51 protein-coding genes and 1 tRNA gene (1 of these 52 only partly in view) are annotated in these 56,949 nt (G+C 57.7%); 40 read left to right on the top strand and 12 right to left on the bottom strand.

The annotated features are described in order from the left end of the window. On the bottom strand, positions 1-126 hold the 5' portion of the coding sequence (locus tag ACIQ47_RS00260) for a riboflavin synthase (protein ID WP_396436267.1). It extends 513 nt beyond the left edge of the window; 126 of the gene's 639 nt are visible here — the first part of the coding sequence; the start codon lies at positions 124-126; its stop codon lies off the left edge, out of view. 195 nt (positions 127-321) lie between these two features. On the opposite strand from ACIQ47_RS00260, the gene phaR reads away from it, so the two are divergent. Then, entirely contained in the window at positions 322-924 is a 603-nt protein-coding gene (phaR, locus tag ACIQ47_RS00255; protein WP_396429286.1) for a polyhydroxyalkanoate synthesis repressor PhaR, read from the top strand. 57 nt (positions 925-981) lie between these two features. Beyond that, positions 982-2,379, top strand: coding sequence for a 30S ribosomal protein S12 methylthiotransferase RimO (gene rimO / locus ACIQ47_RS00250; protein ID WP_396436266.1), 1,398 nt, complete (start codon positions 982-984; stop codon positions 2,377-2,379). 141 nt (positions 2,380-2,520) lie between these two features. On the opposite strand, the gene ACIQ47_RS00245 is transcribed toward rimO, so the two are convergent. Further along, positions 2,521-2,605, bottom strand: a tRNA-Leu gene (locus tag ACIQ47_RS00245). A gap of 51 nt (positions 2,606-2,656) precedes the next feature. On the opposite strand from ACIQ47_RS00245, the gene rnr reads away from it, so the two are divergent. Next, positions 2,657-4,900, top strand: coding sequence for a ribonuclease R (gene rnr, locus ACIQ47_RS00240; RefSeq protein WP_396429301.1), 2,244 nt, complete (start codon positions 2,657-2,659; stop codon positions 4,898-4,900). A gap of 14 nt (positions 4,901-4,914) precedes the next feature. Here rnr and ACIQ47_RS00235 read toward each other — a convergent pair whose 3' ends face one another. After that, positions 4,915-6,405 (bottom strand): NAD(P)H-hydrate dehydratase, encoded by a 1,491-nt coding sequence (locus tag ACIQ47_RS00235; RefSeq protein WP_396436265.1) that lies wholly within the window; start codon positions 6,403-6,405, stop codon positions 4,915-4,917. 3 nt (positions 6,406-6,408) lie between these two features. After that, on the bottom strand, positions 6,409-7,764 hold the full coding sequence (locus tag ACIQ47_RS00230) for an amidase (RefSeq protein WP_396436264.1): 1,356 nt from the start codon (positions 7,762-7,764) through the stop codon (positions 6,409-6,411). 224 nt (positions 7,765-7,988) lie between these two features. Here ACIQ47_RS00230 and rpsB point away from each other — a divergent pair, with 224 nt between their 5' ends. The 17 genes from rpsB to greA all read left to right on the top strand — a co-directional run bounded on the left by rpsB (position 7,989) and on the right by greA (position 26,246). After that, positions 7,989-8,738 (top strand): 30S ribosomal protein S2, encoded by a 750-nt coding sequence (gene rpsB, locus ACIQ47_RS00225; RefSeq protein WP_108353812.1) that lies wholly within the window; start codon positions 7,989-7,991, stop codon positions 8,736-8,738. Positions 8,739-8,816: 78 nt separating this feature from the next. Further along, positions 8,817-9,710: a translation elongation factor Ts gene (tsf, locus tag ACIQ47_RS00220; RefSeq protein WP_396436263.1), complete on the top strand. Its 894-nt coding sequence runs from the start codon at positions 8,817-8,819 to the stop codon at positions 9,708-9,710. Positions 9,711-9,769: 59 nt separating this feature from the next. Then, entirely contained in the window at positions 9,770-10,492 is a 723-nt protein-coding gene (gene pyrH, locus ACIQ47_RS00215; protein ID WP_396436262.1) for a UMP kinase, read from the top strand. Between the two features lie 24 nt (positions 10,493-10,516). Next, a complete protein-coding gene (gene frr / locus ACIQ47_RS00210; RefSeq protein WP_396436261.1) occupies positions 10,517-11,077 on the top strand; it encodes a ribosome recycling factor in 561 nt (186 codons plus the stop codon). A gap of 73 nt (positions 11,078-11,150) precedes the next feature. Then, on the top strand, positions 11,151-11,999 hold the full coding sequence (locus ACIQ47_RS00205; RefSeq protein ID WP_396436260.1) for a phosphatidate cytidylyltransferase: 849 nt from the start codon (positions 11,151-11,153) through the stop codon (positions 11,997-11,999). A gap of 16 nt (positions 12,000-12,015) precedes the next feature. Then, complete coding sequence (locus tag ACIQ47_RS00200; protein WP_396436259.1) at positions 12,016-13,209, top strand: 1-deoxy-D-xylulose-5-phosphate reductoisomerase; 1,194 nt, start codon at positions 12,016-12,018, stop codon at positions 13,207-13,209. 207 nt (positions 13,210-13,416) lie between these two features. Beyond that, entirely contained in the window at positions 13,417-15,735 is a 2,319-nt protein-coding gene (gene bamA, locus ACIQ47_RS00195) for an outer membrane protein assembly factor BamA (RefSeq protein WP_396436258.1), read from the top strand. Continuing rightward, positions 15,735-16,250: an OmpH family outer membrane protein gene (locus ACIQ47_RS00190; protein ID WP_396436257.1), complete on the top strand. Its 516-nt coding sequence runs from the start codon at positions 15,735-15,737 to the stop codon at positions 16,248-16,250. The genes bamA and ACIQ47_RS00190 overlap by 1 nt, the downstream gene beginning before the upstream one ends. Positions 16,251-16,273: 23 nt before the next feature. After that, positions 16,274-17,260: a UDP-3-O-(3-hydroxymyristoyl)glucosamine N-acyltransferase gene (gene lpxD, locus ACIQ47_RS00185; protein WP_396436256.1), complete on the top strand. Its 987-nt coding sequence runs from the start codon at positions 16,274-16,276 to the stop codon at positions 17,258-17,260. A gap of 2 nt (positions 17,261-17,262) precedes the next feature. Further along, complete coding sequence (gene fabZ, locus ACIQ47_RS00180; protein WP_108353803.1) at positions 17,263-17,709, top strand: 3-hydroxyacyl-ACP dehydratase FabZ; 447 nt, start codon at positions 17,263-17,265, stop codon at positions 17,707-17,709. Between the two features lie 5 nt (positions 17,710-17,714). Then, complete coding sequence (gene lpxA, locus ACIQ47_RS00175) at positions 17,715-18,509, top strand: acyl-ACP--UDP-N-acetylglucosamine O-acyltransferase (protein WP_296292009.1); 795 nt, start codon at positions 17,715-17,717, stop codon at positions 18,507-18,509. A 20-nt stretch (positions 18,510-18,529) separates the two neighbouring features. Continuing rightward, the gene (gene lpxB, locus ACIQ47_RS00170; protein WP_396436255.1) at positions 18,530-19,684 is read left to right on the top strand and encodes a lipid-A-disaccharide synthase; all 1,155 of its coding nucleotides are present in this window, start codon (positions 18,530-18,532) and stop codon (positions 19,682-19,684) included. Beyond that, positions 19,656-20,273, top strand: a complete 618-nt coding sequence (gene rnhB / locus ACIQ47_RS00165) for a ribonuclease HII (protein ID WP_396436254.1) — start codon at positions 19,656-19,658, stop codon at positions 20,271-20,273. Before lpxB ends, rnhB begins: the two co-directional genes overlap by 29 nt. After that, positions 20,270-21,043, top strand: coding sequence for a TrmH family RNA methyltransferase (locus tag ACIQ47_RS00160; RefSeq protein WP_396429280.1), 774 nt, complete (start codon positions 20,270-20,272; stop codon positions 21,041-21,043). The genes rnhB and ACIQ47_RS00160 overlap by 4 nt, the downstream gene beginning before the upstream one ends. Positions 21,044-21,243: 200 nt before the next feature. Then, positions 21,244-22,407, top strand: coding sequence for a glutamine-hydrolyzing carbamoyl-phosphate synthase small subunit (carA, locus tag ACIQ47_RS00155; RefSeq protein ID WP_396436253.1), 1,164 nt, complete (start codon positions 21,244-21,246; stop codon positions 22,405-22,407). Next, positions 22,407-25,667 carry a carbamoyl-phosphate synthase large subunit gene (gene carB / locus ACIQ47_RS00150; RefSeq protein WP_396436252.1) on the top strand — a complete coding sequence of 1,087 codons (3,261 nt, stop codon included), beginning with the start codon at positions 22,407-22,409 and terminating at the stop codon, positions 25,665-25,667. Before carA ends, carB begins: the two co-directional genes overlap by 1 nt. A 102-nt stretch (positions 25,668-25,769) precedes the next feature. Continuing rightward, positions 25,770-26,246 carry a transcription elongation factor GreA gene (greA, locus tag ACIQ47_RS00145; RefSeq protein ID WP_396436251.1) on the top strand — a complete coding sequence of 159 codons (477 nt, stop codon included), beginning with the start codon at positions 25,770-25,772 and terminating at the stop codon, positions 26,244-26,246. A 68-nt stretch (positions 26,247-26,314) separates the two neighbouring features. On the opposite strand, the gene ACIQ47_RS00140 is transcribed toward greA, so the two are convergent. Continuing rightward, on the bottom strand, positions 26,315-26,788 hold the full coding sequence (locus ACIQ47_RS00140) for a YhbY family RNA-binding protein (protein ID WP_396436250.1): 474 nt from the start codon (positions 26,786-26,788) through the stop codon (positions 26,315-26,317). Positions 26,789-26,819: 31 nt separating this feature from the next. Between ACIQ47_RS00140 and ACIQ47_RS00135 the strand changes: the two genes are divergently transcribed. The 4 genes from ACIQ47_RS00135 (at position 26,820) to glmM (ending at position 31,870) form a co-directional block, all read left to right on the top strand. Beyond that, the gene (locus ACIQ47_RS00135; protein ID WP_396436249.1) at positions 26,820-27,482 is read left to right on the top strand and encodes an RlmE family RNA methyltransferase; all 663 of its coding nucleotides are present in this window, start codon (positions 26,820-26,822) and stop codon (positions 27,480-27,482) included. 105 nt (positions 27,483-27,587) lie between these two features. Next, on the top strand, positions 27,588-29,504 hold the full coding sequence (gene ftsH / locus ACIQ47_RS00130; protein ID WP_396436248.1) for an ATP-dependent zinc metalloprotease FtsH: 1,917 nt from the start codon (positions 27,588-27,590) through the stop codon (positions 29,502-29,504). Positions 29,505-29,602: 98 nt separating this feature from the next. Further along, the gene (folP, locus tag ACIQ47_RS00125) at positions 29,603-30,457 is read left to right on the top strand and encodes a dihydropteroate synthase (protein WP_396436247.1); all 855 of its coding nucleotides are present in this window, start codon (positions 29,603-29,605) and stop codon (positions 30,455-30,457) included. An 84-nt stretch (positions 30,458-30,541) separates the two neighbouring features. Then, the gene (glmM, locus tag ACIQ47_RS00120; RefSeq protein ID WP_396436246.1) at positions 30,542-31,870 is read left to right on the top strand and encodes a phosphoglucosamine mutase; all 1,329 of its coding nucleotides are present in this window, start codon (positions 30,542-30,544) and stop codon (positions 31,868-31,870) included. A gap of 102 nt (positions 31,871-31,972) precedes the next feature. On the opposite strand, the gene ACIQ47_RS00115 is transcribed toward glmM, so the two are convergent. After that, positions 31,973-32,794, bottom strand: coding sequence for a pyruvate, water dikinase regulatory protein (locus ACIQ47_RS00115; protein ID WP_396436245.1), 822 nt, complete (start codon positions 32,792-32,794; stop codon positions 31,973-31,975). 144 nt (positions 32,795-32,938) lie between these two features. Between ACIQ47_RS00115 and ppsA the strand changes: the two genes are divergently transcribed. The 7 genes from ppsA to dnaB all read left to right on the top strand — a co-directional run bounded on the left by ppsA (position 32,939) and on the right by dnaB (position 40,607). After that, positions 32,939-35,329: a phosphoenolpyruvate synthase gene (gene ppsA / locus ACIQ47_RS00110; RefSeq protein WP_396436244.1), complete on the top strand. Its 2,391-nt coding sequence runs from the start codon at positions 32,939-32,941 to the stop codon at positions 35,327-35,329. 32 nt (positions 35,330-35,361) lie between these two features. Next, positions 35,362-37,488 (top strand): VC_2705 family sodium/solute symporter, encoded by a 2,127-nt coding sequence (locus ACIQ47_RS00105; RefSeq protein WP_396436243.1) that lies wholly within the window; start codon positions 35,362-35,364, stop codon positions 37,486-37,488. A gap of 95 nt (positions 37,489-37,583) precedes the next feature. Beyond that, positions 37,584-37,949 carry a 30S ribosomal protein S6 gene (gene rpsF, locus ACIQ47_RS00100; RefSeq protein ID WP_108353641.1) on the top strand — a complete coding sequence of 122 codons (366 nt, stop codon included), beginning with the start codon at positions 37,584-37,586 and terminating at the stop codon, positions 37,947-37,949. 17 nt (positions 37,950-37,966) lie between these two features. Beyond that, positions 37,967-38,254 carry a primosomal replication protein N gene (priB, locus tag ACIQ47_RS00095; RefSeq protein ID WP_296291994.1) on the top strand — a complete coding sequence of 96 codons (288 nt, stop codon included), beginning with the start codon at positions 37,967-37,969 and terminating at the stop codon, positions 38,252-38,254. A gap of 14 nt (positions 38,255-38,268) precedes the next feature. Next, complete coding sequence (gene rpsR / locus ACIQ47_RS00090) at positions 38,269-38,550, top strand: 30S ribosomal protein S18 (RefSeq protein ID WP_019427495.1); 282 nt, start codon at positions 38,269-38,271, stop codon at positions 38,548-38,550. 11 nt (positions 38,551-38,561) lie between these two features. Then, positions 38,562-39,014, top strand: a complete 453-nt coding sequence (gene rplI / locus ACIQ47_RS00085; RefSeq protein ID WP_396436242.1) for a 50S ribosomal protein L9 — start codon at positions 38,562-38,564, stop codon at positions 39,012-39,014. A gap of 174 nt (positions 39,015-39,188) precedes the next feature. Further along, positions 39,189-40,607 carry a replicative DNA helicase gene (gene dnaB, locus ACIQ47_RS00080; protein WP_396436241.1) on the top strand — a complete coding sequence of 473 codons (1,419 nt, stop codon included), beginning with the start codon at positions 39,189-39,191 and terminating at the stop codon, positions 40,605-40,607. 21 nt (positions 40,608-40,628) lie between these two features. On the opposite strand, the gene ACIQ47_RS00075 is transcribed toward dnaB, so the two are convergent. From ACIQ47_RS00075 to ACIQ47_RS00065, 3 genes are all read right to left on the bottom strand, one after another. Further along, on the bottom strand, positions 40,629-42,353 hold the full coding sequence (locus tag ACIQ47_RS00075; RefSeq protein WP_396436240.1) for a PhoH family protein: 1,725 nt from the start codon (positions 42,351-42,353) through the stop codon (positions 40,629-40,631). A gap of 156 nt (positions 42,354-42,509) precedes the next feature. After that, positions 42,510-42,995 (bottom strand): peroxiredoxin, encoded by a 486-nt coding sequence (locus ACIQ47_RS00070; RefSeq protein ID WP_396436239.1) that lies wholly within the window; start codon positions 42,993-42,995, stop codon positions 42,510-42,512. A 159-nt stretch (positions 42,996-43,154) separates the two neighbouring features. Beyond that, positions 43,155-43,532 carry an Mth938-like domain-containing protein gene (locus tag ACIQ47_RS00065; RefSeq protein ID WP_396436238.1) on the bottom strand — a complete coding sequence of 126 codons (378 nt, stop codon included), beginning with the start codon at positions 43,530-43,532 and terminating at the stop codon, positions 43,155-43,157. Between the two features lie 122 nt (positions 43,533-43,654). Here ACIQ47_RS00065 and ACIQ47_RS00060 point away from each other — a divergent pair, with 122 nt between their 5' ends. The 6 genes from ACIQ47_RS00060 to ACIQ47_RS00035 are packed head-to-tail and all read left to right on the top strand — an operon-like array spanning position 43,655 to position 49,719. Further along, positions 43,655-44,896 (top strand): pyridoxal phosphate-dependent aminotransferase, encoded by a 1,242-nt coding sequence (locus ACIQ47_RS00060; protein ID WP_396436237.1) that lies wholly within the window; start codon positions 43,655-43,657, stop codon positions 44,894-44,896. Positions 44,897-44,947: 51 nt separating this feature from the next. Next, entirely contained in the window at positions 44,948-46,270 is a 1,323-nt protein-coding gene (locus tag ACIQ47_RS00055; protein WP_396436236.1) for a homoserine dehydrogenase, read from the top strand. Continuing rightward, positions 46,270-47,715 carry a threonine synthase gene (gene thrC / locus ACIQ47_RS00050; protein ID WP_396436235.1) on the top strand — a complete coding sequence of 482 codons (1,446 nt, stop codon included), beginning with the start codon at positions 46,270-46,272 and terminating at the stop codon, positions 47,713-47,715. Before ACIQ47_RS00055 ends, thrC begins: the two co-directional genes overlap by 1 nt. A 6-nt stretch (positions 47,716-47,721) precedes the next feature. Continuing rightward, positions 47,722-48,978 (top strand): gephyrin-like molybdotransferase Glp, encoded by a 1,257-nt coding sequence (glp, locus tag ACIQ47_RS00045; RefSeq protein WP_396436234.1) that lies wholly within the window; start codon positions 47,722-47,724, stop codon positions 48,976-48,978. Further along, positions 48,975-49,226, top strand: a complete 252-nt coding sequence (gene moaD, locus ACIQ47_RS00040; protein WP_396436233.1) for a molybdopterin converting factor subunit 1 — start codon at positions 48,975-48,977, stop codon at positions 49,224-49,226. The genes glp and moaD overlap by 4 nt, the downstream gene beginning before the upstream one ends. A 4-nt stretch (positions 49,227-49,230) precedes the next feature. Next, a complete protein-coding gene (locus tag ACIQ47_RS00035; protein WP_396436232.1) occupies positions 49,231-49,719 on the top strand; it encodes a molybdenum cofactor biosynthesis protein MoaE in 489 nt (162 codons plus the stop codon). Between the two features lie 22 nt (positions 49,720-49,741). Here ACIQ47_RS00035 and ACIQ47_RS00030 read toward each other — a convergent pair whose 3' ends face one another. Next, complete coding sequence (locus ACIQ47_RS00030) at positions 49,742-50,293, bottom strand: hypothetical protein (RefSeq protein WP_396436231.1); 552 nt, start codon at positions 50,291-50,293, stop codon at positions 49,742-49,744. A gap of 87 nt (positions 50,294-50,380) precedes the next feature. On the opposite strand from ACIQ47_RS00030, the gene clpB reads away from it, so the two are divergent. Further along, a complete protein-coding gene (gene clpB / locus ACIQ47_RS00025) occupies positions 50,381-52,987 on the top strand; it encodes an ATP-dependent chaperone ClpB (protein WP_396436230.1) in 2,607 nt (868 codons plus the stop codon). Positions 52,988-53,060: 73 nt separating this feature from the next. Beyond that, positions 53,061-54,761, top strand: a complete 1,701-nt coding sequence (locus ACIQ47_RS00020) for a thiamine pyrophosphate-binding protein (protein WP_396436229.1) — start codon at positions 53,061-53,063, stop codon at positions 54,759-54,761. A gap of 96 nt (positions 54,762-54,857) precedes the next feature. Here the strand turns inward: ACIQ47_RS00020 and ACIQ47_RS00015 are convergent, their stop codons facing one another. After that, complete coding sequence (locus ACIQ47_RS00015; RefSeq protein WP_108353654.1) at positions 54,858-55,262, bottom strand: SWIB/MDM2 domain-containing protein; 405 nt, start codon at positions 55,260-55,262, stop codon at positions 54,858-54,860. A gap of 56 nt (positions 55,263-55,318) precedes the next feature. Then, the gene (locus ACIQ47_RS00010) at positions 55,319-55,693 is read right to left on the bottom strand and encodes a hypothetical protein (RefSeq protein WP_396436228.1); all 375 of its coding nucleotides are present in this window, start codon (positions 55,691-55,693) and stop codon (positions 55,319-55,321) included. 229 nt (positions 55,694-55,922) lie between these two features. On the opposite strand from ACIQ47_RS00010, the gene aceA reads away from it, so the two are divergent. Beyond that, positions 55,923-56,949: isocitrate lyase (gene aceA, locus ACIQ47_RS00005; RefSeq protein WP_396436227.1), on the top strand; the 1,027-nt coding region annotated here is incomplete at its 3' end.

Here is a 56,949-nt window from a genome sequence, read left to right as displayed (position 1 = left end):
CAAGCCCACATCGTCAAGGTACCCGGCAGGCGCCTCGATGGTGAGGCGCTTGCCGTGGTGTAAAGAGCGACCCAGGTCGTGGATGGCGACGATTCGCCCCACGCCGGTGATGATTCCGGTGAACATAGTTGACTATTTTCGCAGGTAAAGAGGGTAAATCGGCTGGCGACGCAACAAAAATGCACGCAGTCTTGTGTGTTTGGCGTTGGCTCCACCCCCGAAAAGCTCAGGGTTAACCAAGGCGACAAGCTCCAAAGTGTGCGCCTAAAATGGTGCATTGCAGCAGATTTTTCATGGGCTGCCTGTCACCAGGAGTTTTCTTTGCCCGCCAAATCTCCCGTTCAATCGTCCCAACTCACGAAGACCGCCCGGTCTGAGAAGACGGCCAGCAGGCCCGAACCGCCACCCTCGGTGGCTCGCACCATCAAAAAATACCCGAACCGCCGCCTGTACGACACGCAGACGTCCAGTTACGTGACCTTGTCCGAGCTTAAAAAACTGGTCATGGCCTCAGAGCCCTTGTTGGTGGTCGATGCCAAAACCGGCGAAGACCTGACGCGTTCCATTTTGTTGCAAATCATTTTGGAGGAGGAGTCTGCGGGTGTGCCGATGTTCAGCGAAGCGGTGTTGTCCAATATCATCCGTTTCTATGGCCATGCCATGCAGGTACACATGGGTTCCTATCTGGAAAACCATGTCCAGTCCTTCATGGACTGGCAAAGCAAATTGGGCCAATCCAGCCCGACCCTCAGCCCGGAGGTTTGGACGCAGTTCATGGCGTGGCAGACGCCGCTGCTGCACAACATGTTTTCAGGACTTGCCGATCCCTCCCAAACCGTCATGGCGCAAATGCAAGAGCAGGTGCAAAAACAGATTCAGAAAAATGCCGATCAGTTTTTGGGCGCGATGGGTTTGAAGACATAAGAAGGGCAATATGCCGTTTTGTCACAGCCTGGTCGTTTTTGCGGGGACAATGGGGGGATGAGTGAAATGACCGCAACTGCCCGCCTCCCGACCCCTAAAGTGGGTTTTGTCAGCCTGGGTTGCCCCAAAGCGCTGACCGATTCCGAGCTGATCCTGACGCAACTGAGCGCCGAGGGTTACCAAACCTCCAAAACCTTTGAAGGCGCTGACCTCGTCATCGTCAACACCTGTGGGTTCATTGACGAAGCCATCAAGGAAAGCCTAGACACCATTGCAGAGGCCCTGAGCGAAAACGGCAAGGTCATCGTGACCGGTTGCCTGGGGGCTAAAACGGGCGAAGGCGGCGGCAACATGGTACTGGAAATGCACCCCAGCGTGCTGGCGGTGACCGGGCCGCATGCCACGCAAGAGGTGATGGATGCGGTGCACACGCATTTGCCCAAGCCCCACGACCCGTTTCTCGATTTGGTGCCGGGTGGTTTTGGCGAGGCGGGCCTCAAGCTCACACCTCGACACTATGCGTACCTGAAAATCAGCGAAGGCTGCAACCACCGCTGCACGTTTTGCATCATTCCCTCCATGCGTGGCGATTTGGTGTCGCGCCCGATTGGTGATGTGCTGAAAGAAGCCAAAGCCTTGTTTGCAGGCGGTGTGAAAGAGCTGCTGGTCATCAGCCAAGACACCTCGGCCTATGGGGTGGATGTGAAATACCGCACGGGTTTTTGGGACGGCAAGCCGGTCAAAACCCGCATGCTCGAGTTGGTGCAGGCATTGGGCGAGATGGCCCGCGAGCACGATGCTTGGGTGCGTTTGCACTATGTTTACCCGTACCCGAGCGTGGACGACATCATTCCCTTGATGGCGCAGGGCCTGGTGTTGCCTTATCTGGACGTGCCTTTTCAACACAGTCACCCCGATGTGCTCAAGCGCATGAAGCGCCCGGCCAGCGGCGAGAAGAACCTGGAGCGCATCCAGCACTGGCGCGAACTGTGCCCCGAGCTGGTGATTCGCAGCACCTTCATCGCGGGATTCCCGGGCGAGACCGAAGAAGAATTCGAGCACCTGTTGGGCTTTTTGCGTGAAGCGCAAATCGATCGCGCAGGTTGCTTTGCCTACAGCCCCGTGAAAGGGGCCACGGCCAATGATTTGCCGGGCATGTTGCCCGAAGCGTTGCGTGAAGAACGCCGAGCCCGCTTCATGGCGGTGGCCGAAGAGGTGTCGATTACCCGCTTGCACCAGCGCGTGGGTTCCACCATGCAGGTCTTGGTGGACAATGCGCCGGCCATGGGCCGTCGTGGTGGCGTGGGCCGAAGTTTTGGTGATGCGCCCGAGATCGATGGCGTCGTGCGCTTGCTGCCGCCTGAAAAGCTGAGCAAGACCCTCAAAGTGGGTGAGTTCACTCGGGCCCGCATCGTGGGCGTGGAAGGCCACGATTTGGTGGGGGTTCCCGTTTGATGTGGCTCGGCGGCATGCAGTGCATCCTTTTGGCTGTCGGCGTGCACCGCGCTGTGAGTGGTTTTGCAGCGGGCAACAAAAAAGCCGTTGATCAAAAATCAACGGCTTGCTGTGTGTGTAACTTATCGTGTTGGATAAGATTGGTGCCCAGAAGAGGACTCGAACCTCCACGATGTTACTCGCTAGTACCTGAAACTAGTGCGTCTACCAATTCCGCCATCTGGGCGCCTCAGGAATCTAAGGATTGTATATCAAAAAAGTAGCTCAACCCAGTGCGATGCTGGAAGAAATTGTTGGCAGTGTTCAAGGCCACCGTGATGGTCATGGATTTTTAATCCGTGATGATGGTGAGTCGGACATTTACCTGTCGTCCAACGAAATGCGTGCGGTCTTGCACCGCGACCGCGTCAAGGTATGCATCGTGCGTCAGGACCGCAAAGGTCGCCCGGAAGGGCGTGTGGTCGAGATTGTCGAACGCCCTGAGCAACCGATCATTGGTCGTTTGCTGCACGAAGGCGGTTTGTGGTTGGTGGCGCCTGAAGACAAGCGTTACGGCCAGGACGTGATGATCCCCAAAGGTGCCACAGGCACAGCCAAGCCGGGCCAGGTGGTGGTGGTGGAGTTGACCGAGCCGCCCGCCTTGTTTGGGCAGCCCGTGGGCCGCGTGAAAGAGGTGTTGGGCGAAATCGACGATCCGGGTATGGAGATCGAAATCGCTGTGCGCAAATACAGCGTGCCGCACGAATTTTCTGCCCTGTGCGTTGACCAAGCCAAGGGATTGCCCGACAAGGTGCTGGCCAAGGACCGCAAGGACCGGGTGGATTTGCGTGATGTGCCTTTGGTCACGATCGATGGCGAAGACGCGCGTGACTTTGACGATGCGGTGTATTGCGAACCGGCCAAAGTCGGCCGCGGCAAGGGCTGGCGTTTGCTGGTGGCAATTGCCGATGTGAGTCACTACGTTCAAACCGGCAGCGCCATCGACATCGACGCTTATGACCGCGCCACCAGCGTGTATTTTCCGCGCCGTGTGATTCCGATGCTGCCCGAGAAATTGTCGAACGGCTTGTGCTCGTTGAACCCCGATGTGGACCGTTTGTGCATGGTGTGTGACATGCTGGTCACCGCCAAGGGCGATGTGAACGCCTACCAGTTTTACCCGGCCGTGATGCACAGCCATGCGCGTTTCACTTACACCGAAGTGGCCGCCATTTTGGGCAACACGCGCGGGCCAGAAGCGGCCAAGCGCAAGGAGCGCGTCACCGACCTGATGAACCTGCAGGACGTGTACAAAGCCTTGTTGGCTTCGCGTGCGGTGCGCGGTGCCGTGGACTTTGAGACCACCGAAACACAAATCGTGTGCGACGAGAGCGGTCGCATTGAGAAAATTGTGCCACGTGTGCGCAACGAAGCGCACCGCCTGATCGAAGAGGCCATGCTGGCAGCCAACGTGTGCAGCGCCGACTTCATACAGCAGGGAAAGCACCCGGGCTTGTTTCGCGTGCATGAAGGCCCCACAGCCGAGAAAAAAGACATCTTGCGCAATTACCTGAAGGCCTTGGGCTTGGGCATGAGCATCAGCGACGACCCGCACACCAGCGAGTTCCAGAAGATTGCGCAAGCGACCAAGGACCGTCCGGATGCGCAGCAGATCCACACCATGCTGCTGCGCTCCATGCAGCAGGCCATTTATACGCCCGTCAACAGCGGGCACTTTGGCCTGGCCTACGAGGCTTACACCCACTTCACCAGCCCGATCCGGCGTTACCCGGATTTGCTGGTGCACCGGGTCATCAAGGCGATTTTGCTGGGCCGCAAATACACGCTGCCCAGCTTGCCTGTGCCAGGTGAGGCGCATGCCAAGCTGAGCAAACGGCTGGAGAAAAGCCGCGCGGCCAAGGGCGATGCGTCCGAGTCGTCTGCGCCACGGGTGCGCATGTCGGCCGCCGATCAACGGGCTTGGGAGGCTGCGGGCCTGCATTGCAGCGCCAACGAACGCCGCGCCGATGAAGCCAGCCGCGATGTCGAAGCTTGGCTCAAGTGCAAATACATGCGCGAGCACTTGGGCGAGGAATACAGCGGCGTGGTGTCGGCGGCCACCAGCTTCGGCATCTTCGTGACTTTGGACACTTTGTATGTGGAAGGCCTGGTGCACATCACCGAGCTGGGGGGCGAGTACTACCGCTTTGACGAGTTGCGCCAGGAGTTGCGCGGTGAGCGCACCGGCATTCGATATGCCATTGGCAGCAGGGTGCAGGTGCAGGTCAGCCGGGTGGATTTGGATGGCCGGAAAATTGACTTCCGCTTGGTGCATCCCGGTGACGATCTGGTGCCGCGGGCCATGCGCGATAAGGGCTTGACTGCACCGGCTGAAGGCGGGCGCGACAAAAAGCGTGGCGCTCAAGATCGCCGTCTCGCCGATGCTGAGCGCAACAGGTCTCCAATTCAGGCCCTCAAAGCCTCGGTGAAAAAAGCTGCCGCCAAGAAAAAAGGGCCCCGCAGCACCAAGCCGCGCCGCTGAGGCGCGGCTTTTATTCAGCGCAGGTGCTGCGCCAAGGCGCTGGCGGTCAGTGGCAATTCATCTGGCCAGTCATTGGCCAGCTGACCGTGCTGCGCCACCGCGCAGCAGGCGGCTTCGAATGGCCCCAAGCCTTGTGCCATGCGGGCGCCGACCAAGCCCGCCAGCACATCGCCTGTGCCGCCAGTGGCCAGCCTGCCATTGCCCGAGGTGTTGATGCGGCTGGTCTGTCCGGGTGCCGCGATCACTGTGCCTGAACCCTTGAGCACCACGGTGCAGTGAAACAAAGCGGCCAAATTTTGCGCGGCTTGAAGTCGGTTGCTTTGCACCTGAGCAGTGCTGGTTCTCAAAAGCCGTGCCGCCTCCAGCGGGTGAGGGGTGATGACGGTGGGTTTCAATTTTGCCCTTTGGCGCAGCAAATTTTGAAGTGTGGGATCGTCTGCCACCGCGTTCAAACCATCGGCGTCCAGCACCAATTGCGCGCTGTGCTGGAGCACCTCGGGCATGTGTGCACGGATGGCTTCGCCGCCCCCGCAACCGCAGACCACATGCAGCTGCGCCAGCTCCAGCCGCTGCCAGTCCCGTTGCATCAGGTCGGGCGGCGCATGCTCTGTGGCTTGTCCTGAGAGCAAGCTCAAAATCACGCGACCCGCGCCGGCATACAGTGCGGCGGTGGCGGCCAACACGGCGGCCCCGGTCATGCCCATACCCCTCAAGGCCATGGGCTCACCGCCGATCACCGCCACATCGCCATGACTGCCTTTGTGGCTGGCGTGGCTTTTGAGGGGGGGTGCGTCAGCCGCATTCAGCCAGGCTTGTGGCGGCACATCGCTGACATTTGCCCGGTGGCCCAAGTCGTCCAGCCAGATCTGGCCGCAAGCGTCGCGACCATGGCCCATGAACAGACCGGGCTTGGCGGCAATGAAGGTCAGCGTGTGGTCGGCGCGCACCGCCACCGTTTGGGCATCGGAGCTGCCCAGCCATTGCCCGTTTTCCAGGTTCAGACCTGTGGGGCCGTCGAGCGACAGCACCGGGCCGGGAAACTTTTGGATGGCCTGCACGCAGGCTTGCATTTCAGGGCTGAGTGCCCGGTTGGCCCCCAGGCCCAGCAGTGCGTCAATGCACAAATCATGGTCATCCATGTTCTTTGGCCAAGCCTGAGGTGCGGCAGATTGGAGGGCGACACCTGCAGCGCTGGCCCGTTGCCAGGCCATGAGGGCATCGGGCGGCGTATGTGCCGTTGAGCCCATCCAACTGACGAGAACCTGCTTGCCCCATTGGTGCAAGTGCAAGGCGGCTTCCAGGCCATCACCCCCGTTGTTGCCGGGACCAGCGGCGACCCAGATGCGCCGGGCATGAGGGGCGATGGCCATGGCCAGTTGCGCAGCGGCCAGGCCCGCCAGTTGCATCAAAGGTTGAGGGCTACCGGACTGCAAACGGGTTTCAAGCTGACGCAGCGCATCTGGCCCATACATTGGCCACAAGGACGAGCTGCACAGCTTTTGCATGGTTCAGTGCTTTTGCAACAAGGGTTCGAGCAACAAGGCCAGTTGCAAGATGGTGTCGTCGTGCATGGCAGCATGCCAAGCCATCAGGCCCACCGGCAAAGTGCCAGGCGCATGGCAGGGCAGGGAAATGCCGCAACCATCCAGGGTGTTGACCGCGCTGGTGTTGCGCAGCAGCAGGCCGTTGATGCGGAAGAACTCGGCATCGCGTTCAGCGCCCGGCGCCACATCGCTGATTTTGGGACCGGTGATGGGGGTGGTGGGTGAGAGCACGGCGTCGTAACCCACCAGAGCAGCTTCCACGCGGCGAATCCATTGCCGACGTGCCTGCACCAAATCCATGTACTCGTGGGCTTTCATGCCGGAGCCGCGCATCAGGCGCTGCAGGACGCGGGGGTCGTAGCGGGCACTGTCCCGGTCGAGCCATTCGCGGTGCCAGGCATAGCCCTCGGCCGGACTGAAGCCGCCGGTGCCCATCATGGGGGCCAACTCGTTCAACTCGTTAAAGGCGATCTCATCGATGCGCGCCCCCGCAGCGCGCAGCGTGTTCAGGCTGTGCTCGAAAGCACGCGACACGGTCGCGTCCATGCCGTCTTGCATCAAGCTCTTGGCCACCGCCAAGCGGTAGCCGGATAGGGGCCGTTGCCCCCTGGGAACGTGTCTGGCAGAAAGCACTTCGTGGGCCAAAATCGCGTCTCGCACGGAGCGCGTCATGGCGCACACGGTGTCAAGCGTTGTGGACAGGGGCAGGGCACCTTGGGTGGGCACCAGGCGGGCGGTGTTCTTGAATCCAACGATGCCATTCAAGGCGGCGGGCACCCGGATGGAGCCGCCCGTGTCCGAGCCCAGACCGATGAAGGCTGCACCCGTGGCCACCGACACGGCCGCGCCCGAGCTGGAGCCGCCGGGCGCATGGGGCTGCCCGGTGGTGCCGACGGCTTGGTCGTACAGTCCGTCCCAAGCGGCAGGGGTGCCGTGATGCGGGTTTATGCCCACGCCCGAAAAGGCGAATTCAACCATGTTCGTGCGCCCGATCAGACCCGCACCTGCGGCCCGCAAACGCGCCACGGCCAGGCAGTCCGTAACAGCCGGGGGTTGATTTTTCAGGACGATGGAGCCTGCTTGGGTGATCTGCCCTTGGACGTCAAACAGGTCCTTGATGGACACCGCGAGGCCCGCGAGCGGGCTTTGACCCACTTGCGGATGGCTGGCTATGCGCTGCAACGCCTCGGGCGTCAGTTGCATGAAGGCATGGTTGCAGGTTGAGCTTTGCGCCACGGCCAGGCAGGCTTGGGCGGCTGCTTGGACGGTTGTGGATCCAGTCTGGATGGCTTGCCGGGTGGCGATCAGGTCAGCTTTCATGGGGTTAGGGGCGCTTTGGCAGAGTCAGGATGCTATAATCCTAAGGCTTTGCAGAGCGCGGCAGCTGTCTTTTGAGCGTCATGGCCAACATGAAGCCAAATCAGTGATTTCACGCACAAGCAAAGCACATCCGCGAATCCGTCCCAACAAGGTGTTGCGCGCAGTTTTTTTGGCTGTACGCGATGAGTGGACTGGATTTTAGACAAAACCTTTGGAGTATTTTTATGTCCGTTACCATGCGCGAAATGCTGGAAGCCGGTGTCCACTTTGGTCACCAAACCCGTTTCTGGAACCCCAAGATGGCCCCTTTCATCTTCGGTCACCGCAACAAAATTCACATCATCAACCTGGAAAAATCGCTGCCGATGTTCCAGGACGCGATCAAGTTCGCCAAGCAACTGTCGGCCAACCGTGGCACCATTTTGATGGTGGGAACCAAGCGCCAGGCACGTGATCTGGTGTCGGCTGAAGCCCAGCGCGCAGGCGTTCCATTCGTTGACCAGCGCTGGTTGGGCGGCATGTTGACCAACTTCAAAACCGTCAAGACCTCGATCAAGCGTCTTAAAGACATGAAGGCTCAGCAAGAAGTCGGCCTCGACAGCTTGAGCAAAAAAGAGCAGTTGATGTTCAAACGCGAGATGGAAAAGCTCGAAAAAGACATCGGTGGCATCCAGGACATGGCTGCTTTGCCTGATGCGATTTTCGTGATCGACGTCGGTTACCACAAAATCGCCATCTCGGAAGCCAAAAAATTGGGCATCCCATTGATCGGTGTGGTGGACTCCAACCACTCGCCAGAAGGCATCGACTACATCATCCCCGGTAACGACGACTCGGCCAAGGCTGTGGCTTTGTACGCCCGCGGCATCGCTGACGCCATCATCGAAGGCCGCGCCAATGCGGTCAACGACGTGGTCAAGGCCGTCACCGAAGGCAATGACGAATTCGTCGAAGAAGCCAACGCTTCGGCCTGAGTTCCTGCGACTCGATGAAAGGGGCTTCGTGGCCCCTTTTTTTTAATTTGACTTGAAGACTGAATACGGAGAAATCAAATGGCTGTAATTACCGCAAGCATGGTTGCCGAACTGCGCGCAAAAACCGATGCCCCCATGATGGAGTGCAAAAAAGCATTGACTGAAGCCGAAGGCGACATGGCCAAAGCCGAAGAGTTGTTGCGCGTCAAATTGGGCACCAAGGCTGGCAAGGCCGCCTCGCGCGTCACCGCCGAAGGCGTGGTGACCAGTTTCGTGAGTGGCTCCACAGGCGCCATGATCGAAGTCAACTGCGAAACTGACTTCGTGACCAAAAACGACAGCTTCTTGGCTTTGGCCAATGCCGCTGCCAAATTGGTGGCCGAGCACAACCCTGTTGACCTTGCCGCCTTGGGCGCATTGCCTTACAGCCAGGACAGTTTCGGCCCCACCTTGGAAGAAGTTCGCAAAGGTCTGATCGGCAAGATCGGCGAGAACATGAGCTTCCGTCGCTTCAAGCGCGCCGCCAGTGGTGCCAAGATCGCCAATTACCTGCACGGCACCCGCATTGGCGTGTTGGTGGAGTACGAAGGTGACGAAACCGCCGCCAAAGACGTTGCCATGCATGTGGCCGCCATGAAGCCTGTGTCTTTGACCAGCGCCGAAGTGCCTGCCGATTTGATCGAAAAAGAGCGTTCGGTGGCTGCCGCTAAAGCAGCTGAATCCGGCAAGCCTGCGGACATCGTGACCAAAATGGTCGAAGGCTCTGTACAGAAATACTTGAAAGAAGTTTCTTTGTTCAACCAGTCTTTCGTGAAGAACGACAAGCAGACGGTTGAGCAAATGCTCAAGGCCTCAGGCACCACAGTCAAGGCATTCACCTTGTTCGTGGTGGGTGAGGGCATCGAGAAGAAGGTTGACGACTTCGCAGCCGAAGTGGCTGCCCAAGTGGCTGCTGCTCAAGGCGCAGCCTGATTTCAAGGCCCGTCAGATTTGCCAAACCATCGCCCACATTGAACCCCAAGGAGCCCCTCATGTCTCTAGCCAAACCAGCCTATAAGCGCATTTTGCTCAAGCTGTCCGGCGAGGCCTTGATGGGGGACGATGCCTTTGGCATCAACCGCGCCACCATCGTGCGCATGGCCGAAGAAATTGCCGAGATCAACCGTCTGGGCGTTCAGGTTGCTGTGGTTATTGGTGGCGGCAACATTTTCCGGGGGGTGGCGGGGGGAGCCGTGGGTATGGACCGCGCCACAGCCGATTACATGGGCATGCTGGCCACCGTCATGAACTCCTTGGCTCTGGCCGATGCGCTGGACAAAGCAGGCTTGACGGCACGCGTCATGTCCGCGATCGGCATCGACCAAGTGGTCGAGCCTTATGTTCGCCCCAAAGCCTTGCAATACCTGGAAGAGGGCAAGGTGGTGGTGTTTGCAGCAGGCACCGGCAACCCATTTTTCACCACCGACACGGCCGCTGCTTTGCGCGGCGCCGAAATCGGTGCCGAGATGGTGCTCAAGGCCACCAAAGTCGATGGTGTTTACACAGCGGATCCGAAAAAAGACCCCTCTGCCACGCGTTACAGTGAAATCAGCTTCGACGAGGCCATTTCACGCAATTTGGGCATCATGGATGCCACGGCTTTTGCCCTGTGTCGCGACCAGAAATTGCCGATCAAGGTGTTTTCGATCATCAAAAATGGTGCCCTGATGCGTGTGGTGCTGGGTGAAGACGAAGGCACTCTGGTTTATGCTTGACACCGTTCTGACGAGGAGAACCCCATGACCATTGCAGACATCAAGAAAACAACTGAAACCAAAATGGACCAGTCCATTGCGGCATTCAAAAACAATTTGACCAAGATTCGCACCGGGCGTGCCAATCCGGCCTTGCTCGACACCATCCATGTCGATTACTACGGCTCCATGGTGCCCTTGTCCCAAGTGGCCAATGTGTCCTTGATGGACTCGCGCACCATCAGCGTCCAGCCCTGGGAAAAAGGCATGGGTGCCAAAATCGAAAAGGCCATCCGCGAGAGCGAACTGGGCTTGAACCCCGCATCCATGGGTGATTTGATCCGTGTGCCCATGCCCCCGATGAGCGAAGAGCGCCGCAAGGAAATGACCAAACTGGCCCGCATCGAAGGCGAGAACAGCAAGATCGCGATCCGCAATTTGCGCCGCGATGCCAATGAATCGGTCAAAAAACTGGTCAAGGACAAAGAAGCTTCCGAGGACGATCAAAAGCGTGCCGAAGCAGACACGCAAAAATTGACCGATAAGCGCATGACAGAGATCGATCAGTTGGTGACAGCCAAGGAACAAGAGATCATGGCGGTTTGAGTTTGAATCCCAAGCCGTGGCATTGCACGGCCTGACGGGCCGCCCATAGGCGGCCTTTTTTTCAGGAGAATCCGTGCTCAAACAACGCGTCATCACTGCCCTGGCCCTGCTTGCCTTGCTGCTGCCTGCCTTGTTTGCGCCCCTTTCCTGGCCCTTCAAGGTGCTGACGCTGGTTCTGATCGCTGCAGGGGCTTGGGAGTGGGGGCGGCTCAATGGCGTGAAGCCTGTGGAAGCTTGGCTTGGGTCCGTTGTATGTGTTTTCGTTTGTGCGATGTCAACTTTGGCCGGTTGGTTGGAATCCACCCCGCCACTGCTTTGGCTTTTGGCCGGATCCAGTTGGGTCTTGTTGGGCGCCTGGATGATCCAACGAGGCGTGTCTGCTTGGGCGCTTTGGCCTCGATCTGTGCGTTGGTGGACGGGTTTGTTTTTGCTGGCCTTGGCTTGGTTGGCTTTGGCCCAAGCCCATCAGCGCGGCGTGAACTTTTTGTTGTCGGTGTTGGTCTTGGTCTGGGCGGCCGATGTGTTCGCCTTTTTCTTTGGACGTGCCTTGGGCGGGCGGATCTTTGCTGTCAAGTTGGCTCCCACGATCAGTCCCGGAAAAAGTTGGGAAGGTGTGTTCGGCGGCGTGATGGGGGTCTTTGCGGTGTCATGGCTCTGGACCATTTTTGACCAGACCCAGGCCCCAAGCTCAACCAGTTTTTTCACACTGTTGTGGGCCCGGGGCATTGGGGTGGCCGTGCCTGCTTTGCTTTTCATGTCGGCCATGAGCGTGGTCGGTGATTTGGTGGAGTCCTTGGTCAAGCGCAGCGCGGGCATGAAAGACAGCTCGGGCTTGTTGCCCGGCCATGGTGGCGTGCTCGACCGTGTAGACGCCTTGTTGCCGACTTTGCCCATGGCCATGATGCTTGTGGCGTGGATTTGATGTGGAGAACTCTGGCATGAACAAACAACAGTGCATCACGATCTTGGGCTCAACAGGCTCCATTGGCACGAGCACGCTCGATGTGCTCAGTCGCCATCCTGCGCAATACCGCATCCACGCACTTACCGCCTCGAGTCAGGTGGATCTGATGCTGGCCCAGTGTGCGCGATTCAAGCCCGAAGTGGCGGTGATGGTGCAAGAGTCCGCAGGCCGCCAGCTGGCAGAACGGGTGCAGGCTGAAGGCTTGCCCGTTCAAGTGCTTTGGGGCGCTGCAGCCTTGGACGAAGTGGCGGCTGCCCCGCAGGTCGATGCCGTGATGGCCGCGATTGTGGGCGCGGCGGGTTTGTCGCCCTGCATCTCAGCCGCTCGCGCCGGCAAACGCTTGATGCTGGCCAACAAAGAGGCTTTGGTGGTGGGCGGTGAGGTTTTCATGCGGGCCGTGCGTGATGGCGGGGCTTTGCTGCTGCCGATTGACAGCGAGCACTCGGCCATTTTCCAGTCCCTGCCCGAGGACCCTTCGAGCTGGCAGCGGCGCGTTCAAAAGATCATTCTCACGGCCTCGGGCGGTCCGTTTCGCACCCGCGACCCCCGCACATTCAGTGATGTCACGCCCGAGCAGGCCTGCGCACATCCCAATTGGGTCATGGGTCGGAAAATTTCCGTGGATTCGGCCACCATGATGAACAAGGCCCTGGAGGTGATCGAGGCGCATTATTTGTTTGGCCTCTTGCCCGATCAGTTGGAGGTGGTCATTCACCCCCAAAGCGTCATCCATTCCATGGTGCAGTACCGCGACCATTCGGTGGTGGCGCAGCTGGGAACGCCCGACATGCGCGTGCCGATTGCCTTTGGCCTGAGTTGGCCAGAGCGCATCGAGTCAGGTGCTGCAGCGCTGGACTTTCATGCCCTAGCTGCCATGACTTTCGAAGCCATGGATGAGCCAGAGCATGTGCTGCGTTTTCCCGGTTTGCGCTTGGCATGGGAGACCTTGCGTGGTGCACCGGGCAGCTGTGCCATTTTGAACGCGGCCAACGAAGTGGCTGTGGAGGCCTTTTTGAACAAGCGTATCCGCTTTGACCAAATCCATGAACTCAACCGCGCTACCCTAGACAGTTTGGTGTGTAATCCCCCCGAGTGTCTGGACGACTTGTTGACCCTGGATTCGCGCAGTCGCCAAGAGGCTGAAAGAAACCTGTCCCGCCTTTCATGAAAGAACAAATGTGTAGGGACGTGTGGAATGGACCTAGGTCTGTACTGATGTATTATCTTTTGATGCTTTTGGCCTGTTTTAATTGACAAGTCAAAACACCAAAGCCAATCGAGTCGTCCGCCTTGCTGTTGCCTGATTGTGAATTTGGATCCGGTTTTCAAAGCCTCATTTTCAAATCTGAAATGGTTTTTTTAGAACGATTGAACAATGACTTTTCATCAAATTCGTGCCCAGGTCTTCCCTTTTGCTTTGAGGGCACTGGCGTGCGCCGTGGTCAGCTTGCCCGCTTGGGCGGTCGATCCCTTTACGGTGCGTGACATCCGTGTGGAGGGCTTGCAGCGTATCGAAGCGGGTACGGTGTTCGCGTCTTTGCCTTTGCGGGTCGGCGATCGTTACACCGACGACAAGGGCGCTGCGGCTATTCGTGCCTTGTTTGCTTTGGGTTTGTTCAAGGATGTGCGCTTGGAAACCCAGGGCGATGTGCTGGTGGTGGTGGTCCAAGAGCGCCCATCGGTAGCCTCCGTGGAGTTCATCGGGCTCAAGGAGTTCGACAAGGAAGTGCTGGTCAAGTCCCTGAAGGATGTGGGCCTGTCCGAGGGGCGACCTTTTGACAAGGCTTTGGCTGACAAGGCCGAGCAAGAACTCAAGCGCCAATACATCAGCCGTAGCCTTTACGGTGCCGAAGTGGTCTCCACTGCCACGCCCATTGATCGCAATCGGGTGAACCTGACTTTCACCATCACCGAGGGCGGTCCCGCCAAAATCACGCAGATGGACATTGTGGGCAATCAGGCTTTCAGTGACGCCACTTTGCGTGACCAATTCAATCTGGACACGGGTGGCTGGATGAGTTGGTATACCAAGTCCGACCGTTACTCGCGCACCAAGCTGAACGCAGATTTGGAAGCCTTGCGCTCGTTTTATCTGTCCCGGGGCTTCCTGGAGTTCCGCATCGACTCCACCCAAGTGGCCATGTCGCCCAACAAGCAGGACATGGCCATTACCATCAACATCACCGAAGGTGAACGTTTTGTGATTTCTGGTGTCAAGCTAGAAGGCAATTACCTCGACCGCGATGATGAGTTCAAGGCTTTGGTCAAGATTGCCGTAGGCAAGCCTTACAACGCAGAGACGGTTGCTGAAACCACCAAGGCTTTCACCGATTACTTTGGCAAGTTTGGATTTGCGTTTGCACGTGTGGAAGCCAAGCCCCAAATCGACCGGCGCAACAACCGAGTGCAGTTTGTGCTGCAGGCCGAGCCTTCGCGCCGAGCCTATGTGCGCCGCATTCAGGTCGCGGGCAACGATCGCACCCGCGATGAGGTCATTCGCCGTGAATTCCGTCAACTTGAAGCGGCTTGGTACGACAGCGACAAAATTCGCCTTTCACGAGATCGGGTCGACCGTTTGGGTTTTTTCACTCAAGTGAACGTTGAAACGGTGGAGGTGCCAGGAGCGCCCGACCAAGTGGATCTCTTGTTCACGGTGGCCGAAAAGCCCACGGGCAGCATTTCTTTGGGTGCGGGTTTTTCTTCTGCAGAAAAGGTGACTTTGAGTTTTGGTATCCGCCAAGAGAATGCGTTTGGTTCAGGCAATTACCTGGCGGTTGAAGTCAACACCAGCAAGTACAACCGCAACTTGGTGCTCAGCACCACCGACCCTTATTTCACCCGGAATGGTATTTCCAGAACCGTGGATGTGTTCCAGCGCACCACGCGGCCGTTTTTGGGGGACGTCAATGCCTATAGCCTGATCAACTCTGGTGCGGGTCTGCGCTTTGGCGTGCCGGTGACCGAAACCGACACCGTGTTCATGGGCGTCAACGCCGAGCAAACCGAGATTCGGACGGGCACGGGATTGCCTGATGCCTACCTTGAATACGCGCAAAAATTTGGTGCCACCAGCTCGGCCTTGCCTTTGACGCTGGGCTGGTCGCGAGACGGTCGGGACAGTGCGTTGGTTCCTACCCGAGGCAGCTTGCAGCGTGTCAACGCCGATGTGAGTGTGGGCGGCGACGTTCGTTACTTGCGGGCCAGTTACCAATTTCAGCAGTATTTCCCGCTGACCAAAAAATACACCTTGGCTTTCAACACCGATTTGGGCTGGGGGCAGGGACTCAAGGGGCAGGAATACCCCTTGTTCAAGAACTTTTACGTGGGTGGCTTGGGAAGCGTTCGAGGTTTTGAGCAATCCACCTTGGGCCCAACTCGCCCCACCAGCAGTACCAACCTTGCTCCCATGTACTTGGGTGGTTCGAAAAAAGTGGTGTTCAACGCCGAATTCATCACCCCATTTCCCGGTGCTGGCAACGACAGAACATTGCGCCTGTTTGGTTTCACCGACATCGGACGCGCTTTTGGCGAGAATGAAAACATATCCTTGGGCGATTTGCGGGCTTCTGCAGGGATAGGCTTGAGTTGGATTTCGCCAATGGGGCCTTTGCGTTTTTCCTATGCAATGCCGATACGCCAGCAGACAGGCGATAAAATCCAGCGACTTCAATTCCAAATCGGAACATCATTCTAATGAACACCTTGCTTCAAAAAATGTCCATGGCCTTGTTGGCCGCAGCCTGTGTGACCTCTGTGGCCCAGGCCCAGGAGTTCAAGATGGGCTTTGTCAACACCGAGCGCATCTTCCGCGAAGCGGCCACTGCCAAGCAAGCGCAGGCCAAACTCGAGCAGGAATTCTCGCGCCGGGAAAAAGAGTTGGTGGAAACCGGCAACAGCCTCAAACTGGCTTCCGAAAAGTTCGAACGCGAAACCCCCACTTTGTCCGAGTCCCAGCGCACTGCCCGCCAAAAGCAGTTGATCGACCAAGACCGGGAGTTTCAGCGCAAGCGTCGTGAGTTCCAGGAAGACCTGAATGCCCGCAAAAATGAAGAGCAGCAAATTGTGGTCGAGCGTGCCAACCGCGCCGTCAAGCAAGTGGCCGAATCCGAAAAATACGACGTGATTTTTCAGGAAGCTGTCTACATCAACCCCAAGCATGACATCACCGAAAAAGTCATCAAGGCACTCAACGCCTCGGCGGCCAAGTAACCGCGTCTGACGGGTTCAACCCTGTGTCCTTGACGCTTGCCTCTCTGGTTGATCGGCTTGGCGGGCGTTTGATCGGTGATCCCGATTGGGTGATCGCTGGCATGGCCCCCTTGCAATCGGCCGGGCCCGACCAGATCAGTTTCCTCAGCCACCCCAAATACCAAAGCCAACTCGCTGACAGCCGGGCCGGTTGCGTGATCGTTGCTCCTGCTTTTGAGGCGCAGGCTATTTTGGGGCGCGCGGCGATTGTCACCGACGAACCCTATTTGTATTTTGCTCGGCTGACCCGTTTGTGGAAGCAGACCCAACAACCTCGCCAAGGCCCTCGCATTCATCCCACCGCTGTCATCGACCCGGACGCATCGGTGGCTGAGGACGCGGTGATCGGCCCTTTGTGCGTGGTTGAGCGTGGTGCCAGGGTGGGCTCGGGCTCGGTGCTCAAGTCGCGTGTGACCTTGTCCGAAGGGTGCTCGGTGGGGGAGCGTTGTATCCTGCATTCTGGGGTGGTGGTAGGCGCAGACGGTTTTGGTTTTGCCACGCACCAAGGTCAATGGGAAAAAATTGAACAACTGGGGTCGGTTCGCATTGGCGACGATGTGGAAATCGGGGCCAACACCTGCATCGACCGGGGCGCTCTGGACGACACTGTGATTGAAAATGGGGTCAAGCTCGACAACCTGATCCAGATTGGCCACAACGTGCACATCGGTGCCCACACGGCCATGGCGGGCTGTGTGGGGGTGGCGGGCAGTGCGCGCATCGGCGCGCATTGCACCGTGGGGGGAGGGGCGGTGGTGCTGGGGCATTTGACCTTGGTTGACCATGTGCATATTTCTGCAGCCTCTGTGGTGACCCGATCCATATTGCAGCCGGGGCAATACACCGGCATGTTCCCTCTTGACAGCAATGCCAACTGGGAAAAGAACGCCGCCAGCCTCAAACAACTTTCCCGCTTGCGTGAACGCATCAAGGCGCTGGAGAGCGAGATTCAAAATAACAAGGAAACATGACCATGATGGACATCCACAAAATTCTCAAGCAGTTGCCGCACCGCTATCCCATCTTGTTGGTCGACCGCGTGCTGGAACTGGAAAAAGGCGTGCGCATCAAGGCGCTGAAAAACGTGTCCATCAACGAGCCCCATTTTCAGGGGCACTTTCCGCATCGTCCAGTGATGCCGGGTGTATTAATGCTTGAGGCATTGGCCCAGGCCGCTGCCTTGTTGGCTTTCGACACCCTGGGTGAGACGCCCGATGAACAAACAGTCTATTACTTTGCAGGCATTGATGGTGCGCGATTCAAGCGCCCGGTGGAGCCAGGCGACCAGTTGATTCTGGAGGTGGAGCTTGACCGCATGAAGGCTGGTATTTTCAAGTTCAAGGCCCGTGCGAAGGTGGGCGACGAGATCGCGGCTGAGGCCGAGTTGATGTGTACCATGCGGAAAATTCCGCAGGCTTGAGCGCCATGAGCAAGATCCACCCAACGGCCATCATCAGCCCGAGGGCCGAACTTGACAGTTCGGTGTCCGTCGGGCCCTACACCGTGATTGGGCCCCATGTGTCCATCGGCGCGGGCACCACGGTGGCCAGCCACTGCGTGATCGAAGGTCACACCACGATCGGCCGCGACAATCGAATCTTTCAGTTCAACTCCTTGGGTGCTGTGCCCCAGGACAAGAAGTACAACAACGAGCCTTGCGAATTGCACATTGGTGACCGCAACACGATCCGTGAGTTTTGTACCTTCAACATTGGCTCGCCTGGCGACCGGGCCGTGACCTCGGTGGGCCACGACAACTGGATCATGGCTTATGTGCATTTGGCGCACGATTGCCAAGTGGGCAGCAACACGATCTTTGCCAACAACACACAACTGGCCGGCCATGTGGTGGTCGAGGATTGGGTGATTCTGGGCGGCTTTACCGTGGTGCACCAGTTTTGCCGCATTGGGGCACACAGTTTCACGGCCATGAACTCTTTGCTGTTTGCCGACCTGCCGCCTTTCGTGATGGCACAAGGCCAGCCAGCCCAAGCTCGATCGATGAACTTTGAAGGCTTGCGCCGGCGCGGGTTCTCGGCCGAACGCATCAGCGCCGTCAAGGCCATGCACAAAGCGCTTTACCGTGACGGCTTGTCGCTTAGTGATGCCATGGCCCGCATTGCTGCTTTGGCTCTGGACAAGCCCGAGACCCTGCCTGATGTAGACATGATGCTGGGCTTTTTACAAACCGCTTCACCCCAGCGTGGAATCGTGCGTTGACACAGCCCGCGCACACTCTCATGCCCAAAGCCCCTGCGGGGGCTTTGTCCTTTGCCATGGTGGCTGGAGAGGCCTCGGGTGATTTGCTGGCGGGCTTGCTGATTCAGGGCTTGCACGGGCGCTGGCCGCAGGCGCGTGGTATGGGCATTGGCGGGCCACGGATGCAGGCCCAAGGTTTTGAAGCATGGTGGCCGCACGACAAACTGGCGGTGCGCGGTTATGTCGAGGTGTTGCGCCATTACCGGAGCATCGTGGCCATTCGAGATCAGTTGCGCCAGCGTTTATTGGCCCAGCCGCCTGATGTGTTCATTGGTGTGGACGCCCCTGACTTCAATCTGGACCTCGAATCCAAGCTCAAGGCTGCAGGTGTTCCCACGGTGCATTTTGTGTGTCCATCGATTTGGGCCTGGCGGCCTGAGCGCATCGAGAAGATCCGGTTCAGCGTGGACCACATGCTGTGCATTTTCCCCTTTGAGCCTGCGCTTTTGGCCCAGGCCGGGGTGCAGGCCACTTACGTCGGTCACCCCTTGGCGCAAACCATTTCCATGCACCCGGATCGCTTGTCGGCCCGTCAATCCCTGGGCCTGGATGCGCAAAGGCCCGTGGTGGCGGTTTTGCCGGGCAGCAGGCAGTCCGAAATCGAGCACCTGACACCCCGCTTTGTACAAGCCGCACAAATCATGCAGCGACAAAACTCGTCCTTGCAATTTATTTTGCCAGCCATTCCCAGCTTGCAGCCGCGCATTCAGGCGCTGGTCGATGGGCAAGGCGGTGTGCCTGGTTTGCAGGTGCTCCACGGCCAGTCGCATGCCGCGCTGGCCGCGTGTGATGTGACCTTGATCGCCAGTGGCACGGCCACGCTGGAGGCGGCCTTGTTCAAGCGCCCCATGGTCATTGGTTACCACATGAACTGGCTCAGCTGGCAGATCATGAAGCGCCAGCAGCTTCAGCCCTGGGTGGGTTTGCCCAATATCCTGAGCGAGGACTTTGTAGTGCCCGAGTTTTTGCAGGACCGCTGCACGCCCGAGGCCTTGGCCCAGGCTTGTCTGTCCTGGTTGTCCGCCCCTGACCGGGTGGACGCCTTGCAGTCCCGTTTTCAACAATTGCACCTGGCTTTGCAGCGTGACACAGCCCAGATCTCGACCCATGCCCTCGAAAAAGTCCTCTCGCGCTGAGCAAACTGCCTTGCTTTTCCACGTCTCTGGCTTGATGGCGGGTGTAGACGAGGCTGGACGCGGACCACTGGCGGGCCCGGTGGTCGCCGCCGCTGTGATCCTCGACGATTTGAACCCGATTCGCGGTCTGAACGACTCCAAAAAACTCACGGCCAAGCGCCGCGAGGCCTTATTTGACGAGATACGGGCGCGTGCCTTGTGCTGCGCCATTGCCGAGGCGTCGGTGCAAGAAATTGACCAACTCAACATCCTTCAAGCCACCTTACTGGCCATGAAGCGGGCCGTGGAGCGCTTGCGACTGATGCCCAAACTGGTGCTGGTGGATGGCAACCGTTTGCCCTTGCTGCCCATGCAGGCCGAAGCCATTGTCAAAGGCGATGCGTTGGTGCCGGCCATCTCTGCGGCTTCCATTTTGGCCAAGGTGCACCGTGACCGTTTGTGTCAAACCATGCACCAGCAGTACCCCTTGTATGGGTTTGATCAACACAAGGGCTATGGCACAGCGCAGCATCTGGCCGCTTTGCAAGCGCATGGTCCGGCGGACTGTCACCGCATGACATTTGCCCCGGTGGCCAGGAGTGTGCGATGAAACCGATCAGCTCGCGGGACAACCCGCAGCTCAAAGCCTGGCGGCGTTTGGCCCAAGACAGCACGGCTTACCGCAAGGCGGGGCAGTTCTGGCTAGAAGGCGATCACCTGTGCCGCGCTGCGCTGGAGCGCGGCGTGCGGCCGATGCAGGTGGTTCTGACCGAGTCGTTTCAAGCCGAGCAAGGCGAACAATGGCTGGGGCTGGCCGATCAGGTGTCTGTGGTGCCCGATGCCTTGTTTGCCGGTCTCAGTGGCCTGGAGTCACCTGGCCGCATGGGTTTTGTGGTGGCATGGCAAGCCGCCCATGAGGTGCTGCCAGATGCACCCACGGTGGTGCTCGACCGATTGCAGGATGCGGGCAATGTGGGGGCCATCTTGCGCTGTGCCTCGGCTTTCGGTTACCGCCAGGTGCTGGCCATCAAGGGTACGGCGGCCTTGTGGTCGCCCAAGGTGCTGCGCTCGGGCATGGGGGCGCATTTTGGCCTGCATCTGGTCGAAGCGCTCAGCGAGTCCGATGTGGCGATTTTGCGGTTGCCATTGTTGACAACCAGCTCGCACGAGGGGCCGTTTTTGCACGCCTTGCTGCAAGCGGGTGACTTGCCCCAAAAGTGTGCCTGGGTCTTTGGGCATGAAGGGCAGGGCGTCAGCGCCAGTCTGATGGCCATGGCCCGGCACCAGGTGCGCATTGCCCAGCCGGGCGGTGAAGAATCGCTCAATGTGGCCACGGCGGCGGCCATTTGCCTGCACGCCAGCGCTACAGCAGGTCCCTGAGCCTATTTTTGGTTGAGCCGCAGAGTCAGGGCGCGTGATTTGTCAGGGTTTTCAACTAGTCCTCAGCTATAATGAGAGGCTTTCCCGCTTCAACCTGTACGCCACAGTCCATCCCAGGCCCAATCCTCGAACAAGCAGCCAAAAAGAGATCCCATCTCTGGTGAGTGCTGAGGCGTACCCGAACTATTCCGGAGAACCCAGTGCTTTTGTCTCTTCAGGGAACTTTCCCGCCCGCCATCTTGGCGCTCGCAGACGGCACGGTCTTTATCGGCAACTCGATCGGAGCCACCGGCTCCACCGTCGGCGAAGTGGTGTTCAACACCTCGCTCACCGGCTACCAGGAAATCCTCACCGACCCCAGCTATTGCCAGCAGATCGTCACTTTGACGTACCCGCACATCGGCAATTACGGCGTCAACGTGGAAGACATCGAAGCCGACCAAGTCCATGCCGCTGGCTTGATCATCAAAGACTTGCCTTTGATCGCGAGCAACTTTCGCTCCAGCCAAACCTTGTCGTCCTATTTGGCCGATGCAGGCACCGTGGCGATTGCCAACATCGACACCCGCCAGCTGACCCGCATCTTGCGCACCAAGGGTGCCCAAAACGGTGCCATCGTAGGTTTAGCCAAAGGACAGGAAGTCACACAGGCTGTGATCGACCACGCCGTGGCAGCAGCTAAAGGGGCGCCCAACATGGCCGGCCTCGATCTGGCACAAAAAGTCACTGTGTCCAATTCATACGAATGGAAGCAAACTGAGTGGACTTTGGGTGAAGGCTACGGCAACTTGACTGCGCCCAAGTTTCATGTGGTGGCGTACGACTTTGGCGTGAAGAAAAACATCTTGCGCATGCTGGCTGAGCGCGGCTGCAAAGTCACCGTGCTGCCTGCCAAGACCCCTGCCGCAGAAGTCCTCAAGCACAAGCCCGATGGCATCTTCTTGTCCAACGGCCCAGGCGATCCTCAGCCTTGCGATTACGCGATTGCAGCGACTGCCGAGTTGATCGAAACCGGCATCCCCACATTCGGCATTTGCCTGGGTCACCAAATCATGGCTTTGGCCAGTGGTGCCAAGACGTTCAAGATGAAGTTTGGCCACCACGGTGCCAATCACCCCGTGAAAGACCTCGACTCAGGCCGCGTGTCCATCACCAGCCAGAACCATGGTTTTGCGGTGGATGAAAAAACCTTGCCCGCCAATTTGCGCGCCACCCATGTGTCGCTGTTTGACGGCACCTTGCAGGGCTTGGCCCGCACTGACAAGCCCGCGTTCTGTTTTCAGGGGCACCCTGAAGCATCGCCCGGCCCTCACGACATTGCTTACCTCTTTGACCGCTTCATCAATCTGATGGAGACAAAATAATGCCTAAGCGCACCGACCTCAAAAGTATCCTCATCATTGGCGCGGGCCCGATCATCATTGGTCAGGCTTGTGAGTTCGACTACTCCGGCGTGCAGGCCTGCAAAGCCTTGCGCGAAGAGGGTTACAAAGTCATCCTGATCAACAGCAACCCCGCGACGATCATGACCGACCCGGCCACGGCCGACGTGACCTACATCGAGCCCATCACCTGGCAAACCGTTGAGAAGATCATCGCCAAAGAGCGCCCTGATGCCATCTTGCCCACCATGGGTGGCCAGACCGCGCTGAACTGCGCTTTGGACTTGTGGCACAACGGCGTGCTTGAAAAGTACAAGGTCGAGTTGATTGGCGCGACACCCGAAGCCATTGACAAAGCCGAAGACCGCCTGAAGTTCAAAGACGCCATGACCAAAATCGGTCTGGGTTCCGCGCGCTCGGGCATCGCCCACAGCATGGAAGAGGCGTGGGACGTGCAAAAGACTTTGGGCTTCCCAACCGTCATTCGCCCCAGTTTCACGCTGGGCGGCACGGGCGGCGGTATTGCCTATAACCCCGAAGAGTTCGAAACCATTTGCAAACGCGGTCTGGAGGCTTCGCCCACCACCGAGTTGTTGATTGAAGAGTCTTTGCTCGGCTGGAAAGAGTACGAAATGGAAGTGGTGCGCGACAAGGCGGACAACTGCATCATTGTTTGCTCGATCGAAAACCTGGACCCCATGGGCGTGCACACAGGGGACTCGATCACCGTTGCCCCTGCACAAACCTTGACCGACAAGGAATACCAAATCTTGCGCAACGCCTCTTTGGCTGTGCTGCGCGAGATCGGTGTGGACACCGGTGGCTCGAACGTTCAGTTTTCGATCAACCCCCAAGACGGCCGTATGGTTGTCATCGAGATGAACCCCCGTGTGTCGCGTTCTTCAGCTTTGGCTTCCAAAGCCACGGGTTTCCCGATCGCCAAAGTGGCGGCCAAATTGGCTGTGGGCTACACGCTCGACGAGTTGCGCAACGACATCACGGGCGGCGCCACGCCTGCATCGTTCGAGCCCTCGATCGACTATGTGGTCACCAAGATCCCGCGTTTTGCCTTTGAGAAATTCCCCACCGCCGACAGCCGTTTGACCACTCAGATGAAATCGGTGGGCGAGGTGATGGCCATGGGCCGCACCTTCCAGGAGTCCTTCCAGAAAGCCCTGCGTGGTCTGGAAGTGGGGGTGGATGGCATGAACGAAAAAACCCAAGACCGCGAAGTGCTCGAAAAAGAACTGGGCGAGCCTGGTCCTGAGCGCATCTGGTACGTGGGCGATGCGTTTGCCATGGGCCTGAGCGTGGACGAGGTGTTTGCCTTGACCAAGATCGACCCTTGGTTCTTGGTGCAGATTGAAGAGATCGTGAAGATCGAACTGGAGCTTGAAACCACCACGCTGGAAGCGATCACCGCCGACGAACTGCGTGCGCTCAAGAAAAAAGGCTTCTCCGACCGCCGCTTGGCCAAGTTGCTCAAGACCACAGAGCATGTGGTGCGCGAGCGTCGCCATGCCTTGAACATTCGTCCCGTTTACAAACGCGTGGACACCTGCGCTGCAGAGTTCTCCACCGACACCGCCTACATGTACTCTTGCTACGAAGGCAATGGAGATGGCGAGTGCGAAGCCGAACCCACGACCAACAAGAAGATCATGGTGCTGGGTGGCGGCCCCAACCGCATTGGCCAGGGCATTGAGTTTGACTACTGCTGCGTGCATGCTGCACTCGCCATGCGCGAAGACGGTTACGAAACCATCATGGTCAACTGCAACCCAGAGACCGTGTCAACCGATTATGACACCTCGGACCGCTTGTACTTCGAACCCGTCACTTTGGAAGACGTTCTCGAAATCGTCGACAAAGAAAAGCCCACTGGCGTGATCGTGCAATATGGCGGTCAAACGCCTTTGAAGCTGGCACTTGATTTGGAAGCCGCCGGCGTGCCCATCATCGGCACCAGCCCCGACATGATCGACGCGGCCGAAGACCGTGAGCGTTTTCAAAAATTGCTGCAAGAACTCGGTCTGCGCCAGCCCCCTAACGCCACAGCGCGCACCGAGCCTGAAGCGCTGGAAAAAGCCGCAGCCTTGGGTTACCCCTTGGTGGTGCGCCCCAGCTATGTGTTGGGTGGCCGCGCCATGGAAATCGTGCACGAGCAGCGTGACCTCGAGCGCTACATGCGTGAAGCGGTCAAGGTTTCGCACGATTCGCCCGTGCTGCTGGACCGCTTCTTGAATGATGCGATCGAATGCGATGTGGATTGCCTGCGCGACCCCGAGGGCAAGACCTTCATCGGTGGCGTGATGGAGCACATCGAACAAGCGGGCGTGCACAGCGGTGACTCGGCTTGCTCCTTGCCGCCTTATTCGCTGTCGCCTGCCACGGTGGACGAGCTCAAGCGCCAATCGGCTGCAATGGCGGCTGCTTTGAATGTGGTCGGCTTGATGAACGTGCAGTTCGCCATCCAGCATGTGGACGGCCAAGACGTGATCTACGTGCTGGAAGTCAACCCCCGTGCTTCGCGCACCGTGCCTTATGTCTCCAAAGCCACGGGCATTCAGCTGGCCAAGGTGGCTGCGCGTTGCATGGTGGGTCAAACACTCGCCTCGCAAGGCATCACCAAAGAAGTCACGCCACCGTATTTCAGCGTGAAAGAAGCGGTGTTCCCGTTTGTGAAGTTTCCTGGCGTGGACACGATTCTTGGCCCCGAAATGAAGTCCACAGGTGAAGTGATGGGCGTAGGCAAGACCTTTGGTGAAGCTTTTGTGAAGAGCCAGTTGGGTGCGGGCACCAAGCTGCCGCGTCCCACGAAGGCTGATGGCACGCCATCGGGAAAAGTCTTTATTTCGGTTAAAAACAATGACAAGTCGCGTGCCATCGAAGTGGCGCGTCAGTTGGTGGCCCAGGGCTTTGAGCTGGTGGCCACCAAGGGCACGGCTGCGGCCATTCAGGCCGCTGGCGTGTCCTGCGCCACGGTGAACAAAGTGACCGAAGGCCGCCCCCACATTGTGGACATGATCAAGAACAACGAAGTGGTGCTGGTCATCAACACTGTGGAAGAGCGCCGCAATGCGATCGCTGATTCGCGCAACATTCGCACCTCGGCCTTGCTCAACCGTGTCACGACCTTCACAACCATCGCAGGCGCAGAAGCGGCTGTTGAGGGTATGAAGTACATGGACCAGCTGGGTGTGATTTCTGTGCAAGAAATGCACGCGCAGCTGGTAGCCTAAATCCCTGCTTGTCGCCTCGCGCCTTGGACCGGGCGCAAGGCATAATGCTGTCAATGACCGCCGAGTTTCAAAACTCGGCGGTTTGCTTTTGGAGAATCCAACATGTCAACTATCCCGATCACCAAACGTGGTGCTGAAAAACTCAAGGACGAGTTGTACCGCCTCAAAACGGTGGACCGTCCCGGCGTCATTCAGGCCATTGCCGAAGCGCGTGCTCAGGGCGACCTGAGCGAGAACGCCGAATACGATGCAGCCAAAGACCGTCAAGGCTTTGTGGAAGGCCGTATCCAGGAAATTGAAGGCAAGTTGTCGGCCGCGCAGATCATCGACCCGGCGTCGGTGGATGCGGGAGGTCGCGTGGTGTTTGGTACCACCGTCAAATTGGAAGATGAGAGCTCTGGAGAGGCTGTGACCTACCAGATCGTGGGGGAGGATGAAGCTGACTTGAAATTGGGATTGATCAACATCAGCAGCCCGATTGCTCGCGCCTTGATCGGCAAGGAAGAGGGCGATGTGGCCGAAGTGCAGGCGCCAAGTGGTGTGCGCCGATACGAGATCGTGGGCGTGTCTTACGTTTGAGGCAAAACAAAGGCCGCTGTTCGGCGGCCTTTTGGTGTGTTGCCATCCCGATGCGGGCGGTTCGGATTTCAGTCGTGGCGTCCTTTTTTGACCGATTTTTGCTTGGGTTTGGCCCGCTTGATTTGCCCCCCAGCGGCCAGACGTTGATTGCCCAGCACGCGAACGGTTTTGACTTCAGGGCGTTGACCACCGCGTGAGCTGTATTTCAGGATTTTGAAGTCGCGAGGACCTGCTTTGCGGTCTTCATCTGTTTCCTTGACCTTTTCAGGCTGAGGGCGCCAAAGGATTAACAGTTTTCCAATGTGTTGGATCGGTGCTGCGTTGAGTTGGTCGGCCAGTTGGGCGAACATGGCTTCACGTGCAGCACGGTCATCGCCCAGTACGCGTATCTTGATCAGGCCATGGGCGTTCAGGGCCGCTTGGGTTTCCTTGACCACGGCAGGGGTCAGGCCATCGCCGCCGATCATGACGACCGGATCCAGGTGGTGGGCATCGGCGCGAAAAACTTTGCGCTCGGCAGGTGTGAGTTGTATTTGGGGCATCCCCGTATTATCCCCGCAAGGACGCAAAAGAATGAAAGTCAAAACCAAAAGTAAAAAGGTCAACAAAGCGTGGTTGAACGACCATGTCAATGACACCTACGTGAAACTGGCCCTGAAAGAGGGTTACCGAGCGCGGGCGGCTTACAAACTCAAGGAAATCGACGAAACCTTGGGCCTGATCCGGCCCGGCCATTTGGTGGTGGACCTGGGCTCTGCCCCCGGCGCCTGGAGTCAGTACCTGCGCCGCCGCTTGTCACCCGATGGTGCGGCCGTGGGTGAGCTCAATGGCAGCATCATCGCGCTGGACATTCTGCCCATGGACCCCGTGGAGGGGGTGCAGTTCATTCAGGGTGATTTTCGCGAAAATGAGGTGTCCGCCCGGCTGGAAGCGGCCTTGCAAGGGCGGCAGGCCGATGTGGTGGTGTCCGACATGGCCCCCAATTTGTCGGGCATTGAGGCCTCGGATGCGGCGCGGGTGGAACATTTGATCGAACTGGCCGTGGAATTCGCACAAAATCACATGAAGCCGCAGGGAGCTTTGGTGGTCAAGGTCTTTCACGGCAGTGGCTATAGCCAGATTGTCAAGATGCTCAAGGAGACCTTCAAGGTGGTCAAGCCGATCAAGCCTAAATCCTCACGGGATAAATCTTCGGAGACTTTTTTGGTGGGAATGGGCCTGATTCAAGGGGCCTGATGCATTAATTCCCAGCTTTTTGAGGGCCAAACCTCTGCAAAGGGTAACCAAGGCTGCTGGCAGGCCTAGAATGGTGTAAGTCAATTTTTTCGATTGGAGTCTTTCTTGAATAACCCTTGGTTTTCCAAAATTGCCGTCTGGATGGTGATTGCCATGGTGCTGTTCACCTTGTTCAAACAATTTGACAACCGTGGTGTCGCCGGTGCGAACGCCATGGGTTATTCTGATTTTTTGGAAGAGGTGCGCAGCAACCGGATCAAGAGCGCCACGATTTCTGAAAGCCCTGGCGGCACTGAAATCATGGCTGTCACGGTCGATGACCGTCGCATCAAAACCACGGCCACTTACCTTGACCGTGGTCTGGTGGGTGATTTGATCAGCAGTGGCATCAAGTTTGATGTCAAACCACGCGAAGAGGGCTCCCTGCTCATGACCTTGCTGGTCAGCTGGGGTCCGATGCTGCTTTTGATTGGTGTTTGGGTCTACTTCATGCGCCAAATGCAAGGGGGTGGCAAAGGCGGTGCCTTCAGTTTTGGCAAGTCCAAAGCCCGCATGATGGACGAAAACAACAACAACACCACTTTTGCGGATGTTGCTGGTTGCGATGAAGCCAAAGAAGAAGTCAAAGAGGTGGTCGACTTCCTCAAGGATCCTCAACGTTTCCAGAAATTGGGCGGTCGCATCCCTCGCGGTTTGCTGTTGGTGGGGCCTCCCGGAACCGGTAAGACTCTGCTGGCTAAAAGCATCGCAGGTGAAGCCAAAGTACCGTTCTTTAGCATTTCTGGTTCTGATTTTGTCGAGATGTTTGTGGGTGTGGGTGCGTCCCGAGTTCGCGACATGTTTGAAAACGCCAAAAAGAACGCGCCTTGCATCATTTTCATTGATGAAATCGATGCGGTCGGTCGCCAGCGTGGCGCAGGCTTGGGAGGCGGCAACGACGAGCGCGAGCAAACCCTCAACCAGATGCTGGTGGAGATGGACGGCTTTGAAACCAATCTGGGGGTGATCGTCGTGGCGGCCACCAACCGTCCGGACATTCTGGACGCCGCCTTGTTGCGTCCCGGCCGTTTTGACCGACAGGTCTATGTGACCTTGCCCGACATCCGCGGTCGCGAGCAAATTCTGAACGTGCACATGCGCAAAGTGCCCATCGGACAAGACGTGAACGCGGCCGTGATCGCCCGTGGTACGCCCGGCATGAGCGGTGCCGATCTGGCCAACCTGTGCAATGAAGCGGCCTTGATGGCGGCACGTCGCAACGCCCGCGTGGTGGAGATGGTCGATTTCGAGAAAGCCAAGGACAAGATCCTGATGGGCCCCGAGCGCAAGAGCATGGTCATGCCCGAGGAAGAGCGCCGAAACACGGCCTACCACGAAGCAGGGCACGCCCTCATCGGCAACCTGCTGCCCAAGTGCGATCCGGTGCACAAGGTCACCATCATCCCCCGTGGACGAGCGCTGGGCGTGACGATGAGCTTGCCCGAGAAGGACCGCTACAGCTTCGACAAAGAGTTCATGCTCAACCAGATCAGCATGCTGTTTGGTGGGCGCATCGCCGAAGAGGTTTTCATGAACCAGATGACGACCGGTGCCAGCAACGATTTCGAGCGTGCCACCTCCATTGCCCGCGACATGGTCATGCGTTACGGCATGACCGATGCCTTGGGCCCGATGGTGTACGCTGAAAACGAAGGCGAAGTGTTTCTCGGCCGCTCGGTCACCAAGACCACCAACATGAGCGAAGCCACCATGCAAAAGGTGGACTTGGAGGTGCGCCGCATCATCGACGAGCAGTACAGCTTGGCCCGTCGTTTGATTGAGGAGCACAGCGCCCAAATGCACGCCATGGCCAAAGCCTTGCTCGAGTGGGAAACCATCGACAAAGATCAGATTGCCGACATCATGGCAGGCCGTGATCCTTTGCCTCCCAAGGACTTTACACCTCGTACGCCCCCGTCCGGCGGCAACAGCGGTGATGGCTCTTCGGTCGTCCAGCCTGAACCCGCTACCACAGCGGCTTGAACGAGCCAGGACAAGGCAGTAAGACAACGGACGGGGCCTGCGGGCCCCGTTTTCCATGGCGGTGCCCTTTTTTGTTTTGTTTGAAAGTTGCTTGTTGCATGCATTGGCAAACCACACGTTTTAAGCTGGACCTCACTCGCCCGTGGGTCATGGGCATCGTCAACCTGACCCCAGACTCTTTTTCGGATGGCGGACAGCATGCGCAGGGTTCACTGGCCTTGCAACATGCCGAGCGGTTGTTGCGAGAAGGTGCAGGCGTTCTGGATGTGGGGGCGGAGTCGACCCGACCTGGTGCCCAAGTGGTGCCTCTTGAAGACGAGTTGGCGCGTTTGATGCCATTTTTGCGCGAAGCCGTACGCTGGCAGGTTCCGATCTCGGTGGACACCTACAAGCCTGAGGTGATGCAGACGGTTCTGGATTTAGGGGTGGACATCGTGAACGACATTTGGGCTTTGCGCCAGCCAGGTGCCGAACGCGTGGTGGTAGCCCATCCATCGTGCGGCGTGTGTTTGATGCACATGCACCGTGACCCGCAGACCATGCAACTGGACACCATGAGCGGCGACGTCGTTTCCGATGTCAAGCAATTTTTGCAAGCGCGCATGCAAAGTCTCTTGGCACAAGGCGTTGATGCAACCCGTTTGGTGCTGGATCCGGGCATTGGGTTTGGCAAAACGGTGAAGCAAAACTTCGAATTACTGGCCCACCAAGCGCAATTGATGCTGGAGGGACGTCCTGTGATGTCGGCTTGGTCTCGAAAGTCGTCTTTGGGGGCTGTGCTGCATCAAGATGGCGTTATTCCCCAGCCCTCTGAGCGCTTGTCAGCCAGTGTGGCTGCGGCTTTACTGGCCGTTGAGCGGGGTGCTCGCCTGGTTCGTGTGCACGATGTCAAAGCCACGGTGGACGCCTTGAAAGTCTGGCAAGCAGTTCAAACAGCAGCCGCTGAAAAATGAGCGCTTGCGCTTAGTGCGTGTCAGCGATTTGGCTTGCTTAGACCGATAAAATCAGGCAACTCATTATAAAAAAAGGATCAGTTCATGGCGCGTCAATATTTCGGGACAGACGGCATTCGCGGCACTGTGGGCCAAAGCCCCATCACCCCCGACTTCATCTTGCGGTTGGCTCACGCGGTCGGCCGTGTCTTGAAGACCCAGGAACCCCATCCCGTGGTGTTGATCGGCAAAGACACCCGCATTTCCGGGTACATGCTCGAAAGTGCTCTGGAGTCGGGCTTCAATTCGGCAGGTGTGGACGTGGTCTTGCTCGGGCCTGTGCCGACGCCCGCTGTGGCTTACCTGACACGAGCGCAACGCGCTTCCTTGGGGGTGGTGATCAGCGCCAGCCACAACCCGTTTGCCGACAACGGCATCAAATTCTTCAGCGCCAAAGGACAGAAACTGTCCGATGCTTGGGAGGAGTCCGTGGAAGCCAGGCTGCTGGAGGATCCGGTCTGGGCGGATTCTGCCGATCTGGGCAAGACCCGACGACTGGACGATGCCGCGGGCCGATACATCGAGTTTTGCAAGAACACATTCCCCAACGACTTGACCCTTAAAGGCCTGAAAATTGTGGTGGATGCGGCCCACGGGGCGGCTTATCACATCGCGCCCAAGGTCTTTCACGAATTGGGCGCAGAGGTGGTCGCCATCGGTTGTGCGCCCGATGGCCTGAACATCAACAAAGGCGTGGGCGCCACGCACCCCGAGGCGCTGGTGCAGGCCGTCAAGGACCACCGAGCCGATTACGGCGTGGCTCTCGATGGTGATGCCGATCGCCTGCAGTTGGTGGATGCCACCGGCCGCTTGTTCAATGGGGACGAGTTGTTGTACCTGATGGTCGCTGACCGCTTGGCCCGTGACGAGGCTGTGCCCGGTGTTGTGGGCACTTTGATGACCAACCTGGCGGTAGAGATTGCTCTCCAAAAGCGAGGCGTGCAATTTGTGCGGGCCAAAGTGGGAGATCGCTACGTGTTGGAGGTCCTGCACGACAAAGGCTGGTTGTTGGGCGGAGAAGGTTCGGGCCATTTGCTGGCCCTGGACAAGCACACCACGGGCGATGGTCTGGTCAGTGCTTTGCAAGTGCTGCAAGCCTGTGTGAGCAGTGGTCAGACCATGGCGCAGTTGCTCGAAGGGGTCAGTCTCTTTCCGCAAACTTTGATCAATGTGCGTCTGTCGCCCGGATTTGATTGGCAAGGTCACGCCGCTTTGTGGGCGGCCAAACAAGCGGTCGAGACCGAGTTGGGGGATTCCGGGCGTGTTTTGATTCGTGCCAGCGGGACCGAACCCTTGGTCCGCGTCATGGTAGAGGCGAGGGATGCGGCGCAGGCGCGTCAATGCTCTGAACGGATAGCGGCGACCTTGTCATGACGACCCCGGAGTTGTCTCGTCCATCATTTGCTTGGGCGGGCCTGGAGGTGCACGCTCCACCCGTGTGGTGGGGGATGTCCCAGGTCCTTGAGGTTGTCTTTTTCAGTAGATCAGGCGGTCCGGCTTGATCTCTTGCAAGATCGTGGTGGCGATTTCTTCGATGGACTTGGTCGTGGTCGACAGCCAACGGATGCCTGATCGGCGCATCATGGCTTCACCTTCAGAGACTTCCATGCGGCAGTTTTCAAGGCTGGCGTAACGCGAGTTGGGGCGGCGCTCCGTGCGGATTTCTGACAGTCGCTCCGGCTGAATGCTCAGGCCAAAGATTTTCGAGCGATGTGGCATCAGCGCGGGTGGCAGCTGTTTGCGCTCAAAGTCCTCCGGGATCAAGGGGTAGTTGGCCGCTTTCAAGCCATGCTGCATGGCCAAATAAAGGCTGGTGGGAGTTTTGCCGCTGCGGCTGACACCCACCAAAATGACATCCGCCGACTCCAGATCGCGATTCGATTGACCGTCGTCGTGCGCCAGCGAAAAATTGATGGCTTCAATCCGGTCGTGGTATTCCTTGCTTTTGCTCACATCAGAAAAACGTCCTACCCGGTGGTGCGACTTGATGCCGAGCTCGGCTTCCAGTGGATTGACAAATGTACCGAACATGTCGAGCAGCATGCCCTGGCAATGTTCTTGAAGCACTTTGAGGACATCCATGTTCACCAGGGTGGTGAACACAATCGGTTTGGTGCCTTCTGTGTCGGCGGTGTGGTTGATCTGCCGCACCGCTTGGTGTGCTTTGTCGATGGTGTCTGTGAATGGCAATCGAACATGGCGAGACTTCATGTCGAATTGGGCCAGGATGGCGTTGCCAAAAGTTTCGGCGGTGATGCCTGTGCCGTCAGATATGAAAAATACAGTGCGTTTTGGCATGCTCGTCATTTATTTCAATGGCCGGGGTCAACATGACCCCTAAAATCAGTCAATTATCCACCGCTGTCCGCTCGGGGTTCAATTCAAAGAACAACACAACCCTGACCTGCACCATGGAGCCGAGTTTTAACTTTGGAGCTTTGCATGTCTGATCTTTTCAGCGAGACCGCTTTGGTCGTTCCCTTTGAGTTGTTGCGCATGACCGACGTCGAGTCGGTCGGGGGCAAAAATGCCAGCTTGGGGGAAATGATTTCTCAATTGCCCTCGGGCGTTCGTGTGCCTACAGGCTTTGCCACCACCGCCCACGCTTTTCGGCAATTTTTGGCTTTCGCAGGCCTGACCGAACGCATCAATGCCCGTTTAGACGCTTTGGATACCGAAGACGTGCGCGCCTTGGCTGCAGCGGGTGCCGAAATTCGCGCCATGGTCGAAGCCCAGCCCTTTCCCGTCGACTTCGAAAAAGCCATCCGCGAGGAGTTTGTGCGCCTGCAGGGCAGCAATCCGGAGTCTTCATTTGCGGTGCGTTCTTCGGCCACTGCCGAAGATTTGCCCGATGCCTCGTTTGCCGGTCAGCAAGAAACCTTTTTGAACGTGGTCGGTATCGACGATGTTCTTCATAAGATGAAAGAGGTGTTCGCCTCTTTGTACAACGACCGCGCCATCAGTTACCGGGTGCACAAAGGCTTTGCCCACGCCGACGTGGCCTTGTCGGCTGGCGTTCAGCGCATGGTGCGCTCTGATTTGGGTGCGGCGGGCGTCATGTTCACCATTGACACTGAGTCGGGTTTTGAAGATGTGGTGTTCATTACCTCGAGCTACGGTTTGGGCGAGACGGTGGTGCAGGGTGCCGTCAACCCGGACGAGTTTTATGTCCACAAGCCGATGCTGGCAGCTGGCAAGCGCAGCGTGATACGTCGCAACCTGGGCTCCAAGCTTATTGAGATGGTGTTCACCAGCGCGCAAGAAAAAGCGGCTTCGGGCAAGCTGGTGAAAACCACCGACGTGCCCACCGAGCTGCGCAACCGCTACAGTCTGACCGATGACGATGTCGAGCAACTGGCCCGCTATGCGGTGGTTATCGAGCAGCATTACGGTCGCCCCATGGACATCGAATGGGGCAAGGATGGCACCGACGGCTTGCTGTATATCTTGCAGGCCCGCCCAGAGACTGTGAAAAGCCAGACCAAAGGCACGCCCGAGCTGCGCTACAAACTCAAAGGCAAAAGCGCCATATTGGCTGAGGGCAGGGCGATTGGCCAAAAGATTGGCACCGGCCCGGTACGCCTGGTTCACCACATCAGTGAGATGGACCAAGTTCAGCCGGGAGATGTTTTGGTGACCGACATGACCGATCCGAACTGGGAACCGGTGATGAAGCGCGCCAGCGCCATTGTGACCAACCGGGGCGGGCGCACTTGCCACGCCGCCATCATCGCTCGCGAACTGGGCATTCCTGCAGTGGTCGGTTGTGGCAATGCCACCGAGCAATTGACCGAAGGCAGTCTGGTCACCGTCAGCTGCGCCGAGGGCGATACCGGGCACATTTACGATGGGCTGCTCGAAACCGAAATCAGCGAGATCCAGCGTGGCGTGCTGCCTGAGATCAAAACCAAAATCATGATGAATGTGGGCAATCCCCAACTGGCCTTTGACTTTGCCCAGCTGCCCAATGCCGGCGTGGGCTTGGCCCGTCTGGAGTTCATCATCAACAACAACATTGGCGTGCATCCCAAGGCCATCCTGGATTACCCCGCCATCGACGCTGACCTGAAAAAAGCCGTGGAGTCGGTAGCCCGTGGCCACGCCTCCCCCCGCGCTTTTTATGTTGACAAGGTCGCCGAAGGCGTGGCCAGCATCGCCGCTGCCTTCTGGCCTAAGCCGGTCATCGTGCGACTGTCGGACTTCAAGAGCAACGAATATCGCAAGCTGATTGGCGGCAGCCGCTACGAGCCGGAAGAGGAAAACCCGATGCTGGGTTTTCGGGGTGCTGCGCGCTACATCAGCGCAGACTTCGGCGAGGCTTTCGCCATGGAGTGCGAAGCCCTCAAGCGGGTACGAGGCGAGATGGGCCTGACCAATGTGCAGATCATGGTGCCCTTTGTGCGCACCTTGGGGCAGGCCGAGAAGGTCACGCAACTGCTGGCCAGCCAAGGTCTGCGCCGCGGCGAAAACGAGCTCAAGTTGATCATGATGTGCGAGGTGCCGAGCAACGCCATCCTCGCGGAGCAGTTTCTTGATTTTTTCGATGGTTTCTCGATTGGTTCGAACGACTTGACTCAGCTGACTTTAGGTTTGGACCGCGACTCAGGCATGCCGCTTTTGGCTGCCGATTTTGACGAGCGGGATCCTGCCGTGACGGCCTTGATTTCTCAAGCCATCAAAGCCTGCTTGTCCAAAGGCAAATACATTGGGATTTGCGGTCAAGGCCCGTCGGATCATCCGGACTTTGCGCATTGGTTGATGGACCAAGGCATCAGCTCGATTTCGTTGAACCCGGACACCGTCATCGAGACTTGGACGAATTTGGGGCGCTGAGCCCGAGGCCTCCACATGATCAGGACAAGGCGATGAGCCAACCACTTGACGTCGCCATGTCTTCGGCTTATCGCTGGCGACTGCACCGCAACGTCCTGATTTACGTTGTTTTTCTTTTGAGTTTGATCGGGGTGATGGCCTGGGCTGAGCGCTCAGGCCTGTCGCGCAACTTGATCGGCCCGATCTTTCTGTTCAGCACGGTCATGATCTACGCGCTGATCGGAATCGCGGGCAGAACCACGAACGAGGACGAGTATTACGTGGCCGGTCGGCGCATCCCGGCCATGTACAACGGCATGGCCACTGCGGCAGACTGGATGAGCGCGGCCTCGTTCATCAGTTTGGCGGGTGCGCTGTACCTGCAAGGCTTTTCCGGCAGCGGCAACCAGCCCGGTGGCTTGGCCTATGTGATCGGCTGGACCGGCGGTTTTTGTCTGGTTGCCTTGTTGATTGCACCTCAATTGCGTGCTATGCGCTTGTACACCTTGCCCGACTACTTCGACCAGCGCTATGGCGGTCGATGGCCACGGGTGATTGCGGCGCTGGCCTCGGTGCTGTGTTCATTCACCTATGTGGTTGCCCAGATCTATGGGATTGGCCTGATCGCTTCACGACTCACCGGTGTGCAATTCGAAATCGGTATTTTGTTGGGCTTGGGTGGTGTTTTGCTGTGCTCTTTTCTGGGCGGGATGCGGGCCATCACCTGGACCCAGGTGGCACAGTACATCATGCTGGTGTTGGCCTTTCTCATTCCGGTGTCCTGGCTGGCTTACAAACAACTGGGCAACCCTGTTGCACCTTGGGTCTATGGTGCGCAGCTTTCGGCCATTGCCAGCATCGAAAAGCGGCTCATGGACGACCCGGCCGAGCTGGAAGTTCGACGCGAATACGCTCAGCGGGCCAAGCTCTATGCTGAGCGCTTGCAAGATGTGGACGCTGCCATGGTCGATCTGCGCCAGGACTTGGAGGAAAAAATCCGCTTGCTCAAAGCGCAGGAGGCCGACTTCGCCACCATTGCCCAAGTCCGCCGTGAGCTGCTGGCCGTGCCTCACGAACCCTTTGTAGCCCGCGAGCTGTGGACCCGTGCGATGCACGACAACCTGGAGCGTGCGCGGCCTTTGGGGGGTATGCCACCGCACACGCAGGCTTTCACCGGGGAACCCGATGGCGGGCTGGCTCAAGAGAAATTGTTCAGCGAGTCGCGTTTGAATTTTCTGGCCCTGGTGTTTTGCCTGATGATTGGCACGGCAGGATTGCCGCATTTGTTGACCCGCTTTTACACCTCGCCCTCGGTGTCCGAGACGCGCAGCTCAGTGGCCTGGTCCTTGTTTTTCATCGGCCTGATTTACCTCAGCGTGCCCGCTTTGGCTGTGCTGGTGAAGTTCGAGGTGCTCAATACCTTGGTGGGCAGCAGCTTTGCTGACTTGCCCAGCTGGATGGCGCAGTGGGCCAGGTTGGACTCGGCCTTGCTGTCGTTTTCGGACGTCAACGGCGATGGCTTTTTGCAACTGGGTGAGCTCAAGCTCGGGGCAGACATGATCATGTTGGCCACGCCCGAATTGGGCGGGATGCCTTTTGTGGTGTCTGGCTTGGTGGCAGCCGGTGGGCTGGCAGCCGCTTTGTCGACAGCCGATGGTTTGCTCTTGACGATCAGCAATGCTTTGGTGCGCGACATGCGGCCCAACGGCGTCAATGGCCCCAAGTCTTCGGAAGGGCGGGTGATCCTGTCCAAGTTCGCTTTGCTGGCGGTGGCCATGCTGGCGGCGGTGGTGGCGGCTTTCAAACCCGCAGAAATCCTGGCCTTGGTGTCAGCCTCTTTTTCGCTGGCTGCATCTGCCTTTTTTCCAGGCATGGTGTTGGGGATGGCCTGGCAGCGGGTGCATCGTGCGGCGGTGGTACTGGGTATGCTGTCGGGTTTGGGGGTGACGATTTTTTACATGGTGGTCAATGCCCCTGGTTTCCGCCATTTTTGGGAGTTGGACTCTTATGGCGGCTTGTGGTGGGGCATTCAGCCCTTATCCGCAGGCGTTTTTGGGGTCCCAGTTGGTTTTGTGGTCATGGTGCTGGCCACCTGGCTGATCCCGCAGAGCCTGATAGGCCCAAACCTGCGTTCACAGGCTCCCCAAGCCGAGCCGCCCAACAACTATCCGGGACTGTGATGTTCAGGCTATAATAATGGGCTTCGCCTTGCTGCACCCCGACAGACGCTGGGGGCAGCTATTCCAACCATTTGGGTTAACCTCAAGGAGTCTCAATGCGTCATTACGAAATCATTTTGCTGATCCATCCCGATCAGTCCGAACAAGTGCCGGCCATGCTGGAGCGCTACAAAGGCATGATCACTGCCGGCGGCGGCAGCATTCACCGTGTGGAAGACTGGGGCCGCCGTCAGTTGGCCTATCAGATCAATAAACTGGGCAAAGCGCACTATCTGTGCGTGAACATTGAAGCCGACCAAGCCGTGATGGCCGAACTCGAGCACGCCTTCAAGTTCAATGATGCCGTGCTGCGCCACCTGACGGTGCTGAAGAAAAAAGCCGACGCCGGTCCTTCTTCCATGATGAAGACGGTCGAGCGCGAAGAAGCCCGCAAGTCACAACAAGCCGAATTCGCCGCTTGATACTGACCTGTTGAGGAGTGAACCGTACCGAACTGAAAGCCTGTATTGCCGAGCACGCCGCTTTGCGATACACCCCCGCTGGTTTGCCTGCTCTTGATTTGATTCTGGAGCACGCCTCTGAAGTACAAGAGGCCGGGCAAATGCGCAAAGTCCAGTTGAAACTTCGTGCCTTGGCCATTGGGTCATTGGCCGAAAGACTGGCCCTGCAAGCGGTAGGCAGTGTCTGGACGTTTCAGGGCTTTTTGGCCACCCCTCGACAAGGCAAAAGTGTCGTGTTGCACATTCAAGAGTTTCAGCAAGATTAATTTCAGGAGGCCCCATGGCCACGTTCAAAAAATTCAACAAAGACAAGCGCCCTAAGCGCAACACCCAGTCACTGCTGTTCAAGCGCAAGCGTTTTTGCCGCTTCACGGTCACTGGCGTCGAAGAAATCGACTACAAAGATGTGGACACCTTGCGTGACTTCATCGCCGAAAACGGCAAAATCATCCCTGCGCGCCTGACTGGCACCCGTGCCATTTTCCAGCGCCAGCTCAACACCGCCATCAAGCGCGCGCGCTTCTTGGCCATGTTGCCCTACACCGACCAGCACAAAGTCTAAGGAGTCCAACCATGCAAATCATTCTGCTCGAAAAGGTTGTGAACCTGGGTAATCTGGGCGATATCGTCAAAGTCAAAGACGGCTACGCTCGTAACTTCCTGATCCCCCAAGGTCGTGCACGCCGTGCGACCGAAGCCAACAAGGCCGAGTTCGAAGCTCGCCGCGTTGAATTGGAAAAAGCCGCTGCTGCCAAATTGGCCGAAGCCCAAGCTCAAGGCGAGAAATTGTCTGGCTTGGTGGTCAAGTTGTCCCAAAAAGCCGGTGTGGATGGCCGTTTGTTTGGTTCCGTGACCAACCACGACATCGCCGAAGAACTGAACAAGCAAGGCTACAAACTGGTCAAGTCCCAGATCCGCATGCCCCACGGCCCCATCAAATTGGTGAGCGACTCCACAGTGTCGGTGGCATTGCACACCGACGTGGTGGTGGACTTGACCGTGACGGTGTACGGCGAAACAGCCTGATTTTCACTGCTTTCTGAAAAGCCGCCGGGCCTTGTGCTTGGCGGCTTTTTTTCTTTTGGCTCCGCGATCTGACTTTTACAGGACAGCACACCGGATGCACAGAGCTTATCCACAGCTTTATCCCAACCTTGCAGCGTTTTTGCGACTACTATGGTCTTTTGAGGCCTTTCACCCATGTCCGCCGTTTTTGCTCCTTCCTTGAACACCTTCAACTCCGACCTTACCGGCGATAACCCGGTGGCCAAGCTGCGCGTGCCGCCGCATTCGATTGAAGCCGAGTCCAGTGTTCTGGGCGGCTTGTTGCTGGACAACGGTGCTTGGGACCGTGTGGGGGATTTACTGGTTGACAACGACTTTTACCGGCACGAACACAAGCTGATTTATGCCGCCATTGGGGCGCTGGTCAATGCTTCCAAACCCGCCGATGTCATCACTGTGAATGAGCAGTTGCAAAATCAGGGCAAGGCGGAGGAGATGGGGGGCTTGGGCTACCTGAATTCTCTGGCGCAGTACGTGCCCAGCGCCAGCAACATCCGCCGCTATGCCGAGATCGTGCGCGAGCGCTCGATCTTGCGCAAACTGGTGTCGGCCAGCGACGAGATCGCGACCAACGCCTTCAATCCACAGGGTAAGGCGATTGACCGCATCCTGGACGAGGCCGAGCAAAAAATCTTCAACATCGGTGAAGAAGGTTCGCGCATGAAGCAGGGCTTTCAGTCGATGGACACGCTGGTGGTGGAGTTGCTCGACCGCGTGCAGGAGATGGCCAACAACCCCAATGACATCACTGGGGTTCCCACAGGTTTCTATGACCTGGACCGCATGACCTCGGGCTTGCAGCCCGGGGACATGGTGGTGTTGGCGGCACGACCTTCCATGGGTAAAACGGCTTTTGCGATCAACATCGCCGAGCATGTGGCCTTGAACGAGGGCTTGCCAGTGGCGGTGTTTTCGATGGAAATGGGCGCATCGCAGTTGGCGGTGCGTGTGGTGGGCTCGATTGGTCGCATCGATCAAGGTCATTTGCGCACAGGCAAGCTCAGCGATGACGAGTGGCCACGCTTGACCGAGGCCATTGAAAAACTGCGCACCGTGTCCTTGCACATCGACGAAACGCCAGGCCTGACCTCGTCCGAATTACGGGCCAATGCTCGGCGTCTGGCGCGCCAATGCGGCAAGCTGGGACTGATTGTGGTGGACTATTTGCAGCTGATGAGTGGTTCGGGCGGTGCGGGCGGTGACAACCGCGCCACCGAACTGGGCGAGATTTCGCGGGGACTGAAAATGCTGGCCAAAGAGCTGCAGTGCCCGGTGATTGCCTTGTCGCAGTTGAACCGCAGTGTCGAGCAACGAACCGACAAACGCCCCATGATGAGCGACTTGCGTGAGTCCGGTGCCATCGAGCAGGATGCGGACATCATCATGTTCATTTACCGTGACGATTACTACCACAAGGATTCCAAAGATCCCGGGGTGGCTGAAATCATCATCGGCAAGCAGCGTAACGGACCGACAGGCACGGTCCGCCTCACTTTCCTGAAAAATCTGACCCGTTTTGAGAGCCTGGCGTCGGGTCTGAGCGATGATTATTGAAACCCGACGGCAGCTTGATCGTTACAGGGCTTCGCTGGCAAAGTCCGCCAGTCGGGAGCGCTCACCGCGTGCCAGTGTGATGTGACCACCGTGCGCCCAACCTTTGAAACGGTCGACGGCGTAAGTCAGCCCTGATGAGCCTTCGGTCAGGTAGGGCGTGTCGATCTGGGCGAGGTTGCCCATGCAGATGATCTTGGTGCCCGGACCTGCGCGGGTGATCAAGGTCTTCATCTGTTTGGGCGTCAAGTTTTGCGCTTCGTCGATGATCACGTACTTGTTCATGAAGGTGCGACCGCGCATGAAGTTCATGCTCTTGATTTTGATGCGGCTCTTGATCAGCTCGTTGGTCGCAGCGCGGCCCCATTCACCGGCGTTGCCGCCCTCGCCCTTGGCCAAAAACTCCAAGTTGTCGTCCAGCGCGCCCATCCAGGGGCCCATTTTTTCTTCTTCGGTGCCGGGCAAAAAGCCGATGTCTTCGCCCACACTCACCGTAGCGCGTGTCATGATGATCTCGGTGTAACGGCGATCATCCAGCACCTGAGTGAGGCCTGCGGCCAGGGCCATCAGGGTTTTACCCGTGCCAGCGGTGCCCGCCAGCGTCACAAAGTCGATGTCCGGATCGGTCAGCAGGTTCATCGCGAAATTCTGTTCTCGGTTGCGTGTGGTGACGCCCCAAACCGCATTCTTTTGGTGGTTGAAGTCCTTCAGCGTGCGCAGCACCGCCGTCTTGCCACGAATTTCGTTGACGCGAGCAAACAGGCTCGGTTCTCCGGGCGCCTCGAAATACACGAACTGATTCATGAAAAGGCTTGGCACGATGGGGCCGTTGATGCGGTAGAAGGTGTGGGTGCCTTGCTGCCAGCTTTCGACTGTTTTGCCATTCTTGAGCCAAAAGTCAGGCGGCAAAGCCATGGAGCCTGGGTACAGCAGGTCACCGTCTTCCAGGGTCTTGTCGTTTTGGTAGTCCTCGGCTTGCAGCCCCAGCGCGCGGGCCTTGACGCGCATGTTAATGTCCTTGGACACCAACACCACTTCACGAGGTGCATGCAGCTGGCCCAGCGCCTTGACAACGCCCAGGATCTGATTGTCGGCTTTGCCTTGCGGCAGCGCCAGGGGCAGGCTCAGGTCGAGCGCCTGTGTCTGGAAAAACAACTGTCCTGTGGCATCCGAGTGGCCCGTGATACTCAAGGGTGAGCCTTGGCTCAGGTCTTGCCCTTGCCCAGAGGCCAAAGCGTCGAGCGAGCGGCTGGCTTGACGGGCATTGCGCGCCACTTCGGTCATGCCTTTTTTGTGGCCGTCGAGCTCTTCCAGCACGATCATGGGCAAAAAGACATCGTGTTCCTCAAAGCGGAACAGGCTCATCGGGTCGTGCATCAGCACATTGGTGTCGAGAACAAAGAGCTTACTTGGGCCATTGCGGTGTTGGGTGCGGGCCGAAGCGGGTTTGCTCCCCCGACGCGCTGATGCACCTGAAGCGGGCCTGGACTCGGCCTGCGACATGTTTTCGGGTGCAGTGTCTGAAGGGGTCTGTGCCTTCAAAGGCAGCATGGGTGCCATTGATCTGGCTTCGTTCTTGCGAGGTTTTGAGGGACGTTTGACTGATCTGGCTTCGGGTGTCTCGCTGGTCAAGCCCCGTTTCGTTTCGATTTGCACCATGACGGGCGCATCGGCTGGCGTCTCGCTGCTTTCAAAGGCTGTGTGGGTCAAGCGACTGGCGCGGTGGGAGGGAGCGGGTGGCAATGGCATGAACGAAGGCCTTTAGATGATTGAAAATTCGGACACCAGAAAAACAAAAAACCGCCCGGAGACCCGGGCGGCTTGAAAAATGGGATGTTGAGGGACTGCGTTTCAGCGTCATGAAATCATTATGCACGAGCCCTGTGACAACACAGGCTGGCAACATCAAGCCACAGCAGTGGCTTTTTTCAGGTCTTTGACGGCCTGCAACACTTCTTCGACATGGCCGGGTACTTTCAGGCCGCGCCACTCTTGTTTGAGTGTGCCGTCGGTCCCGATCAAGAAGGTACTGCGCTCAATGCCTTTGACCTTTTTGCCATACATGATCTTGTTTTTCACCACACCAAACATGTGACACATCTTTTCTTCGGTGTCGGCGATCAACTCGAAGGGGAGCTCCAGCTTGGCTTTGAAATCGTCGTGAGATTTCATGTTGTCACGGGACACGCCAAGGACCAAGGCACCGGCTTTCACGAAATCTTTGTATTTGTCGCGAAACTGCATGGCTTCGGTGGTGCAGCCGGGGGTGTTGTCTTTGGGATAGAAAAACAAAACAACGGTTTGACCAACGTGAGAAATGTTCGAAACTTTCAGACCGCTGGTGGCATTGGCTTCAAATTCGGGAAGGGGTTTGTTGAGAACGATCGCCATTGAACTTTATCTCGCTTGACTGGTTGAGCGGGTGCCACCATTGACTGGTGTCAATTTCGCTAAAGGCCTTGGGCCTCGACAGCCTGCTATTTTACCCTTAACAGCCGCTGGCATTCGAAGGCAAATGGCGGGAAAAAAAACCACGAAAGAATGCATGCTTTAGGACTCGATCAAAAGTAAGGCGACCACTTTGCGTCCTTCGCTGGCCAAGATATTGTAGGTGCGGCATGCCGCAGCAGTGTCCATGGTTTCTACCCCGATGCCACGCACGATCAGGTCTTGCAGCCATTGCGGCTTGGCAAAACGCAGTTTTTGTCCGCTGCCGAACAAGACGAGCTCTGCCCCGCTTTGGGCCCATGGGCTGAAATCGCTGGTGCTCAGCGCATCGAAATGGCCCGTCGCCCAGGCTCCAGGTGGCACATCGGGCAGGCTGCTCACGGCCAAGGACTGTGTATGCCGCACGCCATTGACTTCGACCCAGGCCCTGTCGTAAGCGTTGATGGTGGGTGCGTTGGATTTGTCGGGCTGGAGTTTCATGAGATGGAAAAAGTGATGGGAGGCGCAATTAAAGGTCAAGCTCTGAAAACTGCCCCGAAGAGGCCACGGAAATGTGGTCAAATTATAGGTTTTCCCGCATCCACATTGCCTTTGGAGGCACTTTGAAGCCCATTCAGAAATCTGCCAAGCTTGCCAACGTTTGTTATGACATTCGCGGCCCCATCATGGACCGAGCGCGTCAGATGGAAGAAGACGGCCACAAGATCATCAAGCTGAACATCGGCAACCTGGCAGTTTTTGGTTTTGATGCACCCGAAGAGATTCAGCAGGACATGATCCGCAACCTGCCCAATTCGGCGGGTTACTCGGACAGCAAAGGCATTTTTGCCGCCCGCAAAGCCGTGATGCACGAGACCCAGAAACAAGGCATCTTGGGCGTGACATTGGACGATATTTATCTGGGCAACGGGGCCAGCGAGTTGATCGTGATGGCCACCAATGGTTTGCTGGACGATGGCGATGAGTTGCTGTTGCCATCGCCCGATTACCCGCTTTGGACAGCGGCGGCCAGTTTGTCGGGGGGCACGCCTGTGCATTACCGCTGCGATGAAGCCAATGGTTGGATGCCCAATTTGGACGACATCCGTGCCAAGGTCACACCCCGCACCAAGGGCATTGTGGTCATCAACCCCAACAATCCCACAGGCGCCTTGTACGCCGATGAGTTGCTCAAGGGCATCGTGGCCATTGCCCGCGAGCATGGCCTGGTTATCTTTGCCGACGAGGTGTACGACAAGGTTTTGTATGACGGCGTCAAGCACACACCACTTGCCAGTTTGTCACAAGACGTGGTGACCCTCACTTTCAACTCCTTGTCCAAAAGCTACCGCTCTTGCGGTTACCGTGCGGGGTGGATGGTGATTTCGGGCGACAAAAAAAGAGCCCGCGATTACATCGAGGGCCTGAACATGCTTTCCAACATGCGTTTGTGCGCCAACGTGCCGGGCCAGTGGGCCATTCAAACGGCCTTGGGAGGGCATCAGAGCATCAATGAATTGGTGGGCGAGGGCGGAAGGTTGCGTAAGCAGCGCGATTTGGCGCACCAGCTGATCACGGCGATCCCGGGTGTCAGTTGCGTCAAACCCCGTGCGGCTTTGTACATGTTCCCCAAGCTCGACCCCAAAATTTACCCGGTACAAGATGACCAGGATTTCTTTTTGCAGTTGCTTGAAGAAACCAAAGTCATGTTGGTTCAGGGTACGGGTTTCAACTGGCCTGATGCCGACCATTTCCGCATCGTGTTTTTGCCCCATGAAGACGACTTGCGCGAGGCCATTGCCCGCATCGCCCGTTTTCTAGAGGGGGCACGCCAACGGTTTGGCACCCAAGCCTTGGGGGCCTGAATTCAATCCCTGCCCGAGTCTTTCGGGCGCAATGCAGTAAAGAAGATAAAAATGAAACCGATCAAAGTGGGCCTTTTGGGCATGGGCACTGTGGGCAGCGGCACTTTCAATGTGCTCAGGCGCAACCAGGAAGAAATCCAGCGCCGTGCAGGTCGTGGTATTCAAATCACCATGGTGGCCGATTTGGACGTGGCGCGTGCCCAAGCCCTGGTGGGCGAGGGCGTTCAGGTGGTGGGCGATGCCCGTGCCGTGATTGCCAACCCCGAGATCGACATCGTGATCGAATTGATCGGCGGCTACGGCATTGCCAAAGCGCTGGTGATGGAGTCGATTGCTGCCGGCAAGCATGTGGTGACCGCCAACAAAGCCTTGCTCGCCGTGCACGGCACCGAAATCTTCGCCGCTGCGCAAGCCAAAGGTGTGATGGTGGCCTTTGAAGCCGCTGTGGCGGGTGGGATTCCGATCATCAAGGCGCTGCGCGAGGGCCTTACGGCCAACAGCATCCAGTGGGTGGCGGGCATCATTAACGGCACCACCAACTTTATCCTGTCCGAGATGCGCGACAAGGGCTTGGACTTTGGCGATGTGCTCAAGGAGGCCCAGCGTCTGGGTTATGCCGAAGCCGATCCGACCTTTGACATCGAGGGCGTGGACGCAGCGCACAAGGTCACCTTGATGAGCGCGATCGCATTTGGCATTCCGGTGCAGTTTGACAAGGCCTATGTCGAGGGCATCACGAAGCTCGCCGCAGCTGACATCAAATACGCAGAGCAATTGGGCTACCGCATCAAGCTTCTCGGTATCACCAAGCGCACCGCACAAGGCATTGAGCTGCGCGTGCACCCTAGCCTGGTGCCGACTCAGCGCTTGATCGCCAACGTCGAAGGCGCGATGAACGCCGTGATGGTGCAAGGCGATGCCGTGGGCACCACTTTGTATTACGGCAAAGGCGCAGGCTCCGAGCCCACCGCCAGCGCGGTGATTGCTGACCTGGTGGACATTACCCGTTTGCACACGGCAGACCCCCTCAACCGCGTGCCGCATTTGGCCTTCCAGCCGGGATCCATGAGCAACTTGACCGTGTTGCCCATGTCTGAGGTGGTGACCAGTTATTACCTGCGTTTGCGCGTGGCCGACCAAGCCGGTGTGCTGTCCAAGTTGACCGGTTTGCTGGCCCAGGCCGACATCAGCATCGACGCAGTCTTGCAGCGCGAGGCCGATCAGGTCAGCCAAGCGGGTGAAAACCAGACCGATGTGATCATCTTGACCCACGACACGCGTGAGGGCACTCTGAGCGAGGTATTGGCCCAGATGCAAGCCTTGCCCACCGTTATGGCTCCGATCGTTCGCATTCGCAAGGAAGAGTTGAACTGATGCGTTACCTGTCGACACGCGGTCACGCCGACCGCCCACAATTTTGTGACATTTTGCTCGAGGGCTTGGCGCCAGACGGCGGTCTTTATTTGCCTGAAAGTTATCCACAACTTGACGCTGTGGCGCTGACGCGTTTGCGCCAAGTCTGGCAATGCCAAGGCTATGCGGCTTTGGCCTTTGAAGTGTTGTCGCTGTACATCGACGATATCCCACCGAGCGACTTGCAGGCCCTGTGCCGCAAGACTTACACGCCTGAAGTGTTCGGCACCCCAGAAATTGTGCCGCTCAAGCCTTTGCAGGCTGCAGGCCAAGACCAGCCCAAGGTGTATTTGGAGGCTTTGTCCAACGGCCCCACTTTGGCCTTCAAGGACATGGCCATGCAGTTGCTGGGCAACTTGTTTGAATACGAGTTGGCGCGGCGCGGCGAAACGTTGAATATTTTAGGGGCCACCTCCGGCGACACCGGCAGCGCGGCAGAATACGCCATGCGCGGCAAAAAAGGCGTCCGCGTCTTCATGACCAGTCCCGACGGCCGCATGAGCCCGTTCCAGCAAGCGCAGATGTTCAGCCTGCTCGACAAAAATATCCACAACATCGCCATTGAAGGCGTGTTCGACGACTGCCAGGATATCGTCAAGGCGGTCTCCAACGATCTGGAGTTCAAGCGTAAATACAAAATCGGTACAGTGAATTCCATCAACTGGGCGCGTTTGCTGGCCCAGGTGGTGTACTACTTCGCAGGCTACTTTCAGGTCACCCAGAGCAATGAGCAAAAGGTCAGCTTTACCGTGCCCAGCGGCAACTTTGGCAATGTGTGTGCAGGCCATGTGGCGCGCATGATGGGCTTGCCGATTGACCGCTTGGTGGTGGCCACCAACGAAAATGATGTGCTGGATGAATTCTTTCGCACCGGCATTTACCGCGTGCGCGGCACGGCCGACACGCACGAGACCTCCAGCCCCTCCATGGACATCTCCAAAGCCAGCAACTTCGAACGCTTTGTGTTTGATCTGCTGGAACGCGATGCTGCAAAAACCAAGACCATCTTTGGCGAAGGTCTGAGCCGCCAAGGCTTCTTCGATCTATCAGGCGACTCACGCTTTGCCCAAGCCGCGACCACTTATGGTTTTGACAGTGGCCGCAGCACCCACGCCGACCGCTTGAAGACCATTCAGCAAGTCTTTGCAACTTACGGTGTCATGATCGACACCCACACCGCCGACGGCGTGAAGGTGGCGCAAGAACTTCTGAACCCGCAGGTGCCCATGATCGTGCTCGAAACCGCTTTGCCCATCAAGTTCGCGGCCACCATCGTGGAAGCCTTGGGCCGTCAGCCTGAGCGTCCACCGCAGTATGAAGGCATCGAAGCCTTGCCCAAACGCGTTCAGGTGATGAAAGCTGATGTGGATTTGGTCAAGGCCTACATCCAGCAGCACTGCGACTGAAAGCCCATGAGCACCGCCCCACGCGCCCCTTTGATGTCTTTGGACGACGCGTTGCAGGCGCTGCTCGCGTGCATCAGCCCCCTGACCGACGCCGAGTCGGTAGCCACCTTTGATGCCGATGGGCGTGTGCTGGCCGAAGACCTGGTTTCGGCCTTGCAAGTGCCGGCCTTTGACAACTCGTCGATGGATGGCTACGCGGTGCGACGCGCCGATTTGTTGCAGCCAGGCCTCACCTTGCGCGTGGGCCAGCGCATCGCGGCCGGGCACACCGGGCAGCCGTTGGCCCCAGGCCAAGTCGCCCGCATTTTCACTGGTGCGCCTGTGCCCGAAGGCGCCGACGCCATCGTCATGCAGGAGCAAGCCGAGCCCGTGCCCGGAGAGGCCGATGGCGTGCGCTTTTTGGTGGTGCCCGAACCTGGGCAGTGGATTCGCCGCAGCGGCGAAGACATACGCCAAGGCCAGACTGCTTTGATGCGTGGTCAAAAACTGGGCCCTGCCGAACTGGGTCTGGCCGCGAGCCTGGGTCTGGCGCATCTGCCTGTTTTGCGCCGCCCACGGGTGGCCTTGTTTTCGACCGGCGACGAGTTGGTCATGCCGGGCGATGTGGCCCCGCAGGACATGCCCCCGGGCAGTATTTACAACTCCAACCGCTTTTTCCTGTGCAGCTTGTTGCACCGCATGGGTTGCGAGGTGAGTGACTTGGGCATCGTGCCGGACCGGCGCGAGGCCACGGTGGCCGCGCTCAAAACTGCCGCCGATCACCACGACCTGATCCTGACCAGCGGCGGTGTGTCGGTGGGCGAAGAAGACCATGTCAAACCCGCCGTGCAGTCTTTGGGCGAGTTGAACCTGTGGCAAATCGCCATGAAACCGGGCAAACCCTTTGCCTATGGCCAAGTGCGGCGGCAGTCCGCCGAGGGCGTGGCCCACTTCGTAGGCTTACCCGGCAACCCGGTGTCCAGTTTCATGACCTTTTTGCTCTTGGTCAGACCCTTGCTGCGCCAATTGCAAGGCATGGCGGCATCAGGCCCGCCGCTCCAGCGCTTGCCTGCGCATTTCACGTGGACCAAAGCCGACAAGCGCCGTGAATTCTTGCGGGTGCGCCGCAATGCGCAAGGTGGCTTGGACCTGTTTCCCAACCAGAGTTCGGGGGTATTGACCTCGGTGGTGTGGGCCGATGGGGTGGTGGACAACCCGGGTGGCCAGACGATTGAGCCCGGTCAATGGGTCGATTTTTGGCCCTTTTCGGAGTGCTTGGTATGAAAGTGCAAGTTCGCTATTTCGCCTCCTTGCGCGAAACCATTGGCTTGTCTCACGAAACCGTGGAGACCCAGACGGCCGATGTGGCCGCTTTGCGAACAGAGTTGATGGCGCGGGGCGAGCACTACCGTGCTTGTCTGTCTTCAGACCGCCCGGTGCGCATGGCCCTCAATCAGCTCATGGTGGAAGACAACGCCGCCCTGACGGAGGGCTGCGAGGTCGGCTTTTTTCCACCCGTGACCGGAGGTTGACGCCATGTCGTCCCGAGTGAGCATCCAGACGCACGACTTTGACGTGTCCATCGAGTTGGCCGCCTTGCAGGGTCAGGACTTGAGGGTCGGGGCGGTGTGCAGCTTTGTGGGCACCGTGCGCGACACCCGGGCCTTGACCGGTCAAGCGCACGACGAAGTCCAGGCCATGGAATTGGAGCACTACCCGGGCATGACCGAAAAATCAATCGAAGCCATGATCGATGAAGCGCACCAGCGGTTTGATTTTTACGCGGCGCGTGTGGTCCACCGCGTGGGGCGCTTGCTGCCGGCTGACCAGATTGTGCTGGTGGCGGTCACCTCGGCGCACCGGGGCGAGAGCTTCAAAGCTTGCGAATTTTTGATGGATTACCTGAAAACCCAGGCACCGTTCTGGAAAAAAGAGCAAACCCCTGAGGGCCCACACTGGGTGGACGCCCGAGTGTCAGACGATGCGGCTTTGGCCCGTTGGGGCATTCAGGCTCACAACGCTTGAGGCAGGACCTGAACTGCGCGATTCAATGCGCGTAGCGAGGTGGTTCTGGGGCCAGCACGGGTCCCGCCTCGGTCGCTTGGATAGGGCTGCTCGCAGCCAACCACTCGGCTTTTTCGCTGGCTTGCCGAATCAAGTGCGCCATGCCATGGACCAGGCTGACTTGCAGGTGCAGCTGGCAGGATCGGGCTTGGGTCGGGTCGGACTTGTCTTCAAAAGAAATTTCTAAAGCCCCGCCTGGTTGGATGCTCATGTGGGCATCGGTAATGAGCAGGGGTTCAGCACCCAGGGGCCACTGGGTGGCGCGGTTTTCGAAAGGGGTGGCAAAGTCGGTTTTTTTCAGAAATGCATCGCGTTTGAGCTCGGTCAGCAGTTGTTGCGATGGGGCATCGGTGACCGCCACGCCGGGTTGCGCGGCTTCCAGACGCTTGGCCGATTTTTCGATGGCGGGCATCAAGCGCAGTGTCATGCGCCGTGTCAACCAAAAACGGAACTCCTGCAAATCCTGGGTGTTCAAGCGCAGCAACAAGCGGTCTTGCCGCTCATCGTGGTTCACGGACAGTTGGTGAATGTTCATGCTTTGATTTTAGGCAATAGTGACAGCTTGTCTTTCCCTTGAAAATGTCATTTTCAGCACAAGATGACTGGCATTGGAGATCAACACATGCGAATTGATAAACTCACGACCAAATTCCAGGAAGCTTTGTCGGAGGCCCAGTCTCTGGCCTTGAGCAAAGACCATGCTTACATCGAACCCGTGCACTTGTTGGTCGCCATGCTCAAGCAAGACGATGGCCCCAAGGCCATCTTGCAACGTGCGGGCGTTCAGGTGCCTGCCCTGATGCAAGCTGCCGAAGCGGCTGTGTCGCGCATGCCGCAAGTGACCGGACAAGACCAGGTGCAAGTGGGTCCCGACCTGGTCAAGCTTTTGCAAGCGGCCGAGAAAGAAGCGATCAAGCGCAGCGACGCGTTCATTGCGGGCGAATTGTTCATGCTGGCCTTGACCGAGAGCAAATCCGAGGCGGGGCGCATCGTTAAAGAGCATGGTCTGAACCGCAAGAGTCTGGAAGCGGCCATCGAAGCGGTGCGGGGAGGGCAAAGTGTGGGCAGTGCCGATGCCGAAGGCCAGCGCGAAGCACTCAAAAAATACTGCGTCGACCTGACCGAGCGGGCCCGCATTGGCAAGCTTGACCCTGTGATCGGGCGAGACGACGAAATACGCCGCGCCATCCAGGTCTTGCAGCGCCGCACCAAAAACAACCCTGTGCTGATTGGCGAGCCCGGTGTGGGCAAGACGGCAATTGTCGAGGGCTTGGCTCAGCGCATCGTCTCAGGTGAGGTGCCTGATTCACTCAAAGGCAAGCGGGTGTTGTCGCTCGACATGGCGGCTTTGCTGGCTGGGGCTAAATTCAGGGGCGAGTTCGAAGAACGCCTGAAAACCGTACTCAGTGAACTGGCCAAAGACGAAGGCCAGACCATTGTGTTCATTGACGAGTTGCACACCATGGTGGGCGCGGGCAAGGCCGAAGGGGCCATGGACGCGGGCAACATGCTCAAGCCTGCGCTGGCGCGGGGCGAGTTGCATTGTGTGGGTGCGACCACCTTGGACGAGTACCGCAAATACATTGAAAAAGACGCGGCTTTAGAGCGTCGTTTTCAGAAAATTTTGGTCAATGAACCCACGGTCGAGGCCACGATTGCCATCTTGCGCGGCTTGCAGGAAAAATACGAGATTCACCACGGCGTGGACATCACCGATCCGGCTATCGTGGCTGCCGCCGAACTCAGCCACCGGTACATCACCGACCGTTTTTTACCCGACAAAGCGATTGACCTCATTGACGAGGCTGCGGCCAAGATCAAGATTGAAATCGACTCCAAACCCGAGGTGATTGACAAGCTAGACCGCCGCTTGATTCAACTGCAAATTGAACGCGAAGCGGTGCGCAAAGAAAGCGACGAGTCTTCACAAAAACGCTTTGCCTTGATTGAGGAAGAGATCGTCAAGCTGAAAAAAGAAGCCGCTGACTTGGAAGAAATCTGGCGCGCTGAGAAGTCTCAGGCCCAAGGCGGGCAGCAGGTGCGCGAGCAAATCGACCAGCTCAAGCAGCAAATCGAAGAGCTGACCCGTAAGGGCGATTTCAACAAGGTGGCCGAGTTGCAATATGGCAAGTTGCCTGCTTTGGAAAAAATCCTTAAAGAAGTGCAGGCAAAGGAAGCCGCACCCGGTGAAAAATCGGTACACCGTTTGCTGCGCACCCAAGTGGGTGCCGAAGAAATCGCCGAGGTCGTGTCTCGTGCCACCGGCATTCCGGTGTCCAAGATGATGCAAGGTGAGCGTGAAAAATTGCTGCAGATGGAAGAGAAACTGCATCAACGTGTGGTCGGGCAGGATGAGGCCATTGCGGCCGTGGCTAACGCCATTCGCCGCTCGCGTTCGGGGCTTTCCGACCCGAACCGCCCCACTGGCTCTTTTTTGTTTTTGGGGCCTACGGGTGTGGGCAAGACCGAGCTGTGCAAAGCGCTTGCCGGCTTTTTGTTCGACAACGAGGACCACCTGATTCGCACGGACATGAGTGAATTCATGGAAAAGCACTCGGTGGCTCGTCTCATCGGCGCGCCACCTGGTTACGTCGGCTATGAGGAGGGTGGTTATCTGACCGAGGCTGTGCGCCGCAAGCCCTACAGCGTCTTGTTGCTTGACGAGGTGGAAAAAGCCCACCCCGACGTGTTCAACGTCTTGCTTCAGGTCCTTGACGATGGCCGATTGACCGATGGGCAGGGCCGGACGGTGGACTTCAAAAATACCGTGATCGTGATGACCTCCAATCTGGGTTCCCACTTGATTCAGGCCATGGTGGGCCAGCCTGCCGAGGACATCAAGGACGCGGTTTGGGATGAGCTCAAGGCCCATTTCAGACCCGAGTTTTTGAACCGCATTGACGAAACCGTGGTCTTTCACAGCCTGGATGCACAGCACATCGCCGCGATTGCCGAGATCCAACTGGGCGTCTTGAAAAACCGCTTGGCCCGAATGGACCTGAACTTGAAGGTCAGCTCTGCGGCCCTGTCCGAATTGGCCAAGGTGGGCTTTGACCCGGTCTTTGGCGCAAGACCTTTAAAAAGGGCCATCCAGCAACGGCTGGAAAACCCCTTGTCCAAACTTTTGCTGGAAGGTCGTTTCCCACCCAAATGCACCATTGAGGTGTCGGTCGACCCGGTGCATAACCCGGGGCAATTTGAGTTCAAGGTGACTGACAACGCAGCTTAATCTCCATAGCGGTGCAGGTCCAGCTTGCACCGCTGTGACAGACAGATCGAGGGGCCTTTGGGCACAATGGGGGATGACTTCAAAAATTGCTGGCCATCTGCTTGTTGAATGCCTTCTGGCCCAAGGCGTCACCCATGCTTTCGGGGTGCCAGGAGAGAGTTACCTGGCGGTGCTCGATGGTTTTCATCTGTACAAAGACCAGCTCACTTTTGTGACCTGCCGCCAGGAGGGTGGGGCCGCCTTCATGGCCGAGGCCCAAGGCAAACTCACTGGTCGGCCTGGGATCTGTTTCGTCACACGCGGGCCCGGGGCCACCAACGCGTCGATTGGCATCCATACCGCGTTTCAGGATTCCACGCCCATGGTGCTGTTTGTCGGTGATGTGGCCAGCGACACCCGTGACCGTGAAGCCTTTCAGGAATTGGATTACACCCACTTTTTTGGCCCCTCGACCAAAGGCATGGCCAAGCGGGTGGAGCGCGTGGACGATCCCGAGCGTGTGCCCGAATATGTGGCCCGCGCTTTCGCTACCGCCATGAACGGGCGGCCCGGTCCGGTGGTCTTGGTATTGCCCGAAGACATGCTGACCCAGCCCGTGAAGGCCCAAGCCTTGGGTCGCGTGGAGCCTGTTCAAGCTTGGAGCGACCCAGGGGCCTTGCGCAACCTGCGCGACATGCTGCTGGCTGCCCGCAAGCCCTTGGTCATTGCAGGTGGCGGTGGCTGGACACCGCAAGCCGCACAAGCCCTGGAACGCTTTGCCGAAAACTGGCAGCTGCCTGTGACCAATGCATTCCGCTTTCAGGACACGTTTGACAACCACCACCCGCTGTATGCCGGTGATGTGGGCATTGGCATTGGTCCAGGCTTGGCGCAACGCGTTCGCGATGCCGATCTGATTGTGGCCATCGGCCCACGCTTGGGTGAAATGACCACCGGGGGTTACAGCTTGCTGCAGGCCCCTAAAACACATCAAAAATTGGTGCACATCCACGCCAGTGCCGAAGAGCTCAACCGGGTCTACCAAGCTGATTTGGCCATCAACGCCACCATGAATGCGGCCGCCCGCAGCCTTGAAGTCTTGAGTGCGCCCAACGAGTTGCCTTGGGGCGATTGGTCGCAAGCCGCGCACAACGATTACATGGACAACCTCAAGCCACAGACCTTGCCCGGCGACATCGACATGCCCGCTATCGTGGCAACGCTGCAAAAGCATTTGCCAGCCGACGCCGTGCTGACCAATGGCGCTGGCAATTTCGCCAGCTGGATGCATCGTTTTTACAAGCACCACGGCTTGGTCAAAGGCCACAAAACCCAGTTGGCCCCCACCGTAGGCGCCATGGGTTATGGCGTGCCCGCAGGCATTGCGGCCAACTTGTTGACCGGGCGCTTGGCTTTCACGATCGCTGGTGATGGCGACTTTTTAATGAACGGGCAAGAGTTGGCCACGGCTGTACAACACGGCGGCAAAAGCATCATCGTGCTGCTGAACAACGGCATGTACGGCACCATCCGCATGCACCAAGAGCGCGAATATCCCGACCATGTGACGGGCTCGAAGCTGCAAAACCCCGACTTTGCCGCTTTGGCTGCGGCTTATGGTTACGTGGGCGTGCGCATCGAGAAGACCGTAGCCTTTGAGCCAGCGCTGCTGGCTGCATTGGCCCGACCTCAGGGCACGCTCATTGAGGTCATGCTCGATCCAGAGGTGATCTCGACACGCGGAACTTTGAGTGCCATCACGCAAGCCGCTTTGAAGCGACAAATCCCCACTTGATTGCCAAGAATGGAAGTTCGTCCGGCCTTGGCGATCTGACCGTTGATCCATTAAAAAAACCCGCCGAAGCGGGTTTTTTGTGGCCAAGCGACTGAATTACTTCAGGTGCTTGCCGATCAGGCCAGCCATTTCGAACATGGTGACTTGTGCCTTGCCGAAAACTGCCTTGAGCTTGTCATCGGCGTTGATGGCGCGACGGTTCACGCTGTCTTGCAACTTGTGTTTCTTGATGTAGACCCACATTTTGCTGACCACTTCGGTGCGTGGCAGAGGTGCTGCGCCCACCACGGCAGCCAGAGCGGCGCTTGGTGTCAGTGCCTTCATGAAAGCAGGGTTAGGGGTGCGCTTGGTAGCAGGAGCGGCCTTTTTGGCGGGTGCTTTGGCAGCCACCTTTTTAGCCGGTGCAGCCGCTTTTTTGGCGGGTGCAGCCTTGGTTGCCGGTGCTGCTTTTTTAGCGGGTGCTGCAGCTTTTTTGGCCGGGGTTTTTTTCGCAGTTGCCATGATGAAATTCCTTTGGTCGGAAGTTGGTTCGCCGCTGAGAAACGATGTGTTTACAGCTATGTGGATGCTAATGGAGAAAGTGGCACTTTCCAAGCATAAAAATCATTTTTCTCTCGATGTTGTTGCTGATTTGCCCTTGTTGTTTGGCTTTTGTTGGTCTTGACAACTTTTTTCAAGCTGTTGCTACGCCATTTGTAGGTCATCCAAGGCGTTGGTACGCGGCTCAAATTCACCGAGTGAAGGGCCATTTGGTGGCTTTTCACGCTTTCTTGCTCGTCTAAAAATGATGGCGCAGGCATTTTTGAATTGAACCTGGGCCCCCACAGTTGAGTGGCGTCGCCAGTCCCCGTTTTCGCTCTTGGTGAATGTTCTGGTTGTTTCTTTATCGGGTTGTTTCCAGAGTATTTCCATAGGCCGTTCTCAATTTTCATATTACAAAAAATTTGTGAATTGATTTTGACGGGCTATTTCGAATAATGACTTGTAATTTCGAATTGCAAAATTTTTTATGCAAGTTGTTGATTTTAAACATAAAAAAATATGTCTTATATAAGACATAAGATAAAATTATGGTCTTATACAAGAGTTAAGATAAATGAAACGACAGCACAGATTCCGCTGAACCGTCGCTTGATTTCAACTTGACCACAGGAGTTTTCCATGCCAGCAGACATCACTCAACAACTCAGCCGAGCACAGCAAATTGCCGCACTAGAAAAAGACTGGGCAACCAACCCTCGTTGGAAAGGCGTCAAGCGAGGTTATTCCGCTGCCGACGTTGTGCGCCTGCGCGGCAGCATGCCCATCGAGCACACTTTGGCCAAGCGCGGTGCAGAAAAATTGTGGGAAAAAGTCAACGGCGGTGCCAAGAAAGGTTACGTCAACTCATTCGGCGCGATCTCTGCAGGTCAAGCGATGCAACAAGCCAAAGCCGGCCTGGAGGCTGTGTACCTGTCGGGCTGGCAAGTCGCCGCTGACGGCAACACGTCAGAGACCATGTACCCCGACCAGTCGCTTTACGCGTACGATTCGGTGCCCACCATGGTCCGCCGCATCAACAACACCTTCAAGCGCGCCGACGAAATCCAATGGGGCCGTGGTGTTGAGCCGGGCTCCAAGGAATTCATCGATTACTTCCTGCCCATCGTGGCCGATGCAGAAGCCGGTTTCGGTGGTGTGTTGAATGCTTTTGAATTGATGAAGAATATGATCGCCTCTGGCGCGGCTGGCGTTCACTTTGAAGACCAACTGGCGGCCGTTAAAAAGTGCGGTCATATGGGGGGCAAGGTGTTGGTGCCTACGCATGAAGCTTGCGAGAAGTTGATCTCTGCTCGTTTTGCAGCGGACGTCATGAGCGTGTCTACCATCGTGTTGGCCCGTACCGATGCTGAAGCGGCCAATCTGATCACCTCTGACCATGATGCCAACGACAAGCCTTTTCTGACGGGTGAGCGCACACAAGAAGGCTTCTACCGTGTCAAGAACGGTCTGGAGCAAGCCATCAGCCGCGGCGTGGCATACGCCCCTTACGCCGACCTGGTGTGGTGTGAAACGGGTGTTCCAGACATCGGCTTCGCCCGCGAATTCGCGCAAGCCGTGCACGCAGCCTGCCCCGGCAAGCTGCTGTCGTACAACTGCTCGCCATCGTTCAACTGGAAGAAAAACCTCAACGACAGCCAGATCGCTT

It is taken from the genome of Limnohabitans sp., assembly GCF_044373035.1.
Classification (GTDB): Bacteria; Pseudomonadota; Gammaproteobacteria; order Burkholderiales; family Burkholderiaceae_C; genus Limnohabitans_A.
This window is presented reverse-complemented; position numbering and strand designations above follow the sequence as displayed.

What these genes read in the sequence shown, in the direction of transcription:
- rimO (WP_396436266.1), top strand. Translation starts at nt 982, where the DNA reads ATGAGTGAAATGACCGCAACTGCCCGCCTCCCGACCCCTAAAGTGGGT.
- rnr (WP_396429301.1), top strand. Translation starts at nt 2,657, where the DNA reads ATGCTGGAAGAAATTGTTGGCAGTGTTCAAGGCCACCGTGATGGTCAT.
- ACIQ47_RS00235 (WP_396436265.1), bottom strand. Translation starts at nt 6,405, where the DNA reads ATGCAAAAGCTGTGCAGCTCGTCCTTGTGGCCAATGTATGGGCCAGAT.
- ACIQ47_RS00230 (WP_396436264.1), bottom strand. Translation starts at nt 7,764, where the DNA reads ATGAAAGCTGACCTGATCGCCACCCGGCAAGCCATCCAGACTGGATCC.
- rpsB (WP_108353812.1), top strand. Translation starts at nt 7,989, where the DNA reads ATGTCCGTTACCATGCGCGAAATGCTGGAAGCCGGTGTCCACTTTGGT.
- tsf (WP_396436263.1), top strand. Translation starts at nt 8,817, where the DNA reads ATGGCTGTAATTACCGCAAGCATGGTTGCCGAACTGCGCGCAAAAACC.
- pyrH (WP_396436262.1), top strand. Translation starts at nt 9,770, where the DNA reads ATGTCTCTAGCCAAACCAGCCTATAAGCGCATTTTGCTCAAGCTGTCC.
- frr (WP_396436261.1), top strand. Translation starts at nt 10,517, where the DNA reads ATGACCATTGCAGACATCAAGAAAACAACTGAAACCAAAATGGACCAG.
- ACIQ47_RS00200 (WP_396436259.1), top strand. Translation starts at nt 12,016, where the DNA reads ATGAACAAACAACAGTGCATCACGATCTTGGGCTCAACAGGCTCCATT.
- bamA (WP_396436258.1), top strand. Translation starts at nt 13,417, where the DNA reads ATGACTTTTCATCAAATTCGTGCCCAGGTCTTCCCTTTTGCTTTGAGG.
- ACIQ47_RS00190 (WP_396436257.1), top strand. Translation starts at nt 15,735, where the DNA reads ATGAACACCTTGCTTCAAAAAATGTCCATGGCCTTGTTGGCCGCAGCC.
- fabZ (WP_108353803.1), top strand. Translation starts at nt 17,263, where the DNA reads ATGATGGACATCCACAAAATTCTCAAGCAGTTGCCGCACCGCTATCCC.
- lpxA (WP_296292009.1), top strand. Translation starts at nt 17,715, where the DNA reads ATGAGCAAGATCCACCCAACGGCCATCATCAGCCCGAGGGCCGAACTT.
- lpxB (WP_396436255.1), top strand. Translation starts at nt 18,530, where the DNA reads ATGCCCAAAGCCCCTGCGGGGGCTTTGTCCTTTGCCATGGTGGCTGGA.
- rnhB (WP_396436254.1), top strand. Translation starts at nt 19,656, where the DNA reads ATGCCCTCGAAAAAGTCCTCTCGCGCTGAGCAAACTGCCTTGCTTTTC.
- ACIQ47_RS00160 (WP_396429280.1), top strand. Translation starts at nt 20,270, where the DNA reads ATGAAACCGATCAGCTCGCGGGACAACCCGCAGCTCAAAGCCTGGCGG.
- carB (WP_396436252.1), top strand. Translation starts at nt 22,407, where the DNA reads ATGCCTAAGCGCACCGACCTCAAAAGTATCCTCATCATTGGCGCGGGC.
- greA (WP_396436251.1), top strand. Translation starts at nt 25,770, where the DNA reads ATGTCAACTATCCCGATCACCAAACGTGGTGCTGAAAAACTCAAGGAC.
- ACIQ47_RS00140 (WP_396436250.1), bottom strand. Translation starts at nt 26,788, where the DNA reads ATGCCCCAAATACAACTCACACCTGCCGAGCGCAAAGTTTTTCGCGCC.
- ACIQ47_RS00135 (WP_396436249.1), top strand. Translation starts at nt 26,820, where the DNA reads ATGAAAGTCAAAACCAAAAGTAAAAAGGTCAACAAAGCGTGGTTGAAC.
- folP (WP_396436247.1), top strand. Translation starts at nt 29,603, where the DNA reads ATGCATTGGCAAACCACACGTTTTAAGCTGGACCTCACTCGCCCGTGG.
- glmM (WP_396436246.1), top strand. Translation starts at nt 30,542, where the DNA reads ATGGCGCGTCAATATTTCGGGACAGACGGCATTCGCGGCACTGTGGGC.
- ACIQ47_RS00115 (WP_396436245.1), bottom strand. Translation starts at nt 32,794, where the DNA reads ATGCCAAAACGCACTGTATTTTTCATATCTGACGGCACAGGCATCACC.
- ppsA (WP_396436244.1), top strand. Translation starts at nt 32,939, where the DNA reads ATGTCTGATCTTTTCAGCGAGACCGCTTTGGTCGTTCCCTTTGAGTTG.
- ACIQ47_RS00105 (WP_396436243.1), top strand. Translation starts at nt 35,362, where the DNA reads ATGAGCCAACCACTTGACGTCGCCATGTCTTCGGCTTATCGCTGGCGA.
- rpsF (WP_108353641.1), top strand. Translation starts at nt 37,584, where the DNA reads ATGCGTCATTACGAAATCATTTTGCTGATCCATCCCGATCAGTCCGAA.
- rpsR (WP_019427495.1), top strand. Translation starts at nt 38,269, where the DNA reads ATGGCCACGTTCAAAAAATTCAACAAAGACAAGCGCCCTAAGCGCAAC.
- rplI (WP_396436242.1), top strand. Translation starts at nt 38,562, where the DNA reads ATGCAAATCATTCTGCTCGAAAAGGTTGTGAACCTGGGTAATCTGGGC.
- dnaB (WP_396436241.1), top strand. Translation starts at nt 39,189, where the DNA reads ATGTCCGCCGTTTTTGCTCCTTCCTTGAACACCTTCAACTCCGACCTT.
- ACIQ47_RS00075 (WP_396436240.1), bottom strand. Translation starts at nt 42,353, where the DNA reads ATGCCATTGCCACCCGCTCCCTCCCACCGCGCCAGTCGCTTGACCCAC.
- ACIQ47_RS00070 (WP_396436239.1), bottom strand. Translation starts at nt 42,995, where the DNA reads ATGGCGATCGTTCTCAACAAACCCCTTCCCGAATTTGAAGCCAATGCC.
- ACIQ47_RS00065 (WP_396436238.1), bottom strand. Translation starts at nt 43,532, where the DNA reads ATGAAACTCCAGCCCGACAAATCCAACGCACCCACCATCAACGCTTAC.
- ACIQ47_RS00055 (WP_396436236.1), top strand. Translation starts at nt 44,948, where the DNA reads ATGAAACCGATCAAAGTGGGCCTTTTGGGCATGGGCACTGTGGGCAGC.
- thrC (WP_396436235.1), top strand. Translation starts at nt 46,270, where the DNA reads ATGCGTTACCTGTCGACACGCGGTCACGCCGACCGCCCACAATTTTGT.
- glp (WP_396436234.1), top strand. Translation starts at nt 47,722, where the DNA reads ATGAGCACCGCCCCACGCGCCCCTTTGATGTCTTTGGACGACGCGTTG.
- moaD (WP_396436233.1), top strand. Translation starts at nt 48,975, where the DNA reads ATGAAAGTGCAAGTTCGCTATTTCGCCTCCTTGCGCGAAACCATTGGC.
- ACIQ47_RS00035 (WP_396436232.1), top strand. Translation starts at nt 49,231, where the DNA reads ATGTCGTCCCGAGTGAGCATCCAGACGCACGACTTTGACGTGTCCATC.
- ACIQ47_RS00030 (WP_396436231.1), bottom strand. Translation starts at nt 50,293, where the DNA reads ATGAACATTCACCAACTGTCCGTGAACCACGATGAGCGGCAAGACCGC.
- clpB (WP_396436230.1), top strand. Translation starts at nt 50,381, where the DNA reads ATGCGAATTGATAAACTCACGACCAAATTCCAGGAAGCTTTGTCGGAG.
- ACIQ47_RS00020 (WP_396436229.1), top strand. Translation starts at nt 53,061, where the DNA reads ATGACTTCAAAAATTGCTGGCCATCTGCTTGTTGAATGCCTTCTGGCC.
- ACIQ47_RS00015 (WP_108353654.1), bottom strand. Translation starts at nt 55,262, where the DNA reads ATGGCAACTGCGAAAAAAACCCCGGCCAAAAAAGCTGCAGCACCCGCT.
- ACIQ47_RS00010 (WP_396436228.1), bottom strand. Translation starts at nt 55,693, where the DNA reads ATGAAAATTGAGAACGGCCTATGGAAATACTCTGGAAACAACCCGATA.